Annotated in this window: 58 protein-coding genes, 3 tRNA genes and 1 pseudogene (1 of these 62 only partly in view); 31 read left to right on the top strand and 31 right to left on the bottom strand. The window is 34.0% G+C overall.

Annotation, left to right across the window (positions count from 1 at the left end; genetic code table 11):
- The 3 genes in view from hslU to EBF09_RS03475 are tightly spaced (at most 15 nt apart) and all read left to right on the top strand, a layout consistent with a single transcriptional unit that may run on beyond the window.
- Positions 1-453 carry the final stretch of an HslU--HslV peptidase ATPase subunit gene (hslU, locus tag EBF09_RS03485; RefSeq protein ID WP_121763769.1) on the top strand. The gene continues 870 nt to the left of window position 1, outside the view, so 453 of the gene's 1,323 nt are visible here — the last part of the coding sequence; its start codon lies beyond the left edge, outside the window; the stop codon is at positions 451-453.
- A gap of 9 nt (positions 454-462) precedes the next feature.
- The gene (era, locus tag EBF09_RS03480; RefSeq protein ID WP_121763748.1) at positions 463-1,347 is read left to right on the top strand and encodes a GTPase Era; all 885 of its coding nucleotides are present in this window, start codon (positions 463-465) and stop codon (positions 1,345-1,347) included.
- 15 nt (positions 1,348-1,362) lie between these two features.
- The gene (locus EBF09_RS03475) at positions 1,363-2,331 is read left to right on the top strand and encodes a L,D-transpeptidase family protein (protein WP_121763747.1); all 969 of its coding nucleotides are present in this window, start codon (positions 1,363-1,365) and stop codon (positions 2,329-2,331) included.
- A 20-nt stretch (positions 2,332-2,351) separates the two neighbouring features.
- Here EBF09_RS03475 and EBF09_RS03470 read toward each other — a convergent pair whose 3' ends face one another.
- The gene (locus EBF09_RS03470) at positions 2,352-3,131 is read right to left on the bottom strand and encodes a pyridoxine 5'-phosphate synthase (RefSeq protein WP_121763746.1); all 780 of its coding nucleotides are present in this window, start codon (positions 3,129-3,131) and stop codon (positions 2,352-2,354) included.
- An 89-nt stretch (positions 3,132-3,220) separates the two neighbouring features.
- Between EBF09_RS03470 and EBF09_RS03465 the strand changes: the two genes are divergently transcribed.
- The 4 genes from EBF09_RS03465 to hisA are packed head-to-tail and all read left to right on the top strand — an operon-like array spanning position 3,221 to position 6,305.
- The gene (locus tag EBF09_RS03465; RefSeq protein ID WP_121763745.1) at positions 3,221-4,039 is read left to right on the top strand and encodes a 3'-5' exonuclease; all 819 of its coding nucleotides are present in this window, start codon (positions 3,221-3,223) and stop codon (positions 4,037-4,039) included.
- Between the two features lie 11 nt (positions 4,040-4,050).
- Entirely contained in the window at positions 4,051-4,956 is a 906-nt protein-coding gene (locus tag EBF09_RS03460) for a PDC sensor domain-containing protein (RefSeq protein ID WP_121763744.1), read from the top strand.
- A 26-nt stretch (positions 4,957-4,982) separates the two neighbouring features.
- Positions 4,983-5,588: an imidazole glycerol phosphate synthase subunit HisH gene (gene hisH / locus EBF09_RS03455; protein ID WP_121763743.1), complete on the top strand. Its 606-nt coding sequence runs from the start codon at positions 4,983-4,985 to the stop codon at positions 5,586-5,588.
- A 9-nt stretch (positions 5,589-5,597) separates the two neighbouring features.
- Positions 5,598-6,305 (top strand): 1-(5-phosphoribosyl)-5-[(5-phosphoribosylamino)methylideneamino]imidazole-4-carboxamide isomerase, encoded by a 708-nt coding sequence (gene hisA / locus EBF09_RS03450; RefSeq protein ID WP_121763742.1) that lies wholly within the window; start codon positions 5,598-5,600, stop codon positions 6,303-6,305.
- Here the strand turns inward: hisA and recO are convergent.
- The 5 genes from recO to gap form a co-directional block, all read right to left on the bottom strand.
- Positions 6,302-6,913, bottom strand: coding sequence for a recombination protein RecO (gene recO, locus EBF09_RS03445; protein WP_121763741.1), 612 nt, complete (start codon positions 6,911-6,913; stop codon positions 6,302-6,304). The two genes, hisA and recO, sit on opposite strands and share 4 nt — an antisense overlap.
- Positions 6,914-6,920: 7 nt before the next feature.
- Complete coding sequence (locus tag EBF09_RS03440) at positions 6,921-8,123, bottom strand: acetate kinase (protein WP_121763740.1); 1,203 nt, start codon at positions 8,121-8,123, stop codon at positions 6,921-6,923.
- 9 nt (positions 8,124-8,132) lie between these two features.
- Positions 8,133-9,131 (bottom strand): phosphate acetyltransferase, encoded by a 999-nt coding sequence (pta, locus tag EBF09_RS03435; RefSeq protein WP_121763739.1) that lies wholly within the window; start codon positions 9,129-9,131, stop codon positions 8,133-8,135.
- 88 nt (positions 9,132-9,219) lie between these two features.
- Positions 9,220-10,488, bottom strand: a complete 1,269-nt coding sequence (locus tag EBF09_RS03430) for a glucose-6-phosphate isomerase (RefSeq protein ID WP_232817644.1) — start codon at positions 10,486-10,488, stop codon at positions 9,220-9,222.
- Positions 10,482-11,480: a type I glyceraldehyde-3-phosphate dehydrogenase gene (gene gap, locus EBF09_RS03425; protein WP_121763737.1), complete on the bottom strand. Its 999-nt coding sequence runs from the start codon at positions 11,478-11,480 to the stop codon at positions 10,482-10,484. Before gap ends, EBF09_RS03430 begins: the two co-directional genes overlap by 7 nt.
- A 176-nt stretch (positions 11,481-11,656) precedes the next feature.
- On the opposite strand from gap, the gene EBF09_RS03420 reads away from it, so the two are divergent.
- From EBF09_RS03420 to EBF09_RS03390, 7 genes are all read left to right on the top strand, one after another.
- A complete protein-coding gene (locus tag EBF09_RS03420; protein ID WP_121763736.1) occupies positions 11,657-11,944 on the top strand; it encodes an HU family DNA-binding protein in 288 nt (95 codons plus the stop codon).
- A gap of 62 nt (positions 11,945-12,006) precedes the next feature.
- Positions 12,007-12,083 (top strand) — tRNA-Arg (locus EBF09_RS03415).
- A 74-nt stretch (positions 12,084-12,157) separates the two neighbouring features.
- Positions 12,158-12,862: an SIMPL domain-containing protein gene (locus tag EBF09_RS03410; protein ID WP_121763735.1), complete on the top strand. Its 705-nt coding sequence runs from the start codon at positions 12,158-12,160 to the stop codon at positions 12,860-12,862.
- Positions 12,863-12,876: 14 nt separating this feature from the next.
- Positions 12,877-14,121 carry an amidohydrolase family protein gene (locus EBF09_RS03405; protein ID WP_121763734.1) on the top strand — a complete coding sequence of 415 codons (1,245 nt, stop codon included), beginning with the start codon at positions 12,877-12,879 and terminating at the stop codon, positions 14,119-14,121.
- A 9-nt stretch (positions 14,122-14,130) separates the two neighbouring features.
- Entirely contained in the window at positions 14,131-14,985 is an 855-nt protein-coding gene (locus EBF09_RS03400) for a mechanosensitive ion channel family protein (protein WP_121763733.1), read from the top strand.
- Positions 14,985-16,214, top strand: coding sequence for an aminofutalosine deaminase family hydrolase (gene mqnF, locus EBF09_RS03395; protein ID WP_121763732.1), 1,230 nt, complete (start codon positions 14,985-14,987; stop codon positions 16,212-16,214). The genes EBF09_RS03400 and mqnF overlap by 1 nt, the downstream gene beginning before the upstream one ends.
- A gap of 10 nt (positions 16,215-16,224) precedes the next feature.
- Positions 16,225-17,601 (top strand): phosphomannomutase/phosphoglucomutase, encoded by a 1,377-nt coding sequence (locus tag EBF09_RS03390; protein ID WP_121763731.1) that lies wholly within the window; start codon positions 16,225-16,227, stop codon positions 17,599-17,601.
- A 17-nt stretch (positions 17,602-17,618) separates the two neighbouring features.
- Here the strand turns inward: EBF09_RS03390 and EBF09_RS03385 are convergent, their stop codons facing one another.
- From EBF09_RS03385 to EBF09_RS03325, 14 genes are all read right to left on the bottom strand, one after another.
- The gene (locus EBF09_RS03385; protein ID WP_121763730.1) at positions 17,619-19,208 is read right to left on the bottom strand and encodes a disulfide bond formation protein B; all 1,590 of its coding nucleotides are present in this window, start codon (positions 19,206-19,208) and stop codon (positions 17,619-17,621) included.
- Between the two features lie 9 nt (positions 19,209-19,217).
- Positions 19,218-19,385 carry a hypothetical protein gene (locus EBF09_RS09060; RefSeq protein WP_157978160.1) on the bottom strand — a complete coding sequence of 56 codons (168 nt, stop codon included), beginning with the start codon at positions 19,383-19,385 and terminating at the stop codon, positions 19,218-19,220.
- 635 nt (positions 19,386-20,020) lie between these two features.
- Entirely contained in the window at positions 20,021-21,649 is a 1,629-nt protein-coding gene (locus EBF09_RS03380) for a protein hydE (protein ID WP_121763729.1), read from the bottom strand.
- Entirely contained in the window at positions 21,650-22,186 is a 537-nt protein-coding gene (locus EBF09_RS03375; RefSeq protein ID WP_121763728.1) for a HyaD/HybD family hydrogenase maturation endopeptidase, read from the bottom strand.
- On the bottom strand, positions 22,187-22,861 hold the full coding sequence (gene cybH / locus EBF09_RS03370; RefSeq protein WP_121763727.1) for a Ni/Fe-hydrogenase, b-type cytochrome subunit: 675 nt from the start codon (positions 22,859-22,861) through the stop codon (positions 22,187-22,189).
- Positions 22,862-22,872: 11 nt separating this feature from the next.
- Positions 22,873-24,606: a nickel-dependent hydrogenase large subunit gene (locus tag EBF09_RS03365; protein ID WP_121763726.1), complete on the bottom strand. Its 1,734-nt coding sequence runs from the start codon at positions 24,604-24,606 to the stop codon at positions 22,873-22,875.
- A gap of 10 nt (positions 24,607-24,616) precedes the next feature.
- Positions 24,617-25,765 carry a hydrogenase small subunit gene (locus tag EBF09_RS03360; protein ID WP_121763725.1) on the bottom strand — a complete coding sequence of 383 codons (1,149 nt, stop codon included), beginning with the start codon at positions 25,763-25,765 and terminating at the stop codon, positions 24,617-24,619.
- A gap of 124 nt (positions 25,766-25,889) precedes the next feature.
- On the bottom strand, positions 25,890-26,726 hold the full coding sequence (gene mreC, locus EBF09_RS03355; RefSeq protein WP_121763724.1) for a rod shape-determining protein MreC: 837 nt from the start codon (positions 26,724-26,726) through the stop codon (positions 25,890-25,892).
- A 3-nt stretch (positions 26,727-26,729) separates the two neighbouring features.
- Entirely contained in the window at positions 26,730-27,764 is a 1,035-nt protein-coding gene (locus tag EBF09_RS03350; RefSeq protein WP_121763723.1) for a rod shape-determining protein, read from the bottom strand.
- Between the two features lie 21 nt (positions 27,765-27,785).
- Entirely contained in the window at positions 27,786-29,039 is a 1,254-nt protein-coding gene (gene clpX, locus EBF09_RS03345; protein ID WP_121763722.1) for an ATP-dependent Clp protease ATP-binding subunit ClpX, read from the bottom strand.
- The gene (gene lpxA / locus EBF09_RS03340; RefSeq protein ID WP_121763721.1) at positions 29,032-29,835 is read right to left on the bottom strand and encodes an acyl-ACP--UDP-N-acetylglucosamine O-acyltransferase; all 804 of its coding nucleotides are present in this window, start codon (positions 29,833-29,835) and stop codon (positions 29,032-29,034) included. Before lpxA ends, clpX begins: the two co-directional genes overlap by 8 nt.
- Positions 29,832-30,293 carry a 3-hydroxyacyl-ACP dehydratase FabZ gene (gene fabZ / locus EBF09_RS03335; RefSeq protein ID WP_121763720.1) on the bottom strand — a complete coding sequence of 154 codons (462 nt, stop codon included), beginning with the start codon at positions 30,291-30,293 and terminating at the stop codon, positions 29,832-29,834. The genes lpxA and fabZ overlap by 4 nt, the downstream gene beginning before the upstream one ends.
- A gap of 141 nt (positions 30,294-30,434) precedes the next feature.
- Positions 30,435-31,814 (bottom strand): glycolate oxidase subunit GlcD, encoded by a 1,380-nt coding sequence (gene glcD / locus EBF09_RS03330; protein ID WP_121763719.1) that lies wholly within the window; start codon positions 31,812-31,814, stop codon positions 30,435-30,437.
- Positions 31,815-31,832: 18 nt separating this feature from the next.
- Positions 31,833-32,651 carry a plasminogen-binding N-terminal domain-containing protein gene (locus EBF09_RS03325; RefSeq protein WP_232817643.1) on the bottom strand — a complete coding sequence of 273 codons (819 nt, stop codon included), beginning with the start codon at positions 32,649-32,651 and terminating at the stop codon, positions 31,833-31,835.
- 167 nt (positions 32,652-32,818) lie between these two features.
- Here EBF09_RS03325 and EBF09_RS03320 point away from each other — a divergent pair, with 167 nt between their 5' ends.
- The 4 genes from EBF09_RS03320 to EBF09_RS03305 all read left to right on the top strand — a co-directional run bounded on the left by EBF09_RS03320 (position 32,819) and on the right by EBF09_RS03305 (position 35,009).
- Positions 32,819-33,406, top strand: coding sequence for a ribonuclease HII (locus EBF09_RS03320; RefSeq protein ID WP_121763768.1), 588 nt, complete (start codon positions 32,819-32,821; stop codon positions 33,404-33,406).
- Between the two features lie 107 nt (positions 33,407-33,513).
- Positions 33,514-33,942, top strand: a complete 429-nt coding sequence (gene exbB / locus EBF09_RS03315) for a TonB-system energizer ExbB (RefSeq protein WP_121763717.1) — start codon at positions 33,514-33,516, stop codon at positions 33,940-33,942.
- Complete coding sequence (gene exbD, locus EBF09_RS03310) at positions 33,935-34,318, top strand: TonB system transport protein ExbD (RefSeq protein ID WP_121763716.1); 384 nt, start codon at positions 33,935-33,937, stop codon at positions 34,316-34,318. The genes exbB and exbD overlap by 8 nt, the downstream gene beginning before the upstream one ends.
- Positions 34,284-35,009 (top strand): energy transducer TonB, encoded by a 726-nt coding sequence (locus EBF09_RS03305; protein ID WP_121763715.1) that lies wholly within the window; start codon positions 34,284-34,286, stop codon positions 35,007-35,009. The genes exbD and EBF09_RS03305 overlap by 35 nt, the downstream gene beginning before the upstream one ends.
- Positions 35,010-35,195: 186 nt before the next feature.
- On the opposite strand, the pseudogene EBF09_RS03300 reads toward EBF09_RS03305, so the two are convergent.
- Positions 35,196-35,285, bottom strand: a pseudogene (locus EBF09_RS03300) (type II toxin-antitoxin system HicB family antitoxin); the annotation flags it as partial.
- Positions 35,286-35,912: 627 nt separating this feature from the next.
- Here EBF09_RS03300 and EBF09_RS03295 point away from each other — a divergent pair.
- Entirely contained in the window at positions 35,913-36,113 is a 201-nt protein-coding gene (locus EBF09_RS03295) for a hypothetical protein (RefSeq protein WP_232817642.1), read from the top strand.
- Positions 36,114-36,310: 197 nt separating this feature from the next.
- Here the strand turns inward: EBF09_RS03295 and EBF09_RS03290 are convergent, their stop codons facing one another.
- The 5 genes from EBF09_RS03290 to EBF09_RS03270 form a co-directional block, all read right to left on the bottom strand.
- Positions 36,311-36,571: an EexN family lipoprotein gene (locus EBF09_RS03290; protein WP_121763714.1), complete on the bottom strand. Its 261-nt coding sequence runs from the start codon at positions 36,569-36,571 to the stop codon at positions 36,311-36,313.
- 132 nt (positions 36,572-36,703) lie between these two features.
- A tRNA-Ser gene (locus tag EBF09_RS03285) sits at positions 36,704-36,791 on the bottom strand.
- A gap of 77 nt (positions 36,792-36,868) precedes the next feature.
- On the bottom strand, positions 36,869-37,615 hold the full coding sequence (locus tag EBF09_RS03280) for a fumarate reductase iron-sulfur subunit (protein ID WP_121763713.1): 747 nt from the start codon (positions 37,613-37,615) through the stop codon (positions 36,869-36,871).
- Complete coding sequence (locus EBF09_RS03275; RefSeq protein WP_121763712.1) at positions 37,612-39,585, bottom strand: fumarate reductase flavoprotein subunit; 1,974 nt, start codon at positions 39,583-39,585, stop codon at positions 37,612-37,614. Before EBF09_RS03275 ends, EBF09_RS03280 begins: the two co-directional genes overlap by 4 nt.
- Positions 39,586-39,597: 12 nt before the next feature.
- Positions 39,598-40,329 (bottom strand): fumarate reductase cytochrome b subunit, encoded by a 732-nt coding sequence (locus EBF09_RS03270; RefSeq protein WP_121763711.1) that lies wholly within the window; start codon positions 40,327-40,329, stop codon positions 39,598-39,600.
- A 249-nt stretch (positions 40,330-40,578) separates the two neighbouring features.
- Here EBF09_RS03270 and EBF09_RS03265 point away from each other — a divergent pair, with 249 nt between their 5' ends.
- The 3 genes from EBF09_RS03265 to EBF09_RS03255 are packed head-to-tail and all read left to right on the top strand — an operon-like array spanning position 40,579 to position 42,854.
- Positions 40,579-40,824, top strand: a complete 246-nt coding sequence (locus EBF09_RS03265; RefSeq protein ID WP_121763710.1) for a NifU family protein — start codon at positions 40,579-40,581, stop codon at positions 40,822-40,824.
- Positions 40,814-41,557 carry a hypothetical protein gene (locus tag EBF09_RS03260; RefSeq protein ID WP_121763709.1) on the top strand — a complete coding sequence of 248 codons (744 nt, stop codon included), beginning with the start codon at positions 40,814-40,816 and terminating at the stop codon, positions 41,555-41,557. The genes EBF09_RS03265 and EBF09_RS03260 overlap by 11 nt, the downstream gene beginning before the upstream one ends.
- Positions 41,541-42,854 carry a UDP-N-acetylmuramoyl-L-alanyl-D-glutamate--2,6-diaminopimelate ligase gene (locus tag EBF09_RS03255; protein WP_121763708.1) on the top strand — a complete coding sequence of 438 codons (1,314 nt, stop codon included), beginning with the start codon at positions 41,541-41,543 and terminating at the stop codon, positions 42,852-42,854. Before EBF09_RS03260 ends, EBF09_RS03255 begins: the two co-directional genes overlap by 17 nt.
- Before the next feature lie 202 nt (positions 42,855-43,056).
- On the opposite strand, the gene EBF09_RS03250 is transcribed toward EBF09_RS03255, so the two are convergent.
- Entirely contained in the window at positions 43,057-43,545 is a 489-nt protein-coding gene (locus EBF09_RS03250; RefSeq protein WP_121763707.1) for a peptidylprolyl isomerase, read from the bottom strand.
- A gap of 86 nt (positions 43,546-43,631) precedes the next feature.
- Here EBF09_RS03250 and EBF09_RS03245 point away from each other — a divergent pair, with 86 nt between their 5' ends.
- The 7 genes from EBF09_RS03245 to EBF09_RS03215 are packed head-to-tail and all read left to right on the top strand — an operon-like array spanning position 43,632 to position 51,308.
- Positions 43,632-44,345 carry a hypothetical protein gene (locus EBF09_RS03245; protein ID WP_121763706.1) on the top strand — a complete coding sequence of 238 codons (714 nt, stop codon included), beginning with the start codon at positions 43,632-43,634 and terminating at the stop codon, positions 44,343-44,345.
- A gap of 58 nt (positions 44,346-44,403) precedes the next feature.
- Positions 44,404-46,890: a DNA gyrase subunit A gene (gyrA, locus tag EBF09_RS03240; RefSeq protein ID WP_121763705.1), complete on the top strand. Its 2,487-nt coding sequence runs from the start codon at positions 44,404-44,406 to the stop codon at positions 46,888-46,890.
- 7 nt (positions 46,891-46,897) lie between these two features.
- Complete coding sequence (locus EBF09_RS03235; RefSeq protein WP_121763704.1) at positions 46,898-47,299, top strand: hypothetical protein; 402 nt, start codon at positions 46,898-46,900, stop codon at positions 47,297-47,299.
- The gene (locus EBF09_RS03230) at positions 47,296-48,600 is read left to right on the top strand and encodes a sigma-54-dependent transcriptional regulator (RefSeq protein ID WP_121763703.1); all 1,305 of its coding nucleotides are present in this window, start codon (positions 47,296-47,298) and stop codon (positions 48,598-48,600) included. The genes EBF09_RS03235 and EBF09_RS03230 overlap by 4 nt, the downstream gene beginning before the upstream one ends.
- A 9-nt stretch (positions 48,601-48,609) precedes the next feature.
- Positions 48,610-49,638, top strand: a complete 1,029-nt coding sequence (locus EBF09_RS03225) for an aspartate-semialdehyde dehydrogenase (RefSeq protein WP_121763702.1) — start codon at positions 48,610-48,612, stop codon at positions 49,636-49,638.
- 2 nt (positions 49,639-49,640) lie between these two features.
- The gene (locus EBF09_RS03220) at positions 49,641-50,102 is read left to right on the top strand and encodes a low molecular weight protein-tyrosine-phosphatase (protein ID WP_121763701.1); all 462 of its coding nucleotides are present in this window, start codon (positions 49,641-49,643) and stop codon (positions 50,100-50,102) included.
- Positions 50,103-50,105: 3 nt separating this feature from the next.
- A complete protein-coding gene (locus tag EBF09_RS03215; protein WP_232817641.1) occupies positions 50,106-51,308 on the top strand; it encodes a potassium/proton antiporter in 1,203 nt (400 codons plus the stop codon).
- Positions 51,309-51,400: 92 nt separating this feature from the next.
- Here EBF09_RS03215 and EBF09_RS03210 read toward each other — a convergent pair whose 3' ends face one another.
- Genes EBF09_RS03210 through EBF09_RS03200 form a run of 3 tightly spaced genes read right to left on the bottom strand, consistent with a single transcriptional unit; the run spans position 51,401 to position 53,844 of the window.
- Positions 51,401-52,219, bottom strand: coding sequence for a MetQ/NlpA family ABC transporter substrate-binding protein (locus tag EBF09_RS03210; RefSeq protein WP_121763699.1), 819 nt, complete (start codon positions 52,217-52,219; stop codon positions 51,401-51,403).
- Positions 52,220-52,228: 9 nt separating this feature from the next.
- Positions 52,229-52,879, bottom strand: a complete 651-nt coding sequence (locus EBF09_RS03205) for a methionine ABC transporter permease (protein WP_121763698.1) — start codon at positions 52,877-52,879, stop codon at positions 52,229-52,231.
- A gap of 2 nt (positions 52,880-52,881) precedes the next feature.
- A complete protein-coding gene (locus EBF09_RS03200; protein ID WP_121763697.1) occupies positions 52,882-53,844 on the bottom strand; it encodes a methionine ABC transporter ATP-binding protein in 963 nt (320 codons plus the stop codon).
- 99 nt (positions 53,845-53,943) lie between these two features.
- Here EBF09_RS03200 and EBF09_RS03195 point away from each other — a divergent pair, with 99 nt between their 5' ends.
- Positions 53,944-54,252 carry a hypothetical protein gene (locus EBF09_RS03195; protein WP_121763696.1) on the top strand — a complete coding sequence of 103 codons (309 nt, stop codon included), beginning with the start codon at positions 53,944-53,946 and terminating at the stop codon, positions 54,250-54,252.
- Positions 54,253-54,256: 4 nt separating this feature from the next.
- Here EBF09_RS03195 and EBF09_RS03190 read toward each other — a convergent pair whose 3' ends face one another.
- Complete coding sequence (locus EBF09_RS03190; RefSeq protein WP_198672525.1) at positions 54,257-56,050, bottom strand: Na/Pi cotransporter family protein; 1,794 nt, start codon at positions 56,048-56,050, stop codon at positions 54,257-54,259.
- A gap of 146 nt (positions 56,051-56,196) precedes the next feature.
- Between EBF09_RS03190 and EBF09_RS03185 the strand changes: the two genes are divergently transcribed.
- A tRNA-Asn gene (locus tag EBF09_RS03185) sits at positions 56,197-56,271 on the top strand.
- Positions 56,272-56,559: the final 288 nt, after the last annotated feature.

Below are 56,559 nucleotides of genomic sequence, written 5' to 3'. Positions count from 1 at the left end.
TATGGAAGCATTAAAACCGATCATATTTTATTTATCGCAGCAGGGGCATTTTCACTTAGTAAGCCTAGTGATTTAATTGCAGAATTGCAAGGAAGATTCCCGCTAAGAGTGGAGCTAGATAGCCTTGATGAAGAGGTGCTTTATAAGATTTTAACCATGACTAAAAATTCTATTTTAAGACAATATGAAGCCCTTTTAAAAGTAGAAGAAGTAACGCTAGAATTTAGTGATGAGGCTATTAGAGCCTTAGCGCATTATTCGCAAATGGCAAATGAAAAAACAGAAGATATTGGTGCAAGACGCTTGCATACGGTGGTAGAGCAGGTGATTGAAGAGATTAGTTTTGAAGCAGAAAACTATAAAAATCAAAAAGTTACCATTACTAAAGAGCTTGTGCAAGAGCGATTGGAGGCGATTGTTTCAGATAGTGATGTAGCGCGCTATATCTTATAAGGGAAGCTTTTGAAAACACAAGCGGGATTTGTAGCAGTTTTAGGGCGTCCAAATGCAGGGAAAAGCACTTTTTTAAATGCTTTAATGGGAGAGAAATTAGCTTTAGTTTCGCATAAAGCAAATGCTACGAGAAAGCGTATGAATATGATTGTAATGTGGGAGGATATTCAAGTGATTTTTGTGGATACCCCAGGCATTCATAGACAAGAGAAATTGCTTAATCAATATATGCTAAAAGAAGCAATGCAAGCAATGCAAGATTGCGATTTAGCGCTCTTTTTAGCTCCTATTAGCGATAAAATAGATTTTTATGAAGAATTTTTAGAAAGCTATAAAGAAAGAAAGCATTTTTTGATTCTTACAAAGACAGATAGTGTTCCTAAGCAAAAATTGCTAGAAAAAATCAAAGAATATGAAAAATACCAAGATAAATATTTAGCACTTTTGCCTACATCTTGTAAAGATAAGAGTAGCCTAGAGCATGCCCTAAAAATAATTGCCAAAGAGATGCCAAAACACCCTTATTATTATGATTTGGAGCTTTTAACGCCTAATAGCACCAAAGAAATTGCAAAAGAGTTTATAAGAGAATCTTGCTTTGAAAATCTAAGCGATGAGATTCCTTATGAAAGCGATGTGATTTTAAATCTCTATCAAGAAAAACCAAAGCTAGATTATATCAAGGCAACCATTATCGTGCATAAAGAAAGCCAAAAATCTGTTGTAATCGGCAAGGGCGGTGCGACGCTAAAACGCATCGGCAAAGATGCAAGAGAAAAGATAGAAAAGCTAGTGGGTAGAAAGGTTTTTTTAGAGCTTTTTGTTAAGGTTGTTGCAGGTTGGAGCAAAGAGAAAGAAAGTCTTAAAAAAATCGGTTATAATTTTGAAGATTAAATTTAAGGAGAGTATATGAGAATAATTTTGGTTTTATTGTTGGCAATGTGTGCAAATGCGACAGATTTTGAATGGGTAAAACTTTATAGAGAGGGTGGCACACAGGCAATAGAAGCAAAAATTGATAAAGTATTACAAACAAAAGCCTTTTGGCAAGAATCATTAAAAGAAAAAGATGTGCGTTTTGGATATTATGAGAATTTGCAATATCTTTTTGTTGCGACTAAAAATCTGCCTACTTTAAAGCTTTATGAACTAGAAAATAACAAGTGGGAAGAAAAGCTAAATACAAATGCGCTTGTGGGCTCTAGGCTAGGGCATAAGCAAAAAGAAGGGGATTTAGCAACTCCCATTGGTGTGTATAATCTTAATGCAAGGCTTAGTAATTTAGATCAATATTATGGGCCTTTAGCTTTTAGCACTTCTTATCCAAATCTTTTTGATAAATTGCATAAACGCACAGGTTATGGGATATGGATTCATGGTATGCCACTAAATGGGAATCGTGAAGAGAAAAATACTCAAGGTTGTATTGCCATTGAAAACAATCTTTTAACCATGGTGGATAAAACAATCGATCATAAAAAATCCTTGCTCATCACTTTTGAAAATAAAGTAAAAGAGGTGACTTTGGAAGATTTGGCACAACTGCTTGCTAATTTATATGAATGGAAAGAAGCTTGGAAGCAAAATGATGTAGAAAAGTATCTTGGATTTTATAGTAAGGCAGAGTTTATTAGATTTGATGGAGCTAGATTTGATGAGTTTTCTAAGACAAAACATAGAATCTTTGCAAAAGAGGAGCAAAAAAGCATTATTTTTAGCAAAATAAATATTGCTCCTTATCCTAATGATGAAAATCGCAATCTTTTTAGAATTAGCTTTTTTGAAGATTACAAAGCTCCTACTTATAGTTTTAGTGGCGAGAAAGAATTATATGTGGAGCTTAAAAATAATAAAATGCAAATTCTAGCAGAGAAATAAAAAGCCTAAAAGTTTAGGAGTTATTTTATTAGCTCTTTCATTTCTTTTATGGCATTTTCTAAACCGCTAAACACAGCCCTAGCGATAATGCTTTGTCCTATATTTAATTCTATAATTTCTTTTATTTGTAAAATGGGTGCTAGATTATGATAATTTAGCCCATGTCCTGCTGCAACTTCTAATCCTAGCCATTTAGCTTCTTTGGAGGCATTTGCTAAGTCTTTTATAGAATTTAAATAAAGTTCTTTTAGTTCATTTTTTGGGAGTTCTAGCTCTTTTATAGAATGTTGTGTGTAAGAAAGATTAGAAAAAAGCATAAGATGAAGATTTGCATAAGCCCCTGTGTGAAGCTCTATCATATCTGCACCTATTTCTTTGGCACTGCAAAGGGTTTCTAAGTTTGTATCAATAAAGAGAGAAACTTCTATACCAGCTTTGTGGCATTCTTTTGTGATTTCCTTAATGTGTTCAAAGTTTTTAAGCACATCTAAACCACCTTCAGTGGTAATCTCTTGTCTATTTTCTGGGACAAGCGTAATGCGATGTGGGCGGAGTTTTAAAAGAAATTCAATGATTTGTGGATGGATAGAAGATTCTACATTAATGGGTAAAAATGAAGAGGGAATAATCCGTGCTACATCGCTATCATGCATATGTCGTCTGTCTTCTCTTAAATGCAGCGTGATTTGATCTGCACCTGCTCTTTTTGCTATGAAAATTGCCTCAAGTGGATCTGGATCGTTAATCGCTCTTGCTTCTCTTAGTGTTGCAATGTGGTCAATATTTACTCCAAGTAACATTTTTGTCCCTTTTGTAGTGGATAAAAAAGATATTCTAACCAAAAATTCTTTAAAATAAGTGATTAATTTTAGCAAAAAGGTTTTTTAAAATGGTGATGGTTTTTGATTGTGAGACGATACCCGATGTGGAGTTGATTAAACAGGTTTTTAAAGAGGAGTTTCAAAAAAGAGCTTTTGTGAGTGAAGATAGTTTAGAAATTTCTAAAAAAGCACAAGAGATTCAAAGTGAGCTTAGTGGGAGTGAGTTTTTGCCCTTACCTTTTCATCAAGTTGTTAGCATTGCAGCTGTATTTTGTGATGAATATGGGAAATTTAAAAAGGTAGGGAGTTTTCCTAGTGTAGGGGGGAGTAAAGAGGAGAGGGAAAAGTCTTTGCTTCTAGCTTTTTTTGAATATTTAAATAAAAATCAACCCAAATTAGTTAGTTTTAACGGGCGTGGCTTTGATATGCCTATGCTTTTGCTTAGAGCGATGAAATATAAAATCAGTGCAAATGCCTATTTTGAAGTAGAAAATCCACAATACAATAAAAACAAGTGGGAAAACTATCGCCAACGCTATTGTGAGCGTTTTCATACGGATTTGTTAGATGTGCTTGGTGGGTTTAATATTAGGGGTTTAAAGCTAGATGTGGTAGCAAATTTAGTAGGGTTTCCGGGTAAATATGATGTGCATGGGGATATGGTTTTGGATTTGTATTATAAAAACGAATATGAAAAAATTGATACATACTGCCAAAGTGATGTGCTAAACACCTATGGAGTGTATTTAAATTATGAGCTTTTACAAGGGAATTTAACAAATGAAGATTATAAAAATATCTTAATAGAGTGGCAAGAGAAATTGCCCAAAGATAAAGCATACCATAGCTACTTTTTTGATACAATACAGGCACAAATTGACAATTAAAAAGGAAAAAAATGCTCTCGAAAGATATTTTGCAGTTTAGTGAAATGCGTTATGAAATAAGGGCATATTTGTGTTTTTTATTTCAACGCAATATTAAAAATCATCTTCCACATATTGAGCTTAATAAAATCATTGATGGAATGCAAAAAATACAAAAAGAAGTGGGACTTTTTGAGCTTTTATATGTGCTTGATGCTAGTGGGAATTTAGCTATTGATGCAATTAGTAATGATGCAAGTTTGGTATGTAAAAAGGGCGAAAATCATAATGATAGAGCTTACTTTTATCGTGCTGTAAGAGAGAAAAAATGTATTTTAACTGATCCTTATCCTTCATTAGCCAGTGGGAATCTTGTCGTAAGTGCGGCTTATCCTTTGTATAATGAAAAAGGAAAGCTTATGTATGTAGTATGCTTAGATATCCCTTTAGAAAAAACAAGTTTGCTTGTACGCCCTATGCCTCTTTTTGGCTTTTTTTCTAATTTTAGAAAAATAATGTATGCAGGAATGAGCCTTGCACTTTTTATGGTGTGTGCGCTTTTATTGGTTAAAGGCGGGATTAGTTTATTTGGCTCTTTGCAGAAATTTGATGGGTTAGATATTAAAGATGTCTTTGAAGCAACGATTTTAATCACGCTTTCTTTGGCAATTTTTGATTTGGTGCGGGCGATTTTTGAAGAAGAGGTTTTAGGAAGGCAAAAATCTCAAGATTCTAAAATGGTACATAAAACGATGATAAGATTTTTGGGCTCTATTGTAATTGCATTAGCCATTGAAGCTTTAATGCTTGTTTTTAAATTCACTATTATTGAACCAGAAAAGATTATTTATGCGGTGTATTTGATTGTTGGGGTGACGCTTTTGCTTATAGGTTTGTCTATTTATGTGAAATTTACTGCCTTTGCAAGAAGAGATTAAAAGAAATAAAGATTAAAGGGCTAGGAATGCTTGGAATTGTGGATTATAAAATGGGGAATCTTGCAAGCGTGCAAAATGCTTTTTTAAAGCTTGGGGCTAAGGTTAAAATTTTAAAAGAGCCTAGTGAGATTCTAGCTTGTTCGCATTTGGTATTGCCAGGTGTGGGTGCTTTTAAAGAGGCGATGTTACATTTAGAGCAGAAGTGTTTTAAAGAAGCCTTGAATGAATTTATAAAGAGTGGCAAACCACTTTTGGGGATTTGTCTTGGAATGCAATTGTTGTTTGAGCGTAGTTTTGAGTTTGGAGAGAGTAAGGGACTTTGCTTTTTAAAAGGGGATATTTTGCCCTTTAGTGAGAGTTTAAGCAAGGATTTTAAGATACCTCATGTGGGGTGGAATGAAGTAAGGAGGATAAAAGAATCCCCCCTTTTAGAAGGCATAGAAGAGAGATTTTATCTTTATTTTGTGCATAGTTTTTATGCAAAAAATAATGAAAATACAATAGGATTAAGTGAATATGGAGTGCAATTTACTTCTATTGTGCAAAAAGATAATATTTTTGGTATCCAGCCTCATCCTGAAAAATCGCAGGATGTAGGCTTAAAAATTTTAGAAAATTTTATAAAAATTTAAGGAGAATATATGCAAATCATACCTGCTATTGATTTAAAAGAGGGTAATGTCGTAAGGCTAAGTCAAGGGGATATGGGAAGTGCAAAGATTTATGATAAAAGTCCTTTGGAGTTTGCAAAGTTGTTAGAGGGAATGGGAGCGGAGATTTTACATGTTGTGGATTTAGAGGGTGCATTTTGTGGTACGCCTAAGAATAAAGAGGCGATTTTAAGTATCACACAAAATACAAAGCTAAAAGTAGAAGTAGGGGGTGGGATAAGAGATGAAGATACGATTAAAGAATATCTAAATATAGGTGTAAATAGGGTGATTTTAGGTTCAATGGCATTAAAAAATCCTACTCTAGCTAAAACTTTGGCTAAAGATTATCCTATTGTCATCGGAATTGATGCAAAAAATGGTTATGTAGCTACACAAGGCTGGGTAGAGAGTGAAGGGGTTTTGGCACTAGATTTTGCAAAAGAGTTTAAAGAAAGTGAGATTTTGGGGATTATTTGCACGGATATTGGTTGTGATGGTATGTTAAATGGAGTGAATTTGGAATTTACAAAAGGTATTAAAGAAGCAAGTTTGCATTTTACTATCGCAAGTGGAGGGGTTTCAAGCTTACTTGATTTAGAAAAATTGCAAGAGGCAAATATTGATGGCGTGATTGTCGGCAAGGCTTTTTATGAGGGGAGAATCGACTTAAAAGAAGCTTTTAAAAAATTTGCCTAAAGTCCAAGCATGAGGACATTAAAGAGCTTATCAACTTCATCATCTTCTAAGAGTTCTATTTGAAGGCTAAAAAGGCTTTCAAGATGAGAAAATGATAAAATCTCTCCTTTTATACAATGTGTGTGCCCGCATACAAATCCTCTTGTAATGCAAACTTCTTCACTCAAAGGTTTTTCGCATATAAGGCAGTTTTGTAAGGAGTTGTTGCGCCCTTCAAAGCTTAAGAGCTTGATATAAAGTGCTAGGATTGTTCGTTTTGGATTCTCTTTTAAAAGACGCATAGATCCTTCTTCTAAAAGTTCAAAATAAAAACTTTCTAGCGAGCCAATATCTTTTAAGTGAGTATGGAGAAGCTTTAGAAATTGTTGCCAAAAATAGCGTTTTTGCATTTCTTTTTCCCATGCAAAACCAAGATGAATAGGATCGCGTAATTTTCCAATTTCTCTTAAATCTTTTTCTATGTAAAAATCAATTTTGTTGCCTAGGTGGATAATGCTGTGCCTTGCACCATAGAAGCGATAGAGAGTATAAAGGTGGTTAGAAGTTAGCACCTTTATTAATAAATCTTCCTCTCTAACCTTTTGTGTATGGAGAATATAACCTTGCATTTTATCCTTATAGTTTGCTTACAATCTCTAAGGTATCGCGTGCAATCATTAATTCTTCATTTGTAGGGATAACACAAACTTTCACTTTGGAATTTTTTGTAGAGATAATGCCCTCTTTGCCAATGGTTTGCAAGTTTGCTTCTTCATCTAAAGTGATGCCTAAAAACTCTAAATGTGAGACGATTTTACCCCTTATGAATTTTGCATTTTCACCAACCCCAGCACAAAAAGCAATCGCATCTACACCGCTTAGTGCTGCTGTGTAAGAGCCAATATATTTTGCTACGCGATAGGCAAAAACTTCTCTTGCAAATCGTGCTTTTAAATCCCCTTTTTCATCAGCTGCTAGTAAATCTCTAAAGTCGCTTGAAAGTCCAGAGATACCTAAAACTCCGGATTTTTTATTGAGGATATTTAGCACTTCTTGTGTGCTTTTGTTTTCTTTTTGGGCGATATAATCAATAATAGCAGGATCTAAATCCCCACTTCTAGTTCCCATTACTAAGCCTTCAAGCGGAGTTAGTCCCATGCTTGTATCCACACTTTTTCCATTTTCAATCGCACAAATGCTAGAACCATTGCCTAAATGGCAAGTAATGATTTTTGATTTTTCTAGTGGAATGCCTAAAAATTCCGCTGTACGTTTTGAAACATAGCTATGGCTTGTGCCATGGAATCCATAACGGCGGATTTTATATTTTTCATAATATTCATAAGGAAGTCCATAAATAAATGCACGCGGTGGCATAGTTTGGTGGAATGCTGTATCAAAAACTGCTACCATAGGAGTGTGTGGCATTAAATGCTTGCAGGCTCTAATGCCTAAAAGATGTGCGGGATTATGCAAAGGTGCTAAATCCGCACATTCTTCTATATGTCTAATGACTTCATCATTAATAAAAGCAGATTTTGTAAAATGCTCTCCACCATGCACGATTCTATGTCCGATTGCTTTGATTGCGTCTAAAGAGGGTATAATGCCTATTTCTTTATCTATTAGCGTATTTAAAACAATCCCGATGGCTACTTCATGATCTTTTAAATCCACTTCTTTAGTGATTTTATCTTTGTTTTTTGCCTTATAGCTAAAAGCTCCACCGCTAATGCCTATTCTATCGCAGATACCACTTGCTAAAACCTCTTCTGTTTTTGCATTAATGAGCTGGTATTTTAAAGAAGAACTCCCACAATTTACTACTAAAATATCCATATTATCTCCTTATTTTTGTTGTTGTGCTTGAAGTGCAGTAATAGCTACCACACCTACAATATCTTCAGCGCTACAACCGCGTGAGAGGTCATTTACTGGCGCGCTAATTCCTTGTGTGATAGGACCATAAGCTTCTGCTTTTGCAAGTCTTTGGACAAGCTTATAGCCGATATTTCCAGAATCTAAATCTGGGAAGACTAACACATTTGCCTTTCCAGCACAAGTGCTATTTGGGGCTTTAGAAGCACCTACACTTGGGACAATCGCCGCATCAAGTTGGAATTCTCCATCGAGTGCAATATTGGGATTTAATGCTTTTGCTAGGGCAGTAGCTTCAATAACTTTATCTACATCAGGGTGTTTTGCACTCCCTTTAGTAGAGTGTGAAAGCATAGCTACAACAGGTTCTGCACCCACGAGTGCTTTAAAGCTATGTGCAGAATCAATGGCAATTGAAGCTAATTCTTCAGCATTAGGGTTTTGCACTAAGCCACTATCAGAGAAGATAAAAACCCCATTTTCGCCATAATCGCAGTTTGGCACAACCATAATAAAAAATGCAGAAACAAGTTTAGAGCTTTTTTTGGTGCCTAAGATTTGCAAAGAAGCTCTAAGCACATCAGCAGTGGAGTTTATCGCTCCTGCTACCATACCATCGGCCTTGCCACTTTTTACGAGTGCTACTCCAAAATAAAGAGGATTTTCTAAAAGCATTGCACGCGCGGACTTTTCGCTTAAGCCCTTATGTCCCCTCAAGGCTACAAAAAGCTCTACATAGTTTTCAAGCTCATCACAGCTTTGAGGATTGATAAAAGTTGCACCTTCTAAATTTAAATCTTTAGCATCTTTTTTGATTTGTGCTTCATCGCCTATTGGGATGAGGTTGGCTATTTTTTCTTTTAAAATAATATGTGCTGCTTGCAAGGTTCTTATATCATTTGTTTCAGGTAAAACAATGGTTTGTAAATTTGCTTTTGCTTTGTTTTTGACTTCTTCTATAAAACCCATTTGTATTCCTTTTATTTGATTTGTTAAATCTATTGTAGAATTTTTAGAGTGAAGGGAGTATAAAATAGTAAAAAATAAGGCAAAAAAATTATAAGTGTGTAAATTTTTCCCTTAATATTTTTTTACCAAATTCAACACCGGGTTGATTGTATGTATCAATATGTAACATAATTCCCACGCAAGAAGTAAGTAGCTCATAATAAAAAATAAGACTGCCAACGCTTTCTTCGTTTAAAAAGCTAACAGAAATGGAATCCACTGGAACATCTTGAGAAATAATGCTTTCTTTTGTGGATTGGCATTGGAGTTTTAAAAGTGTGTTAAAAGAAGCTTGATTAACAAAATCCGTATCTTCTAATCCTTTAAGGCTAATATCAGGAATATAAAGGGATTTTTGTGAAGATTTCTCAATGTTTAAAAAAGTAACACTTTTATTTTTAGGACCTTGCATGATGAGTTGCAAAAAAGAGTGCTGGTCAATGCTTCCAATTAGGGCAATAGGAGTTAGCCCTCTTCTTTGCTCATAAGCGTCTAATTTACCTAAGGATTCTCCCCATAGCTGCACATACCAAGAGTTAAAATGCCTAAAAACACTGCTATAAGAAAAAAGCACATTAATAGGATAAGTATTTTCGCTTTTAGCTAAAAAAAGTGCTTTTTTAAGAATAGAATTTTTAGGGTCGGTGAAAAATAAATGGCTAATCTCGCTAGCACCTTTTAAAAGTTTTTTAACATCATAACCTAAAATTGCAAGAGGGATTAATCCAACTGCACTTAAAACAGAAAATCTACCACCGATATTTTTATCAATACAAAAATATCGCACTCCTTCATCTTTTGCCCAAAAAGAAAGAGGGGATTCTTTGTCTGTAATGATTAAAAGATTTTTTTTATTTTCTTGTTGTAAAAGCTTGTATTTTGCTAGGATAAACTTAAAAAGAGAAGTGGTTTCTATGGTTAAACCCGATTTTGAAATCACTATAAAAAGCGTTTCTTGTGCGTTAATCCTTGTAAGCTCTTTTTGAATCATAATAGGATCAGTATGCTCTAAAAAGCGGAGTTTAATTTTTTTGCGATTGCTTTGATGAGAAAGGAGCGCATCGATAGCTTTTGTGCCTAGAGAGCTACCCCCTATACCCACAATCACAAGGCATTTAATTTTTTCTAAGAAGTTTTGCTCTTGGTTTAGATAGCTTTCAATATAGTCTAAATTTGCAAAAGGTAATTCATAATAACCGCTAATATTATTATTTTTCTCACTCACCACCTTTTTAAAAAAGAATTCTAAATTTTTGGGTGCAAAAAGATTAGGTCTATCTCCAAGAAAGTTTTCAAAATTATCCCAAAATTTTAGCAAATACTTTCTCCTACAAATTTTGCCATATCTACAAGGCGACAAGAATATCCCCATTCATTATCATACCAAGCACTTACCTTTAGATGATTTTTTGTAGCTACAAAGGTGCAATCAGGGATAAAAATACTACTATGGCTATCCTCTATAAAGTCGCTTGATACTCTTTTGTCTTCATCTATTAAAAGAAGATTCTTAAATTCATTTTGAGAAGCTTGTAAAAAAGTTTCATTAATAAGCTCTTTACTAACTTCTTTGCTAACAACACAAGTTAAATCTACCAAGCTTACATCAGGAGTTGGCACGCGAATAGCAAGACCATTTAGCTTTCCTGCAAGTTCTGGCATTACAAGCCCAATAGCCTTAGCAGCTCCCGTTGAGGTGGGTATCATATTAAGTGCGGCTGCTCTTGCTCTTCTTAAGTCTTTGTGTTTAGAATCTACTAGATTTTGATCGTTTGTATAGCTGTGGATTGTTGTCATCAAGCCACTTTCTATATTAAAATTAGAATGCAGTATTTTTACAAGCGGAGCAAGGGCATTTGTTGTGCAGCTTGCATTAGAGATTACAGGTTCGTTGTTGTATTTTGTGTGATTTACTCCATAGACAAATGTAGGGGTATCTTTAGCAGGTGCAGAAATTACGACACGTTCTATACCGCCATAAAGATGTGCATTTGCTTTTTGTAAATCATTAAAAGCACCGGTGCATTCTAGCACCACTTTAGCACCATATTTTCCAAAATTAAGCTCTTTGATTTCTCTTGTGCTAATAAGAGCGATATTTTTTTGTTTGCCAATGCTTAGCGTATTTTCATCTATTTTAGTAACTTCACTGCCTTTATGCACTGAATCGTATTTTAAAAGATGAATGAGGGTATCTATGGGCATAGTAGAGTTGATAGCTACAAGTTCTAAATCCTCCCTCATTGCTAAAATTTTGCACACGCAAAGCCCAATTCTTCCTGTTCCATTTACTGCAACTTTTAATGCCATGAAGCTTCCTTTTTTAGATATTAAATATAAATTTTTAGGCAGATTCTAGTCTAAATTTCATTAAAATAAGGCAAAATTTTGTTGTTATTTTAAAATTTTTGTTTAAGATTTGTTGCAAAGTGCTAATTTTATGCTACAATAACGATGTTTTATTTTAAAAAACGGAGGTTCTAAAGATGAACAAGTCAGAGTTTGTCGATCTAGTAAAAGAAGTAGGTGAGTTTGAAACTAAAAAAGATGCTGAAAAAGCAATTAGCTCTTTTGTAGCAGCAGTTGAAAAAGCTCTAGCCAAAAAAGAAAGCATTGAGCTTGTAGGTTTTGGTAAATTTGAAACAGTTCTCCAAAAAGGTAAAGAGGGAACAGTTCCAGGAACAAACAAAAAATACAAAACAAAAGATAAATATGTTCCAAAATTCAAAGCAGGTAAAGGTCTTAAAGACGCTGTTGCAGCTGCTAAAAAATAACTTCTTTATCCCTTCTTTTGGAAGGGGTTTTCTTTTTAAATCTCTTTAAATTAATTTTTTATGTCCTCGTAGCTCAGCTGGATAGAGCACACGATTCCTAATCGTGAGGCCATGCGTTCGAATCGCATCGTGGACACCATCTTTTATAGCAAAACTTTAGTATTTTTTTTGTAAAATAATCTAGAAATTTTACTAACTTCTTAAGGAAATGCAATGGGAAAGTTAAGCGCAGGAATTCTTGGGATTTGTTTGCTATTAAGTAGTATGGTGTTTGTGTATGGGATAGGCAATATCGCACTTAGTTTTAAAGAAAAAGAAAGAAGTGTAACTGTAAAGGGTTTGAGCCAAAGAGAAGTGAATGCAGATGTGATGATTTTACCCATTCAGTTTAGTAAAACAAATAATGATTTGAATGCACTTTATAAGGATTTAGAAAAAGATTCCAAAAAGCTTATAGATTTTCTTATAAAAAATGGTATTGAACAAAATGATATTACTCTAAAAACCCCTATAGTAACTGATAGACTTGGCAGTATGTATGGAGAGAATAAAGAAGCTACTTATCGTTATTTGGGTGTTGGAAAAGTTTTGCTTTATACTAAGCAGGTGGATTTAGGTAGGGAGATTTTATCTAAGCTTTCAGAACTTGGAAAAGAGGGAATGATTTTTAAAATCAATGATTATGAAGTGGAGTATCTTTATACAAAACTAAATGAGATTAAGCCAGAAATGATTGAAGAGGCTACAATCAACGCAAGAGAAGTGGCTAGTAAATTTGCACAAGATTCTAAAAGCACACTAGGAAAAATCAAAAATGCCACACAAGGACAATTTAGTATTACAAATCGTGATAATAATACACCTTATGTAAAAAGTGTGCGTGTAGTTTCTACGATAGAGTATTATTTAAAAGATTGATTTAAGGGAATAAAATGATTATTAAGGGTGCAATGATTTGTGATGCTAAGCAGGAGCAAAGAGGCGATGTAAGGATTGAAGAGGGCAAAATCATAAAAGTAGCAAGAAGTATTTTGCCAAATGAGAATGAAGAGATTATTGATGCAGAAGGTATGGTGCTTTTACCAAGTGCTATTGATTTGAATGTTAGAGTAAAAGATTTAAAACTTACTAAAAATAATCTTATTGAACTTTCTAAAAAGGCTTTAAAGGGTGGAGTAACTCTTGGGGTTTTGATGCCAGATTGCAAGCCATCTCTTAGCACGGAAATGGGAGTAGAGCTTTTAAATGCTTTAAAAGAAGACTTTAGGGCAAAAATAATTCCAGCAGTAGCAAGTTGCACAGAGAGATTATCTAGTGGAAATTATGGTATCAATGAGCTTTCTACTCTGCACAAAAAGGGTGCTTGTGCAATTTATACAAAATCTAGCGAAGAGGGAAATATTCTAAAGCGTGCATGTGAATTTTCTTCTATGCTGAAAATGCCTATGTTTTTTGAGTGTGAGGATGAAAGTCTTAGTGCAAATGGGGTAATGAATGATGGAGAGCTTTCATGGAGATTAGGGCTTCCTGCGATTCCTACTTTAAGTGAAACAAAAGAGGTAGCAAAGATAGCTGAAGTAGTTTGTTTTATGGGGGTAAAATCTGTATTTTTGTGTATTAGCACAGAGAGATCTATGGAGATTTTATTAGAAGCTAAAAAGAGAAATAAAGATATTTTTATTCAAACTTCTATCCATCATTTAATGCTAACAGAAAATCTTTGTAATGGCTATAATAGTGCAGCTAAGATCAAGCCTCCATTAAAAGGAGAAGCTACAAGGGAAAAGTTTGTAAAGCGTCTAAAAAAGGGCGAGATTGATTTAATTACTTCTTTGCAGTCTGAAAAATCTCTATCACAAAAAGATTTAGCCTTTGATGAAGCTGCTTTTGGTGTGGATATGATAGAGTATTATTATCCTTTGTGTTATACAGCACTTATTAAAGAAATGCATTTAAGTTTGCAAGAGATGAGCAAACTTATCTCTTATAATCCTGCATTGGTTTTAGGAGTAGAGAAAAATAGAGGGCTTATTGAAGTGGGATATGATGCAGATTTAGTTTTGCTAGATCCTAAAGAAAATGAAGTTATTGGTGAAGTAAGCTCTCCTTATTATGATAAGATTCTAAGCGGGAAAATAAAAAAAGTTTTTACAAGCAAGGAAATTCTTAGTTTTTAAGGAATACAAATGGAAGCAAAAATATTATTGATATTAGATAAGATGCTAGATTGGTTAGTGGATTTTCTCCCAAATTTAATCAGTGCGATTTTAATTTTAGTCATTGGTTTTTATTTTGCAAAAATTCTATCAAAATATCTTTCAAAGGCTGTTATTAAAGCCACAAAAGATGAAACTTTTGGGAGTTTTTTTAAAAATGTGGCTTTTGTGGGGTTGTTAATCTTAGTTATAATTACAGCATTAAGTAATCTTGGCGTAAAGACAACTTCTATCATCGCAGTTTTAGGGACAGCAGGACTTGCAATCGCACTTTCTTTAAAAGATTCTTTATCTAATCTTGCAGGGGGAATTATTTTAGTAGTTTTACGTCATTTTAAAAAGGGGGATTTAATTAATGTAGCAGGAATTATGGGGATTGTAGAGAGTATTAATCTTTTTCATACTAAGCTTATTACACCTGATAATCAAGTAGTAATTTTGCCAAATTCTTCCATAGTGGCTGCTCCTATTACAAATATTTATGCAAATAAAACGCGTAGAATGGATCTTATTTTTGGAATTTCTTATACAAGCGATTTACAAAAAGCAAAAGAAATTTTAGAAGAGATTTTTAAAGAAGATAAAATCGTTTTGCAAGAGCCACCCACTATCGTGGGTATAAATAATCTTGGGGCAAGTAGTGTGGATTTGCTTGTAAGATTTTGGGTAAAAAGTGAGGATTATTTTAGTGCAAAGATTAATTTACCCCAAAAAGTCAAACTTGCTTTTGATAAAGAAGGAATTGAAATCCCTTATAATAAGCTTGATATTAATATCAATAACGCACAAGCTTCGCAAATCTTACCAGTTTTAAAGGGGGAATAGTGGAGCTTATAGGTGCAAGTCATTTATTAGTTTGTGATGATTCTTTTAGTATTTTAAAAGAGGGTGGGATTTTATATAATGCAAGTGAGATTTTAGAGGTTGGAAGCTATGAAAAGCTTTTAAGCAAAAATCCAAACTCTTCTAAATTTTATGAAAATTGCGTTTTAACGCCTGCATTTGCAAACTTGCACACACATTTTGAATTTTCGCAAAATGCAGGAATTTTGCAATATGGTAGCTTTGAATCTTGGCTAAATAGCGTGATAGAAAATAGAGAGCACTTAATGGATGAGGGGCTAGAAGAAAGCATAAAACAAGCTATTAAGAAAAATTTAAAAAGTGGCGTGAGTTTTGTGGGAGCAATTTCTAGTTATGGATATGATTTAGAGATTCTAGCAAACTCTCCCTTGCGTGTTTTATACTTTAATGAAGCGATAGGATCTAAAAAAGAGGCTTTACCTTTTTTGTTTTCTAACCTAAAAGAAAGACTAAAAGAAAGCCAAAAATTTAGCTCAGAGCGTTTTTATCCTGCACTTGCTATCCATTCTCCCTATTCTGTGCATAGTGAGCTTTTAAACGATGTGCTAACTTTGGCTAGAGAAGAAAATCTCCCGCTTAGTGTGCATTTTTTAGAATCGAGTGCAGAATTAGAATGGCTACAAAAGGGAAGTGGGTATTTTTTAGAATTTTTTAGAAAGTTTTTTAAAGAAGAGTGCAAACCCTTTTATAATCCTTTAGAGTTTTTGGAGTATTTTAAAGATAATAAGGGTGCGTATTTTGTGCATTTACTAGAAGCAGATAGAACAATAAGAGAAGAGTTAAAAAAGCTAGAAGCAAAGGTGATTAGCTGCCCTAGGTCTAATCGGCTTTTGAATAATAAATTACTAGCGCTAAAAGATTTTAGACAAAATGGCTTTAAAACAATTTTTGCAACCGATGGATTAAGCTCTAATGATAGTTTAAGTTTGCTAGATGAGCTTAGAATTGCCTTGTATGCATATGCAAATGAGCCTTTAGAAACTTTAGCACAAGAGCTTATTTTAGGAATAAGTAATTATGCCTTTAGGGATAATCCTATGGGGTTAAAAGCGGGGATTTTACAAAAGGGCTATGTGAGTGATTTTGCACTTTTTAAACTAGAAGCAAAAGAGCAGATTCCATTGCAATTAATTCTCTATGCAAAAGAAGTAGAATCGCTTTATATTGCAGGCAAAAAAATTGAGTTTTAAGGAGAAAAAGATGGAGAAATTACCTATTTTTAGGGAATATGATATAAGGGGGGTATATCCTAAAGAGTTAAATTTTGAAAATGTTGTAAAAATAGGATATTTGCTTGGTTTAGAGTTAAAGAAGCGTGGTGGAAACTCTATGGGAGTTGGCTATGATGCAAGATTGCATTCAAAAGAGATTTTTAGCTATCTCACACAAGGTTTAGAAAGTGCGGGAGTTTTAGTTTATTCTTTGGGGGAGATTCCAACTCCTGTGGCTTATTTTGCACTCTATCAAGAACTTAATGGGATTAGGCTTGATGGAAGTGTGATGATTACAGGTTCTCACAACCCAAAAGAATATAATGGCTTTAAAATCACGCTTTTAAAAGAGCCTTTTTATGGTAAAGATATTTATAAGTTAGAAGAGGAATTTTACAAGTTGCCTTTGCCAAAAACCAAAGAAGTTAATCCACCTTTTTTGCCGGCATTAGAAAAATATATAGATTTTATGGTTAAAGAATTTAGCGCGCTAGAGGGGTTAAATCTTCCGCTTTGTATAGATTGTGGGAATGGAGTGGCAAGTTTAGGAATAGCAGAGATTTTGAAAAGGTTAAAAATTGTTTATAAGGGTTTATTTATGGAGCCTGATGGGAATTTTCCAAATCATCACCCAGATCCAAGCGAAGAGAAAAATTTGAGCTTTCTTAAAGAAGAATTACAAAAGAGTGGCGGGATAGGATTTGCCTTTGATGGAGATGGAGATAGACTAGCCGTGCTTAAAAAAGATAAAATTTATAAAGGCGATGAACTTGCTATTATTTTTGCAAATAGCATTGAAAATCCTTATGTAATAGGCGAGGTAAAATGTTCGTTGAATATGTATGAATCTATTTCTAAGATTGGCAAAACGCTTATGTATAAAACAGGGCATAGCAACTTAAAAGTAATGTTAAAAGAGCAAAATGCGGATATGGCTTTTGAAGTTTCGGGGCATATTTTCTTTAAGCATCGCTATTTTGGCTATGATGATGCAACCTATGCACTTTTAAGACTTTTAGAACTTGTGAAAAAAGATGGAATGGAGTTTGATAAGGCTTTAGAAGGATTGCCTAAGCTTTATTCTACGGATGAAAAAAAGATAAAAAGTAGTGATGCAGACAAATTTAGACAAATTGATAGACTTAAAAATGCACTAAAAAATCCACCCAAAGATTTCCCAAAAATTGTAGAGATTGTAGAGATTGATGGAGTTAGAGTGATTTTTGAAGAGGGTTGGGGGTTAATTAGAGCAAGCAATACAACTCCAGTTTTGGTTACACGCTTTGAGGCAAAATCTAAAGAGAAAATGAAATTTTATGAAGAAAAGCTTTTAGGGCTTTTAGGGAGTTTGCAAAACTTAAATTAAAGAGGGAAGCCCCTCTTTTATAGTGGATTTTTATAAGTTTTAATAATGTCTTTGTTGTTGCTTCTATCTAAAATATAGATTGTATCGCCTTTAGTAGCCATAGATTTTGGGTTATCTAGTCCTTTAATTTCATAGGCATCTATGATTTTAGCATTTTTATAGTCAATTACAAGCATTGTGCTATAACGCATACTTAAAGCAAGCATTTTATCGCCTATAATATTACTTGCAACAATATAATAATCATTAATGTTTCTGCCTTCTTTTAGTTTTAGATTTTTATCTACACTTAGAGGCTTTTCGCCACTTAGCATATAATCTTTGGTGCTTGCATAGGATAAAATAAGTTTAGGGCTGAATTTGTTTGGAATGCTAATAAGATACAAAAATTCTCCATCACTTGCGTAAGAATGCACATAATTTTGCTTTGCACGGATTGTTAGAATGTATTTTCTTGAGGGCTCAAACCAACCATTTTTGTTTGTATAAAATGCAGGTGCAATAGAACCGCTCGTTTCTTTGAAAGCTTGCCATTCTAGCATGGGATCAATTTTGGTATTTGCATCTACTTTTTGCGCACCACTAAAGGTTTTATTAAATGCACCAAAAACTAATTTATCTCCTATAAAAGTCGCATCCACAATGTATTTCATATCATAGCCATTAGATTTATCAAAGAGCACATAACCACTAGAAGTTTTAAAATCTTTTGTATAAGAAAGTGCCATTTCATTGCTAATGAGCACAAATTCATCACTATTTTGATGATAAGCAATGGCGTTTATAGATTTATATTTGCTAAGTTCGGGGATTGAGATTTCATAGCTTTTATCTAAAGATTCTATATTTTTTGTTAGCGTAAATGCACCTTGTGAGCTATCTCTTTGGATTTGTAATCCGCTTGGTTCTATTAAATCTTTAATATAAACATTCTCAGGAGTGTTTTTACCCAAAAGATTAAATTTAAATAATCTACTCCAAACTTCAGTTGTCCAAGTCTTAGTCATCATAGACATATCAAAGCTTAGTCTATCTGGGTTTGATTTGCCGGTAAATGGTGGGATTCCATTGATGATTAAAGCTTGAAAGGCGTTAGAGCAAACCACCAAAAAAGAAGCAATAATTACAAATTTAGAATAAGAATTTAGTGGTTTAACTTCTATGTTCTCACTAGCTAAATCACGCATCATAGAACTTCTTTTGTTTATAAAAAGTAATGCTAATCCCATAACTACAACAACACACCAATAAACCACCACAGCCCATGTGTAAGTGTGTGCTCCTACTAATTTATCGCCAAGCCCTATGCCAATATCTCTTTGCCACCAGCTAGCAGTATGGCGGATACCCATATAAATGCCATATCCTGCAAATAAAAATACACATACGATGTATTTCATCTGCGGTCCATAACGCAAGATAAACATTCCTAAAATACCAATAATCACCATTCCAATACGTTCAAACCAGCAAAGGGTGCAAGGAGATTCATTGTGAAAATACCCTAAATACACATTTGCAAAGCTAACAGGAATAGCAAGTATTAGTAATACTGCTGTTGTCATAAAAAGATAAAAGTATTGATCGTTTTTGTTTAAAGCTAGCATTTGAGCCCCTTACCAATTTCCACTAGGGATAATAGAATCAAAGCTTGCAACTAAATACATAAAGTAGTTTAGACAAGCTCCTACTAGAAAAATGCTAAAGATTAATTTTTCTTTTTGTGGTTTAAGCAAGATGAGCAATATAGAAACTGCCAGTAACACTAGAATTGTAAATTCCATAAAATCCTCCTAAAATAAAGTAATTTTAATTATATAATATATTTTTTTAAATTTTTATAATATTTTATTTAATGATTAAAATTAAAATAATTAATATTTAAATATATTTAGGAGGCATAGTAATCCCTTCTTTGTGTTATGGCAAGAAGTAAAGCGATGAAGAAATCTGAAGCTATCGTATATAAACCTAAACCACCCATTGTGCCAAAAGCAATCTAACCTCAATATAATCTCTTTAGACTGCCACAGCCTCTTATGGAGGCTTCATGGTGGCATATTAATTTGTCCATTGTCATACAAGGCACATTGTGCCAAAGCAATCTATTTTCTACTCTTGTAAGGTTATTTCTGTTACTATGAACGAAGCATAGCGGAGTGTGGTAGTTTAAAATGGCTTGCTTTTAAAGATTAATTTCTTTAGATTACCACGCAAAGCGCGTTGCCTTGCCCGTGATGATATTATGAAGACTTAAGGCTTTTAGCTACTGTAAAGATGTAACTTCTCCTATTATTATGAGGAGTGAAACGACGAGGCAATCTAAGAGAGTAACCTAAATGTAATTTCTTTGGGTTATCACGAGCTTTTAGAGCTCGTAGTAATGAGTAATAAATTCTATTTAAAAGAGCAAAATTATTTATACTATATCACAAAAATCAAGCGGGAGAATTTCTGAAGATTTAGGGTAATAATGAATAAACTTATCTAAAAACTGCTTATGTGTAAAAAGTTCTCCATAAATAAGGACATTTTTGGTTTGAAAATTTTCTTCTAAATCACGCAAGAAATTTGCAAAAAATTCTGCTAAAGAATCTAAAATTCCAAAACTTAGGAGTTCTTTATCAACACCTGCTAGATTAAAGCTCATTGTAGAGCAAATTGTTTTTAGAGGATTTAAGGAGATATTGTCTTTGTTTTTTTCTAGCTTAAAATCAATCCTTGGTCCTTTATTGCCCATAAAATTTTTAGCATGCAACATTAGATTTTGATAGGATTCTTCTAGCGCGTCTTGTAGTTTATTTTTATTAGAAAAGCCCAAAAACAATCCGCAAACACCCATTAAATCTAAAATATTATTTGAAACTCTACTTTCTTGTGCAAAATTTTGGAAATAATTAATAATGGCTTTGTTGGGAGCGCTAAAGTTTTTAACTAGTTTTTGGGTGGTTTCATTTAGTTCTTTTAGGGTTTGTAAAATAAGATTTGGATTGGTTTCAAAACAAAATGAAAGTGCTTGTTTGGTTGTTTTATGCAGGTGCATAAGCACTTTAGTATCTTTGTAGCAATAAAGTATGTTGATGTTGTCTAAATTTTCTTTTTCTATTTTTTGATGAAATTCTTGTAGGATATTAGAGATCTTTTTAGTGTTGTGTGGAACAATAATGGAATTAGAACCTATTGTGATTTTAGGGGGCATTATGTCTTTATTAAAAAAGGCACAAATGCCATTTTGGATTTTTTCTTCTTTTGGTGGTAGCAAATAAAGTCCATTGTAATTATCCAAAAATTTTGTTAGAAGTAAGAGCAATGGGTCAAAAGGTAAAATGCAAGGGGCTTCTCTTTGTGGAAAAAAGTTTGCAAAAACTGCTTTATGGCGTAAGTGGATGATGGGTTTTTCAAGAGTTGCTAAGGCTTGTAACTCTTCTTTGGTTGTTATGAAGAGAGTTTGAGTGCTGTTTAAACAAAAAGGCATAAATATAAAATCTTCTTTAGGGGGAATAGGGGAATTTTCATCAAAAAGAACAAGGGATTTTTTCCCCATAGATGTTTTGATGAAAATTTCTTCCTTTGATATAAGTTTTTGGGCGATCTGTTTTAAAGTATTTTGTAATTCTTTTGCATTTGTAAGGGGAATTTTCTCTCCATTTTCTATTAAGGTAAGTTTATTTTGATGATAGCTTGCAAAATCTTCCCAAAGATTGCAAAAGTGTGGTGAATCTTTTTTTGTGATTTTCTCTAGTTCTTTTGGGGTTAGAAAGGGCAAATCTTGTTTTTGTAGCTTTAAAAAGGGAAGTTTTGTTTCTGTGTTTGTTAATTCTTTAAAAACCCATTGCAAAGAAAGTGGGACAATGCTTTCTAGCTTTTGGCAAAAATCTAAAAGCTCTGTTTCTTCTCCTTCTAAATGGATTGTTAAAGTATCATCATCTTTGTAAAAAGTAGGAGTGATATTGTGGCATTCGTTAATGATGGCTTGCAAAAAGAAATCTCTCACTTCAAATGTGAGACTAAGAGAGTGAATTTTACTAAAGACTAAAGAGAGAATCATCTAAAAACCTTTATAGGATAAATTTGCAATTTCTTGTAAGGATTTATTATCTTTTTTTGTGTGAGAAATATTAAAAGATTCTAAGAATTTTAGTGCTTGTTCTTCCATAATCTTAGCACCTTCTAAGACTTTAGGCGAGATTTCAAAGGTTGGATCAGTACCGATAATTACAGGCTTAATGCCTAAAATTTTTGTGTTAGGCAAATCGCCTAGCATTTCAATCATTTGCAAGGTTTGTAGCATTTCTACTTCATGGGCACTCCCAGCCCAAGTGATATTATGTGGGATTTCTCTAAAATCAAAATAATACACAGCACCAATTTCTGCATCCTTAGCATCTACACAATCTAAAATCAAAACTTCATCATATTGTGTGATGATAGGGATTAAATGTTGTGCCATTGTCCCTCCATCAATAATATCTAAAGTATGGTTTGTATTAAAAGTATAATTGACTTTAAGGAGATTGGATAAATGCACCCCAATCCCCTCATCGCCAAATAAGATATTTCCTATCCCTAGTATGAGAATTTTCAACTATTGCTCTTCTTTTTCAAATTTTACGCCACTTACAATGGTATCAATACCAGATCCTGGGAATCTTGTAGCATTCCAAGAAGCCATATAAATATGGATAGGGATAAAAATAATAAATGCCCAAGTTAAAATATGATGCAATAATCTCACATTAGCAATTCCACCACAAAGTACTTCAAGAGGTTTCATAATAGGCATTAAAACTCCCCCAAGTCCTTCATGATAAACATGAGCATACAAGATAAGTCCGCTTAGAGAAATACCTATAATTAAAAGCATTACAAACATATAAGTAGCAAGTTGTAAAGGATTATAAGCACCTTTCATATGGGGGTGTCCGCCTAAGAGCATATAAGTTTTTAAAATCTTAATCCATATAAGGGGATTGATAAAATCTAAAAAAGATTTTCGCTCAAAACTGCATTCTTTTGTAAAAATAAAAAGATAGATTCTAAAAATGGAAATTGCAATCAGCAAAAACCCGAAAATTAAATGCCAACTTCTCATTAATGCATATAAAAATCCTGTTGGCTCACCGCTAAAATTATCAGGAGCTAAGAAAGGATAGGCGATATAAAAGCCAGTTGCAATAAGAGCAAAAATTGCTATTGCCCTTATCCAGTGAAAGATTCTTGTGAGTTTTGAAAACTCATAAATGGGTTTATAAGAAGCCATAATTTCCCCCTTTAGATTCCACAACCAAGAGCAATTGGATTAATTTTATATTGTGAGAGCTCATTACCTTTTGTATCCATTACATGCACAGCACAAGCAATGCAAGGATCAAAAGAGTGAATGGTTCTAATAATTTCTAAAGGTTGTGTTAAATTTTGTATTTTCATACCTACTAAAGAAGCTTCATAAGGTCCCATTTGTCCTTTAGCGTCTTTTGGCCCTGCATTCCATGTGCTAGGCACTACGCATTGATAGTTTGAAACCACGCCATTTTTGATTCTAATCCAATGGCTTAAAGTTCCTCTTGGAACATTTCCTATATAGCGTCCTTTATATTCTGCATTATTATCAATCTTATAAGGAGCGCAAGTGCTTTGATCGCTTTTTAGATTTTCTACCAAAGAATTAAAAGCTTCAATACCATAAGTAGCAGAAAGTTTGCACTCTAAAACCCTTGCAGCAGTTCTACCTAAAGTGGAGAAAAGTGCTTCAATAGGCAACCCTGTGTCTTTTAAAAATTGTGTTGCAATTTCTGTAATTCTAGGATTTTTTGCAGCAAGTCCTACTACAATTGCTGCAAGTGGTCCTACTTCCATAGCATCTCCATTATAGCGAGGAGATTTAATCCAGCTATATTTGCCTTGAATATCAAGAGCTTTTGTGTCAATCTCTGTGCCATCAGGCCCTATGGTTTTAGTATCTACTAAACCAGTGTAATTTGCATTTGTTTCACCATCATAAGGGTGGAGAGCTTTATCATTTTTATACCATGAGTGTGTAGCTTCTTCTGTGATTAATTCTTCTTCTAAAGGTAAGAGCTTAGAAATATCCCCATTTCTTACAATACCAGTGCTATAAAGAGTTTCAGTTTTATTAATAGGTATTTCAGAGTGGCATAGGAAATTTTTAACACCACAGCCTTTTAGGACGCTTGGTTCATTTTTATAAACTTCAGCCGCCATTACAACATCTGCATAATAAGCACGATTTACGAAATCTGCTACTTCTTCATATTTTGTTTTCCAATCGGCTAGTCTTGAAGGATCTAAAATATCAGCTACACAAGTTACACCGCCTACGGTTAAGCTTTGTGGATGTGGTTGCTTTGCACCAAAAATTGCCATCATTTGTGCTGCAACTCTCTGCACATCTAAAGCTTTTAGATAGTGAGAAAGCACAATTAAGTTTTGCTCAGGAGAGAAGCGATAAGTCTTGTGTCCCCAATATGCGTTAGCAAAAGGTCCTAAGCCTTGTTTTGCACTTGCAAATTTTGCTACTTTTTCTTGCACGGCTTTAAGTTCATCAGCACCTGTTGCAATAGGGTTTTTGCTATATTTAAAAGCAAGCTCACTCGCTTTTTTAGGATCTGCTTTAAGTGCTGAAGTAATATCACACCAATCAAGTCCATGCAAGTGATAAAAATGCACTAAATGATCGTGTAGAACTAAAGAAACATTCATTAAAGAACGCACCATTTCTGCATTAAAAGGAACTTTAATTCCAAGTGCATTTTCTACTGCACTAATTCCTGCTTTATAATGTGAGTAGGTGCAAACACCACAGATTCTTTGCACCATAAATCCTACATCTCTAGGATCTCTATTCTTTACAATTACTTCAATTCCTCTCCAAAGAGTAGAGCTAGAATATGCTTCTTTAATTACATTTTCTTCGTCTACAATTACTTCAATTCTTAAATGCCCTTCAATTCTTGTGATAGGATCTACTATGATTCTTTTTGACATTTATTCCTCCTTAATTGTCTTTTTTGATATTAGAGAGTAGGGCGTGGGCTGCCATACCAATAGCTGCTGCACCAAGAAGAGTAATACCGATATTATCAGCAGTTCTATCTGCACCACTAAAGAGAGGAGCGTCATAGAGCTTGCTAGCAAGTGGTTCTTCAAAAGGTCCCATGGAATCCCAAAAATTTGGCTCACTACAACCAATACAGCCATGTCCTGCTTGAATAGGCCAGCTTGTATGAGAGTTAAAGCGAAGTTTAGAGCAGTTGTTGAAAGTATAAGGACCTTTACAGCCTACTTTATAAAGACAATAACCATTTTTAGCACCCTCATCCCCAAAAGTTTGAACAAACTCTCCTGCATCAAAATGCCCCCTTCTTTCACATAAATCATGGATTCTGTGTCCATAAGCCCATTTTGGACGATTGAAAGCATCAAGGCTAGGAAGTGTGTTAAAAAGAATGAAGTGGATAACATTACCCACGATATTTTTTTCACTAGGAGGACAACCAGGGACATTGATTACAGGTTTTGAAATGACTTCACTTAGCGGTTTTGCGGCTGTTGGGTTTGGGTTTGCTGCTTGAATCCCACCAAAGCTAGAACAGCTACCAATAGCAAAAATAGCCTTTGCATACTCGCTTGCTTCTTTAGCACTTTCTAAGCCACTTTTTCCATGCGCGCCGATAGTTAGAAATCCTCCACCTTCACCCGTTGGGATACCACCCTCTACCATTAAAATGTATTGATTTTTGTATTTTTGAATCGCAGTTTCTAAATTGTGTTCTGCTTGAAATCCTGAAGCTGCCATAAGGGTTTCGTGATACTCTAAAGAAATATAATCAAAAATTAAGCTTGCAATTCCAGGTCCATCGCTTCTAAGAAGGCTTTCGCTACAGCCGGTGCATTCTGCCATATGTAGCCAAATCACAGGAAGCCTATCTGCAACTTCAGCGGCTTTTGCTGTAAGTGGAGTGAAACTAGCAGGTAAAGATAGCATTGCAGTCATCGCACCTGCCCATTTCATAAAATCTCTTCTTGAGATACCATTTTTTTGTAGCATTTTTTTAATGCTTTGCCCCTTTTTTAAAGGGGGAAGTTTAGATATTTCCTCTAGTCTTTGTTCGGCTAGTTTAAGTTTAGTGTGTTCTAGCTCCATAAATACTCCTTTTATTTTGGAAGTTCAAGATTTTAAAGAAAATACTTTATTGACTTTTAAAAGTATATTCCTAATCTATTTATTTTAGCACTATTTATTAAAAAGTTAAATAAAATTTGTGTTTTTAGTTTGAATTTGTAAGATTTGCAGGGGTTTTTGTAGCATTTTCTGTTGTGGTAATGCTAGAGGATTCAGGGGTGGAAAGATCTATGAGCCAATAAAATTGTGAGGTTTGTGAGGTTTCATCTTTTAGGGTTGCGATTTGGTGTCCTTGTCTTTCTTGAATAGAGGCAATTTCGCCTACATAAATATTAGGATAAAAGATAGAATCATATCCACTTGTATAAATTTTTTCTCCTATTTCAATATTTGCAAAAAGAGGAATATAATCAATAATAAAGCCTTTATTGAGATCGTATTTGGCAATTCCGGGTATTTTTTTCTCGCCAATAATAACACTATAACTACACTTTTCATCGCCATTTAGATAGCCAACTAGTCTATTATTGTCTAAAGTGGCAATTCCAGCGACTTTATTTTCATTGACAAGCCCAAAAATCATATTTTTTTTATAATCTTTATGGTTTTTAAATTCTAGCCATATTCTTTTATAGTCGTTCATTTTTACATAAGAAATCGTCCGTACAAGATGAGCGGTGTCAAAACTCGCTTCAATAGGGGCTTGAAGATTTGCAAGTAAATTTTTATATTCCTCTTTTAAAGACAAATAAGAATACTCTAAAGCCCTTTTTTTTGCGACTTCAGAGCTTAATTCTTTAATTTGTTTTGCCTGATTAAAGTGCCGTTCAATCACATTTGAAATATTGTTATTGAGGTTTAAAAAACCAATTTTAATACTTTGTGTGATATAAAGCACCTTAGAATGAAATTCTTTGGAAACTTGCGTAGAGATAAAAAACACAATGGATAAAAAGATGAACCAAAGAAAGATCTTTTTCATTCTTTACTCATAAGTTAATTGTTGTAATACATCGATTTCTTCTAGGGCTTGACCGGTTCCTTTTGCCACACATAAAAGAGGCTCGTTACCAATATAAACAGGGAGTTTTACAATATCAGAAAGATATTTGTCTAATCCTCTAATAAGTGCTCCACCGCCTGTTAGAACGATACCATTTTCTACAATATCCCCTGCTAAATCAGGTGGCATTTGCTCTAGCACATCTTTGAGTGCATTTGAAATTTCTTTTAAAGGTTCTTTCATAGCCTCTCTTACATCTTCGCTTGTGAGTTCAATGGTGTTAAGAAGTCCGCTTACTTGATCGCGTCCTTTAACTTGCATATAAAGAGGCTCATTAAGGCTAATTGCAGAACCAATTTGTATTTTAATCTCTTCTCCAGTTCGCTCACCAATCAGTAGGCTATATTTGCGTCTTACATAATCTACTACTGCATTATCTAGCTTATCACCAGCAGTTCTTAGGGATTTTGAGATTACTAAGCCTCCAAGAGAGATAACTCCAATTTCAGTAGTTCCTCCTCCAATATCTACAACCAAGCTTCCTTTTGGCTCTTTTACAGGAAGTCCTGCACCAATAGCAGCAGCCATAGGCTCTTCAATCAAAAATACTTCTCTAGCACCTGCACTAATTGCAGATTCCCTAACAGCTTTTCTTTCAACTCCTGTTAAACCATAAGGCACACAAACGATGATTCTAGGACGCATAAGGGCTTTTCTTTTGTGGGCTTTTTCAATAAAATGGCGAATCATTTTTTCTGTCATATCAAAATCAGCAATCACACCATCTTTCATGGGACGCACTGCTTGAATGCTTCCAGGAGTTTTACCTACCATTTCTTTAGCTTCTTGTCCTACTGCTAAAACTTTATTTTTCATAAATCTATCATTTTGTATTGCTACAACAGAGGGCTCATTGATGATGATCCCTTGTCCTTTTACTAATACAAGTGTGTTTGCAGTTCCTAAGTCAATTGCAATATCATGTGAAAACCAACCAATAATTTTATCTAATAGCATTTTTCCTCTCTTGTAATGGATTTAGGCAGTTTTTTTACTTTTTTTGTTGCGTTTTAGCAAAATAGGTTTGCTTTTATTTTCTACAACATCTTTTGTGATAATTACCTCATAGCCTTTAAGTTCGGGTAATTCATACATAATATCTAGCATAACTTCTTCTAAAATAGATCTTAGTCCTCTAGCTCCCGTTTTTCTTTGAATTGCAAGTTCTGCAATGGCTTGTAAAGATTCTTCTTCAAAGGTTAATTGCACTTCATCAAGACTAAAAAGCTTTTGGTATTGCTTAATGAGGGCATTTTTGGGCTTGATGAGAATATTTACCATAGCTTCTTTAGTGATTTCATCTAATGTGGCAATCATATGCAATCTTCCAATAAGTTCAGGGATTAATCCATAGCTTACAAGATCATCGGGCTCTACTTCTTCTAAAAGGCTATTTTTAAGTTCTGTTTTATTTTCTTTTTTGTGGTTAAAGCCCAATACATTATTACCCTTGCGTCTTTGGATAATATCTTTTAAACCATCAAACGCACCTCCGCAAATAAACAAAATATCCTTAGTATCTATTTGGATAAAATCTTGATTTGGGTGCTTTCTGCCACCTTTTGGAGGGATATTTACCACACTGCCTTCAATAATTTTTAAAAGTGCTTGTTGCACTCCTTCGCCTGAAACATCGCGTGTAATAGAGCGATTTTCTGAAAGTCTAGAGATTTTATCAATCTCATCAATAAATACAATCCCTCTTTGTGCTTTTTGCACATCTCCATTAGCTTCTTGTAAAAGTCTTGTTAGGATATTTTCTACATCTTCGCCCACATATCCAGCTTCTGTTAGGCTTGTGGCATCACAAATCGCAATGGGGATATTTAAAAATCTTGCAAGAGTTTGTGCCATAAGTGTTTTACCGCTTCCAGTTGGACCAATGAGTAAAATATTAGATTTTGCAATCTCTGTATCATCGCCATTATTTTGAGAAAAGATTCTTTTATAGTGGTTATACACGGCTACGCTAAAGACTTTTTTGGCCTTTTCTTGTTCAATAACATATTCATCTAAGACAGCTTTTAGTTCTTTTGGAGGTAGAAGGGTTGTTGATTCTTCTAGCTCTTGTAAGGCTTCTAGGGCATCATTAGAGATATTTTCATTTTCCGCAAAAAGTAGTTTATAAGATGCAATGACGCAGTTTTTGCAAATGCAGACATTATTTCCTGCAATTAAGGGATTTTTGCGCGATTCTTTGGATTTACAAAAATTACATATACGCTCACTCATGATTTTTCCTTATAAATGGGATACCTCTTGTAGAATGAATGATAAAATGGCACATTTTGGCTACATTTTCATCACAATTTTGTTCTAAAATTTCTTGTGCAATTTCTTTAATAGGTTTATTTCCTAAAAAAAGTTTTTTATAGGCATTGTGGATTTTATCTACTTCGTGGTGTTCAAAGTTTTTTCTTAGGCGATGAAGATTTAAGCCTCTAATAACAGCACGATTTCCCTCTGCCATACAATAAGGGGGAATATCTTGAGCTAGGGCACTAGCACCTGCAATCATCGCATAGTCCCCCACTTTTACAAACTGATGAATAGGGGTTAAACCACCAATATTAATATGATTTCCTAAGATAATATGTCCTCCGAGGGTTGCACCATTTGCTAAAATACAGTGATCTCCTATAATGCAATCGTGTGCAATATGCACATAAGCCATTAAAAGATTGTGATTGCCTATAATTGTTTTGCTACCTCCGCCTTCTGTTCCGGGGTTTATCATCGTAAATTCTCGGATTTTATTGTGGCTACCAAAAATAAGATAGCTTTCTTCTCCGTGAAACTTTAAATCTTGAGGGATAGTCCCTAAAACTGCGTTGGGAAAAACTTCATTATAATCACCTAAAGTTGTATTTCCAGTAATTGTTACATGGTTATAAATTGTGCAATTAGCACCAATTTTTACATTTTTTCCAATAACGCTGTAAGCTCCGATTTTTGTATTTTCGCCAATAATAGCACCTTCTTCTATGATGGCAGTTGGAGCTATGAGGGCAGATTGTGCGATACTCACTTAGAATCCTTTTTATCTACTACCATAGCTTTTAAAACCGCTTGAGCTACTAGCTTTTCATCTACATAAGCATAGCCTTGTAAAACCCAAATCCCTCCTTTTTGTTTTAAGGCTTCTAGTTTATAGACAAGTTTATCTCCAGGAGTTACGGGATTTCTAAATTTTGCTTCATCAATGCTCATAAAATAAACAATTTTATCGCCATTATTAGAAGCATCTTCTCCAAACATACTCACAAAAGCTAATACGCCCCCTGTTTGTGCCATACCTTCAATAATATAAACACCTGGATAAACAGGTTGGCTAGGGAAGTGACCATTAAACACATCTTCATTAATTGTGATGTTTTTAAAGCCTTCAATGCTTTGATTTTTGGTTAAGGAAGTGATTCTATCCACCAATAAAAGAGGATAGCGGTGTGGTAAAATCTCTTTAATTTTTTGAACATCGTATATCATTGTTAAGGAATCCTAAAAATAAAAATCTACTTTATTGTAGCATAAATAATATAAAATTTAAGCTATTTTGCCCTTATTGCATTGTAATTTCTGCAAAAATTCCTTTAATTGATATGAGGGCTCAATAGAATAAATTTATATTTAAAGATTCATTTTTCCGGGATTTAAGATATTATTAGGATCAAAAGCTTTTTTAATATTTCTAAAAAGCTCCATTTCCTCTTTGCTAAAGGCTAGTTCCATAAAAGGAGCTTTGGAAAGTCCTATTCCATGCTCTCCGCTTAGTGTCCCACCAAGCTCTATGGTGATTTCAAAAATTTCTTTTATAGCTTTGTGTCCTTTTTCTAATTCTTCTTCTTTTGAGCCATCTACCATTACATTTGTATGCACATTGCCATCACCAGTGTGTCCAAAACAAGGAATCACAACTCCATATTTTTTAGAAACTTCTCCGATTCGCTCTAGTAGTTCAGGAAGCTTTGAGCGTGGCACCGTGATGTCTTCATTAAGCTTTTTACTGCCATAAATTGTGATACTAGGACTTGCATTTTTTCTGGCAAACCATAAATCTTGCGCTTCTTCTTTGGAATTTGCTTTTATAAACTTACTTGCCCCGTTTTCATAAAATTTTTCTTCAATTTTTTGGATTTGAAAGTCAATTTCTTCTTGTAAATTTCCATCAACTTCGGTGATTAAAATCGCCCCTGCATCTGTTGGCAAACCTTTTTTAAATTTCTCTTCCACTGCTCTAATGCTAAGATTGTCTAAAAACTCCATAGCAACAGGAGTAATTCCACTTGCCATTGTTTTATAAACTGCATTCATAGCAGATTGAATGCTTGGAAAAATACCCATTGCACTTTGTGAAAGCTTAGGTTTGCTTAGGAGTTTTAGTGTAATTTCAGTGATTACTGCTAGAGTGCCTTCACTTGCAATTAAGATTCCAGCTATGTTGTATCCAGCGACATCTTTGATAGTTTTTTTACCAGCGCGGATAATCTCTCCATTAGGCAAGACAGCACGCAAAGCCATTACAAAATCTTTTGTAATGCCATATTTGGCAGCCCTCATACCTCCAGCATTTTCGCTTACATTGCCCCCTAGAGTAGAGTAGTGTTCGCTTGCAGGATCGGGTGGGTAGAAAAGTCTTACTGCTTCCACGGCTTTTTGAAGTTGCATATTAACAACCCCAGGTTCTACGCGTGCTACCATATTTTCCATATCAATTTCTAAGATTTTATTCATATGCTTTTCTAAGGCTAAAACCACACCACCATTAACAGCTAAAGCTCCTCCAGTAAATCCGCTTCCAGCACCGCGTGGAATTATAGGGATTTTATGCGTATTGCAATATTTTAAGATTTTACTTACTTCTTCTTCATTATGCGGAAAAATCACGCATTCAGGATATTTTCTCTCTTTTGTTGCATCATAACAATAAGCACTTAAATGTGCTTTGTCATTAAAGCAGTCTTCTTTGCCTACAATTTGCACTAAATCTTCAAAATTTTGCGTTGTCATTACTTGTGCCTTTAGATTTTAGAAATTACTTTTAAGGGTTTCTTTAAAATATCTTGTGATTTTTCCAAAGAAAGTCGCATCAGAATCTTCAATCTCTCCTTTTAAAAGGGCTTGATAATAAAGATAGTAGTCATTTACGCTTATACCGCTTACTAGATAAGTAAACCAGTCTTGATTAGCATTTCCTATGCGTGAGTAGAAGGGACGCATACGATCTTTTGGAGCTACGCGTCCTGTGATATAATCCTTTTTAATAAGGCTAAAAGTTTGGCAATCAAGTGCTTGCCCTTCATTAAGATTTACAATATAAACAACTCCAGCAGAATATTGTGAGCAAATATTTCTAAAATCTCCTTTTACGGGTGCAAGATGCCCAAGATCCATTAGATAAGCTGCAAAAAGATCAGGGTGAAGCCAAGTGATTTCAGGGTAAGCAGATTGGATTTTATCATAGATTTCTTGGTTGGGTGCGATTAAAAAAGCACGATCATTAAAGGTTCTAAAGATTACTTCATCATTTTTTTGGGGAGTTAAAAGTGGCATAGGAAATGCATCTTGATTTAATCCTTGATGGCTTTCAAAAGCAACTTTTGCTCTCCCATCTTTTACTTCAATAACAGCCGCTCTTGCAACAATTCCAGAATGCTCTTTATCAAACCAGCGGATAATCTCCCCACTTTCTCCTACTTTTAAATCAAATGCAGGAACATAGGCAAGATTTGGATTTTGTGAATCAATTTCAATAATAGGCACAGCAAGTCTATTGCCAAAAGGCGCGCCAAAACCTAAAGAAAAGTAAGAACAAATCAAAAAAAAGATAAAAAATAATCGCTTCATCATAGCCCTTAAAACAATTAAAATTTCACGATTATAGATTATTTTTGCTTAAAAGTTGCAAGATTATTTTAAAGATTGCTAGAAAAATATGGAGAAGAAATAAGGGGAGAATTTATATAATTCAAGGGTTGAATATTATTAATTTTAAAAATGTTAAAGAGTGGAGAATGGAAATTTTAGAGGATTCTTTGGTTTGCGGTATAGATGAGGCAGGAAGAGGATCGTTAGCGGGTTCTATGTTTATGTGTGGAGTGGTGTTGGGAGAGGATTTTCCACAAGAGTTAAGGGGAGAGCTAAAAGATTCTAAGAAGCTTACACAAAATAAAAGAGATGCTTTAGCGCCACTGATTAAAAAATATGCAATTTATCATCTCGTAGAAAGAAGTGCGGATTTAATTGATGCAAAAGGGCTAAGCTATTCCATTAAAAGTGCTTTAGAAGAGATTTTAGAAAATATAAGTGCAAAAGTCTATGTTTTTGATGGGAATTCTACTTTTGGTGTGAAGAATCTACAAGCTTTAATTAAAGGAGATGATAAGATTAAAGCCATTAGTGCGGCTAGTATTTTAGCAAAGAATGCAAAAGATATGCAAATGCAAAAACTAGATGAAATCTATCCACAATATCAGTTTGCTAAAAATAAAGGGTATGGCTCTAAGGCTCATATTGAAGCTATTTTAGAATATGGAATGTGTGAAGTGCATCGTAAAACTTATAAGATTAAATCCCTTTTACAACCTTCTTTTGAATTTTAAATTTGATATTTTAAAATTTAAAAATAAAAATTCTAAAAATATTTCTCATTATCAATATTTTTTTGTTATAATAGTGATAACAATTTTTATTTAAGGAATAAGTGGATATGGAATTTTTAAAAGAGAGTGTGGATTATGCTATTTTTGGAATTTTAGGTTTAATGGGTTTTATAGCATTGTGGTTTAGTATCGAGCGTGTGTTGTTTTTTTCTAAGGTAAATTTACAAGATTATCCGACGCAGGAAGCTTTTGAAGATGCGATTACAAAAAATCTCACTACGCTTTATATAATTTACTCAAATGCTCCTTATGTAGGGCTTTTGGGAACGGTTGTTGGGATTATGATTACTTTTTATGATATGGGGCTTAGTGGCTCTATTGATACTAAAGGAATTATGACAGGATTATCTCTAGCTTTGAAAGCTACTGCACTTGGTTTGGCTGTCGCTATACCTACACTTATCGCATACAATGGACTTTATAGGAAAATCACGCTTTTAAGCAATCGCTATAAGCAAGAGGTTAAAAATGATTAAAATCCCTAAAAATGAATCGCTAAATATTGTCCCTTTTATTGATATTATGCTTGTGTTGCTTGCCATAGTTTTAAGTATATCTACCTTTATAGCACAAGGAAAAATACAAATAGAGCTTCCAAAGGCAAGTTCAGCACAAGAACAAAAAGATGAAAAAAAGGTGCAAATTTTAATCAGCAAAGAGGATAGAATCTATTTAGATGATAGGGAAGTTTCACTAGAAGAGCTAAGAGAGGGCTTAAGCGCTATTAGTCCAAAAACTTTAGTAGAGTTAAGGAGTGATAAAGATGCTAGATTTGAAAACTTTATACAAATTATTGATATTTTAAAAGGAAATTCGCATGAAAACTTTAGTATTGCAACCAAAAAACAATAGCACAGAGGTTTCTTTTTTGATTTCTTGTGGGATTTATTTTGGGATTTTTATGCTAATTTTTTTGGCACAAAGGCATTTTATCCCTAAAGATGTAGGTTTGCAGACAACTACTCTTGCAATTTCTTTAAAGCAATTTAGTGAGTCTAAGCAAACACAAGCCCCCAAAGCTCAAGAAATGGCTAAGCCAAAGCCCATTGAAGAAAAGCCTATTATTAAGCCCATTCAAAAGCCTATCGTAAAACCCATAGCAAAGCCAAAGCCTCAAAACAAGCCGATTGTAAAGCAAAGAGCAGAGCCTAAAATGGCTACAAATGAGAAGCCACAGCCACAAACGACAGAACAAACCGCACAAGCAAACCATACGCCAAATGTCAGCCAAAAAAGTAGCTCGGTGCTAACTTTTGGCAAAAATAATGATCCATTTTTAATTGCGATTAAGCAAGCCATTGATGCGAATTTAGACTATCCAAGAAAAGCTAGAATGATGAGGGCTGTTGGGGTTGTGCTAGTGGAATTTAAACTTTTAGGAGGCGGTGGAGTAGAGGATATCCGTGTGATTAAAGGCTCAACACATGCAATTTTGGATAACTCTTCCATTAAAACAATAAAAAAAGCTTCCTATTCTTTTCCAGCACCCAAAAAAGATGTGATTATAAGAATCCCTATTGAATATAATTTAAGGCAAGGGTGAACAAAATAATATTTGTAATTTTCTAGTTTTATGGATTGAAGGAAGCATATGACCTTGCCAATTATGAATAAAAATGTTTATATTTAAAGAAAATTGGTTTTAAAAGCTAAAAATTAAAAGTTTGGCGATTTGCGCTAAACTTTTAATGAATTTTAAGTAGGTGTTATGCTGATTTTATGTGACCTTGGTATTACCTTGTGAAACACAACCTTCAAGCTCTAAAATGCGTGCAAAATACCCATCTTGATCTTTTTCAATAATAACATTCAATAGCATTTGATGTTCCTTACAGAATTTATTGACATAAATATAATACTTGGCTGATTTTCATTCAAAAATTGACATAAATATAATAGTTTTTGAAAAAATCATCAACTTTATATAAAGAATTATAGTAAAAGTATTATATGTATGTCAATATTTATTATATCTATGTAAAAAATATTTTTTAAAACAATAAAATTGACATAGATAGAATAGTTTATTATATGTATGTCAACAAAATTTGCCCCTAAAGGCACTAATTAAGTGAAAAAATTGACATAGATAGAATACTTTTTGACATACATATAATAGGTTTTGACATACATATAATAGTTCCTAAATATTTTAAATTATATTAAATAATTTAAAATTTAGAACACCATTCTTACGAATGGGGATTCGGTAAATCAAAAATTAAAAATTTTTGAACTTTTATAAAAAATCGTAACAATAGCGATTTTAAATAACTCCAAAAGAGAAGTTTTAATAAAAAATGATAAAAATAATTTATTGTTTTAGTATAATATCACAGAAAGTAAAAAATGGAGAAAGAGAGTGAAAGTTAAAAATATTCTTTTGAAGTGTTTAAGATCTAATAAGCTTAATACTTTAGAAAAATTATATTTTGATTTAATGTTTATGATAACTTTAAGTTTTATAAGCTTTTTAATTCTTTCTTTTAAATTTTTTGTTTATGAGGATATTTTAGTTTTCTTTCAAGATTATTCTTTGTTGTTTATAATCTTTGTCATAGGATTAATAGGTTTGTTTGATACTCTTAGAGGCATAAGAAAATATAAAGAGATTTTGAAAGAAAAAGAATTAAGCCTTTTGCAATGAAGAATCTTTAATATTGCCTTTAAGTTAATTTTAAAAATATTAAGGCATTTCTTAGTTTTAGCTTAAGAGCCTTAATATTTAGTAAGTGTCAAATTTATTTTATTCTTTAGCTTTTTATATAGATTCTTTTGTGCCTACTTGTCTTATTGCATCAATGATTTGTTGTATGCTTTCGCTCAAAGTTTGAAATAGTTTCATTATTTCTTCTTAAAAAATTCTGAAGGATCTAATGGCTCTTTTTTGAGTGATTTGGAATATTGTGCTTTGTAAGCATTCGCACATTCTGTATCAGTTTGGGCAGAATTAGCATTCTTTTTGCATTCTTCAATTTTAGCTTCCAATTCTTTAGCGTTTTTTGGATCTTCATAGTATTGCACACTCTTTGGCTCTGAAGAACAAGCAGAGAAAACTCCAGCAATAACCGCACCTAATAAACCTAATTTGATTACATTTTTCATAGAATGCTCCTTTTTAATATTTTGGGTTGGCATTATATCATATATAAAAATATATCTTTATAATTTTTTAGTATTTTATGATTTTTAAAAAATGATTTGTTGCAATCTTTGAAAGGTTAAAGTAAGTAATTGTGGCAGAGAGGAAGGGATTCGAACCCTCGAAGGCTTGCACCTTACACGCGTTCCAGGCGTGCTCCTTCAACCACTCGGACACCTCTCTATGAAAGAAAAATAAAAGCAGAATTCTAGCATTTAAAAGATTAAAAGAAGTTTTTAAATCCCAAAAAGGGATTTAAATTATTTTACACTCGCCATTTTGCGTCTTAGATAAGCGATTTTGCTCTGCAATGGCAGATTTTTAGGGCATACATCATGACAAGCAAGTAAGCTCATGCAACCAAACACACCATTATCATCTCCCACTAGTTCATAATAATCCTCATCGCTTCTTTCATCATGAGGGTCTAGCATAAATCTTACTACTCTATTTAATCCAGCAGCACCCACAAAGTCTTCACGCATTAGCTTAGTTCCACATGAAGCGATACAGCAACCACACTCAATACATCTATCAAGTTCAAAAACTTCTTGTGCTACTTCAGGTTCCACTCTTTCTTCAATTTGGCTCATATGCTCTTCGCTTTTTTCTTGTGCGTGAATCCAGCTTTCAACTCTCTTGCTCATGCCATTAAACCAGTTTCCAGTATCCACAGATAAGTCTTTAATTAGCTTAAATGCAGGAAGTGGCATAAGTGTGATAACTCCATCAGGGAAATCTTTTGTTAGGGTTCTACAAGCAAGGCGTGGGCGGCCATTTATCATCATACCACAACTTCCACAAATTCCAGCACGGCATACAAAGTCAAAAGAAAGATCAGAATCATATTGTTCTCTAATCATATTTAAAACAATAAAGATTGTCATAGAATGTGCTTCTTTGAGTTTGTATTCTTTAAAGTGAGGTTTAGAAACCGCACTATTTGGATCAAACTTTAAGACTCTAATAGTTAGTTCTCTTCCGCTATTTTCTACTGCTCCACTCATTGTTTATCTCCTATTCTCTCATTTTTAGCTTTGTATTGAGGCTGTAAAGTAAATGGCATTAGTGCCTCTTGAATTTCATATCTATCCTTACCTTGTGCTTCCATTTCACTTCTTATTCTATCAATCTCTTCTTGTCTTTTTAGACTTTCAGGATTTTCAATAATCATACCCTTAGCACCATATCCACGGAATGCAGGTGCAATTTCCATAGTAGAAATATCCAATGGCTCATAGGTTAGTGTAGGAAGTGTTTGATTTGGATCTTCCCAAGAAGCTAAAGTTCGTTTAAGCCAATTTACATCATCTCTTTTTGGATAGTCTTCTCTACTATGTGCTCCTCTTGATTCTGTTCTATCTAGCGCACCTTTTGCAACACATAGTGCAATTTTTAGCATTTTTGGCACGCGGTAAGCTTCTTCAAGCTCTGGATTTGCTGAAAGTCTTTTGGTTTTGATGCTAATATTTTTAGATCTTTTATAAAGAGATTCAAGCTCATCTACTGCTTCTTTTAAATGTGGTCCATCGCGGAAGATTCCAACCTTATCCCCCATAATTTCTTTCATTCTATTTTTGATTTCAAAAACATTTTCATTGCCATTGTTTTCTAAAATGCTATTGAGGTAGTTTTGCTCTTTTTGTAAAAACTCTTCAACAAGTTTTGTTTCAATATCTGCATAAGCATTTTGGCAACTTTCAGCAAAATAGTCCCCAATAATCATACCGCTAACAACCGCTTCTGATACGGAGTTTCCACCTAGGCGGTTAAAACCATGTAAATCCCAACAAGCAGCTTCACCTGCAGAGAATAATCCTTTTAGCGCAGTTTCACCTCTGTAATCGGTTCTAATTCCACCCATAGAGTAGTGTTGCATTGGCTTCACTGGAGCCCACTTTTCAGCTGGATCGATTCCTGCAAAACATTCGCAAATTTCTTGCACATCTCTTAGGTTTGTTTCAATATGCTTTCTACCTAGAATTGAAATATCAAGCCATAAATGCTCACCATATACAGATTTTACACCTTTTCCTTCTCTAATTCGCTCAATCATTCTACGAGAAACAACATCTCTACTTGCTAGCTCTTTTTTCTCTGGTTCTTTATCAGGCATAAAGCGATATCCATCTACATCTCTTAAAATACCCCCATCACCCCTACAACCTTCAGTAAGTAAGATTCCACTTGGGAAAAGTGCAGTTGGGTGGAATTGCACAGCTTCCATATTTCCTAGCTTTGCAATACCAGTTTCTAATGCGATTGCAGTTCCAATGCCCTCACAAATTACTGCATTTGTAGTGTCTTTGTAGATTCTTCCATATCCACCTGTTGCAATCAAAGTTCCTTTGGCTACATAAGCTATGAGTTCTCCTGTGATGAGATCTCTTACGATGGAGCCATAGCATTTACCATCTTTATGGATAATTGCGATTGCTTCTTTTCTATCATGAATATCAACTCCATGTTTTAGAGCTTCATTTGCCACTGCAAAAAGCATTGTATGTCCGGTAGCATCCGCTGTGTAGCAAGTTCTCCATTTTTTTGTTCCACCAAAATCTCTTGAATGGATTAAGCCATGTCTAAAGTCTTCTTCTGTGATTGTTGTTTTTTGTGCGTTGATAACCGCGGTTCTATCACCTTTTTTAATCCTAGTCCAAGGCACACCCCAAGCTGCAAGCTGTCTAATAGCTTTTGGTGCAGTGGTTACAAACATTCTAGCAACTTTTTGATCACAACCCCAATCACTTCCTTTAACGGTATCTGCAAAGTGCAAATCTTCATTATCTCCATCACTCATTTTTGAGTTTCCTAGTGAGGCTTGCATACCTCCTTGAGCTGCTGCAGAGTGGCTTCTTTTAACCGGAATTAAGCTTAAAACGATTGTGTTAAGTCCCTTTTCTTGACAGGCTACTGCTGCTCTAAGTCCTGCTAAACCTCCGCCAATAACCAATGAATCACAATATACTATTTTCATACCTTACACTCCTTATAAACTTTTGCCAAGAGCAATCCAAGTAAAATCAGCAATAAATGCAATTACACCTAATACGATGAAGATTGTAAAAACAGCGATTTTTACATTGCGTCTTTTGATGTTACTTTGTGCGGTTGTTGGAGCTTCAAGTGGAATCCATTTAATAATAACGCGATATAAACCAATACTAGCGTGTAAAACCATCACAATAAGTAAAACTAAATAAAACTCTGCTAAATTTCCTTGCACAAAACGAGTAGCTGAAGTAATCGCATCAATGCTTGTAGAAGCAAAAAGAATAGTAAAAAGATGCGCACTTCCCATAAAGAAAAGGATAAAACCTGTAAGGAACTGAAGCCACCAAAGTGTAGTATCGCAATGCTTCATTAATGATTTATGAGTTTTGAAAATCATTAATTGCTGGAAGTTTGCTGGGAATTTTCTCATCGCTAAAAACGCATGTGCTACAAAGAAAATACCAATTACTGCTACAACAATTGTTGTAAGCCAAGGAAGCCCATGCCCGCCAAAAATAAATGCACCCTCAGAAAATGCTACGACTGCATTAAAAGCATCTTCTCCAAGTAAGATAGAAGATGTAAAACACATATGGAATAAAATAAAAATAGCCAAAACCACACCCGTGATACTTTGCCATTTATCCCATCTTGCGGGATTTCTTCTTTTTTTTCTTTCAGAAGTTACTTTTAAATAACTTTGAATCACTACTTCATCATTTTGCATAAAACCCTCCTAAAGTAGAATAAAACTTGCAATGCAATAATGCACAACGCCAATCCATTTAATTTCCATTGAGAAATTATAAGATAAAATTGATAAAATTATTTTAAATATCTTTCAATAAAAATTAAATCTAAGAAAATTCAAGGATATTTATTTTTATAAAGATATTATGAAGTATAATCCTATGCTAATTATCTCTTACTTAAAGAGTGTGTGTTTTAAAATATTACTAAGAAAGGAAGAAAGAAAATGTTTCCCTTTAGCGATGCAGAGTTAGAAAAGCCTGTGAAAGTAGTATTGGATAAGGTGCGTCCTACTCTTATTTTAGATGGTGGAAATGTTACTTTGATTAAGATAGAAAATGCAAAGGTTTATGTGAGATTAGAGGGAGCGTGTAAGGGCTGTCCTAGTAGTTCTATTACCTTAAAGCAAGGCATTGAAAGAGAGTTAAAAACGCAGATTCATCCTGATATTGAGGTTGTGAATGTCCCATAATTTAGAGCTTTACTTAGAGTTTAAACAACAAGCAAAAGAGGCATTTATGAGGCGTGATTATTATAAATCTTTACAATATTTCTCTTTTGCACATTCAGAGTTTGTTGCAAAGTGTTTTGCAACAAATTTATCCTTAAAAAATCTTATAGAAGTTCCGAAAATTACACACTTTAATACAAAAACCCCCAAAAATAATGCCAAAATTTTACCCTTTAGGGCTAAGAATTTTTTAGATTTTAAGGAAAATGAATTAGAAAAAATCTTAATGTATAGTAAATTGGCAGATATGGCTTTGGTGCATGAAGATGAGGCAAGAGCGCTTTTTGATTATTATCAAAGTTTGAAAAAAGATAAAAAAGCGAGTTCTATTAGGCAGATTACTTCTATGGTTGAAAATTTTGATGCAAGCATTTATGAATTAAATTTTGTGCTTGAGAATTTTCAAAATAGCCAAATTGAGCAAAATGAGGGTGTAATGTATGAGGATTTTAGGAGGTTAGTAGATGAGCTTGGCTTTAGAGAAGCTTTTACAAATTTGATGTTTAGTTCTAAAATCATCATTACAAGCAAAAGGGAATTTTTAAAATTTATGAAAGATTTACTCAAAAATGGTTTTAGCGAAGTGGCGTTAAACTATTTTGAGAGTGCTGGAAATTCTATTTTTTATGATAGAGATTTTGTGAATCTTTATAAAATGATTTTGCAAGAGAGTAAAAATGAAAATACAAATTAAAAATACAAAAGAATTTAGCTTTGTAAGTGACAATTCTAAAGACGATCGCAAAGATTGTGCATTTTTAATCACGCAATCTTCAAAAAAATATTTACAAGAGGCAAAAGATAGAGGATTTACGCAGTTTTTAACTCCACAAGACTTAAAAAAATACTTAGATTTGAATCTAAAAATCATAGGAATCACAGGCACAAATGGCAAGACTACAACTGCTGCTATGATTTATTCTATACTTTTGGATATGGGGTATAAAGTAGGTTTGCTTGGAACAAGAGGGTTTTTTATAAATGAAGTGCAAAAAAGAGAAAAAGGGCTTACAACTCCATCGCTTTTGGAAATCTATACAGCAATCCATGAAGCAAAAAAAGAGGGCTGTGAATATTTTGTGATGGAGGTTAGCTCCCATTCTATCGTGCAAGAGCGGATAGAAGGGCTAGATTTTGCTTTGAGAATACTTACAAATATTACAAGCGATCATTTAGATTATCATAAAACTTTGCAAAATTATAGAGATGTGAAAAACTCTTTTTTTAGCAATCCTAATGACTTAAAACTTATCAATAAAGATGAAATAAATGCTCGTTATGCCTTGCAAAATTGCATTACTTATGGGATTGAAAATCCTGCAACTTTAAGTGTGAAAGCTTATAGTTTAAAAGATGGCATTACCGCACAAATCTTCTATGGCAAAGAAGAAGCGCTTTTGGATTTAAATCTTTTTGGCAAACATAATCTTTATAATGCTCTAGCAGCCCTTGCAGCGGTGAAAATTTTAGAAAATGCACCTTTGGGTGAAATCACAAAGCATTTGGAAAACTTTGGTGGAGTTTTAGGAAGAATGCAAATTGTTTCTAAAAAGCCACTTATCATTGTGGATTTTGCACACACGCACGATGGAATGGAGCAGATTTTTCAATCTTTTGCTCATCAAAAAATAGCAGTAGTTTTTGGGGCAGGTGGCGATAGAGATAGGAGCAAACGCCCTAAAATGGGGTTTGTCGCTGCAAAATATGCAAATAAAATTTATATTACAAGCGATAATCCACGCAGTGAAGAGCCACAAAGCATTATTGAAGAGATCTTAGCAGGAATCCCACAAGCTTTAAGAGAAAAAAGACAAATTTTTGTAGAAGTAGATAGAAGAGAAGCAATTAAAAAAGCGATTTTAGATGTAAAAGAAGATGAGGTTTTGCTCGTGCTTGGCAAGGGCGATGAGCATTATCAAATCATTAAAGATGAGATTTTACATTTTGATGATGTGGAGGAAATACAAAAAGCTTTGGAAAATTTAAAATAATTTTTATGAGAAGCTAAAGCAATGGGAGGGAGTTTCATTCGAGAAGATTTTATTTAATATTTAGTAATAAAATGTATCAAAAATAATCAAAAAGGGATTTATAGAAATGATTGAATAAATAACTATGAAATTTGTTTAGCTAATGCAAAATATTTTCTTAGATTTAGGTTTTCATCTTAGTTTAATGAAAACCTAAGTTATATTACTTATCGCTAATGATAATCTCTAAAATCTTATCCTCTTGAGTAAGAGAATCTAAAACTTTTAAGCTTTCTTTGTCTTCTTTGTTGATAGCTCCAAAGGTTGTGTGTTCTCCATCTAAATGGGGTTGTGGTGCAAAGCAAATGAAAAATTGACTGCCCCCTGTATCTCTTCCTGCATGTGCCATAGAAAGTGTGCCTTTTAGATGTTTGTTTGGATTGTTTTCTAGCTCACATTTAATTCTATATCCAGGGCCTCCTCTACCATCTCCATTAGGACATCCACCTTGTGCTACAAATCCTTTAATTACTCTATGAAAGTTTAGATTATTATAAAAGCCATTTTTGGCTAGGTGGGCGAAATTTGCCACAGTATTGGGTGCATCTTTTGTAAAAAGTTCAAATTTCATATCACCCTTTTGTGTTTTAATGATAGCATAAGCATAAGATTCTAACTCTTCTTTTGTGGGATTGAATTCTTTTAATTCCATTTCTAAAAAGTCCTTAAAATTTAAAATTTTTATAGCAAATTTATTGTAGTATAAAAGTATTAAAAATAATTTTAAGGCTTTAAGAAATGATAAGAATTGTGTTTTTAATTTGTTTATTTTTGCAAGGATACGCACAAGATTATCCTTCTTGGATCAAAAAAGGCGTTAAAGTAATTGCAAATTTTGGTGAGAGCCGTTTTGAGAGTGGTTATGGGGTTATTATTAATGAGGGACTGATTTTGAGTGCTTCACAAAATCTACATTTAGAGGGTGAAAAAATAACTTATCCTAAGGATATTATTTTGTATGTGAGTGAAGCTAAAGATGAACCCATAGCTTGTTTAGCACATGCAGAAATTTTAGCATTAGATGATTATGCAGGTTTGGTGCTTTTAGAGCCGATAAAATTTACAGATATTTATTGCAATACTCTTCCAGAGCAAAATTTTCGCTCCTTGCACTATCAAACGCGTTTTTTGGATATTTTAAAAAAGCCATTAGATAGGGAATTAATAGACAAAGATGTTTTGGATTATTTTTTAGAACAAGAGTGGCTGGAGTTTGCAAAAGAGCAGATGACTTTTTTGGAATTTAAAGCCATGCAAGAAAAGCAAGAAAGTAAGCTTTTAGGAATGCCTATGTTTATAAATGATGAATTTTATGGGATTGTTAGCCAAAAGGAGAATAAAACGAGCATTCTAACGCATAAAGAGATTTTAGATTTTATTTGCGGATTACAAAAAACCTCTATTTTTGAAGACTATCCAAAAATTCAAAATTATTGTGAGGTAAATTATTAGCAAGATTAAAGTAAAATAAAGCTACAATATATAGATAAAGCTTTATAAAAGGGAAGAAATGTCTGATTTACTAAACCAAGATATACAAAATGTCAATATTGAAGATTCAATTAAAGAAAGTTATCTTGATTATTCTATGAGTGTTATTGTAGGGCGTGCTTTACCCGATGCTAGAGATGGGTTAAAGCCAGTGCATAGGAGAATCCTCTATGCGATGTCAAAGCTTGGTGCAACTGCTAAAGCAAAGCATTTAAAATCTGCTAGAATTGTCGGTGATGTAATCGGTAAATACCACCCACACGGAGATACAGCGGTGTATGATGCACTTGTTAGAATGGCACAAGATTTCTCCATGCGTTTAGGGTTAGTAGATGGACAAGGAAACTTTGGAAGCATTGATGGAGATAGTGCTGCTGCTATGCGTTATACAGAAGCAAGAATGACACAAGCAGCTGAAGAAGTTTTAAGAGATATTGAAAAAGATACCGTGGATTTTATCCCAAATTATGATGATACCACAGAAGAGCCTGATATTCTCCCTAGTCGTTTGCCAAACTTGCTCATTAATGGTTCTAATGGAATTGCAGTGGGTATGGCTACAAATATCCCTCCACATAGAAGCGATGAGATTTTAGAAGCACTGATTTATCTAGTGGATAATAAAAATGCAACTTTAGATGAAGTGATGCAATTTATTGAAGGGCCAGACTTTCCAACAGGTGGGATTATCTATGGAAAAAGCGGGATAAGAGAAGCCTATGAAAGTGGTAGGGGACGCATTAAAATAAGAGCAAAAACCCATATTGAAAAAACCAAGACAAAAGACATTATTGTAATTGATGAGATTCCCTATCAAGTGAACAAAGCAAGGCTTGTAGAGCAGATAGCCGAACTCGCAAGAGATAAGGTGATTGAAGGGATTTCAGAGGTTAGAGATGAATCAGATAGAGAAGGGATTAGAGTTGTAATAGAGCTAAAGAGAGAGGCGATGAGTGAGATTGTGCTTAATCATCTTTTTAAATCTACCCCTATGGAAAGCACTTTTGGGATTATCCTTTTAGCAATTTATAATAAAGAGCCAAAAGTCTTCACGCTTTTGGAATTATTGCATTTGTTCTTATCCCATAGAAAAAGCGTTGTGATTAGAAGAACGATTTTTGATTTAGATAAGGCTAAAGCTAGAGCACATATTTTAGAGGGTTTGAGGATTGCATTAGAAAATATCGATGAAATTGTTTCTTTAATCCGTTCAAGCAGTGATCCAAAAGTTGCTAAAAGTGGCTTAATGGAGAAGTTTAGCTTAAGCGAGATTCAAGCCCAAGCAATTTTGGACATGAGATTGCAAAGATTAACAGGCTTAGAGCGAGATAAAATTGAAAATGAGTATCAAGAATTATTAAAAGAGATTGAATATCTAAGCTCCATTTTAAAAAGTGAATCTATGCTTAATGGAATTATCAAAGAAGAACTTCAAGAATCTAAAGAGAAATTTAGTTCTAAAAGACTAACCGCTATTGAAGAAGATTATGAAAGCATAGATATGGAAGATTTAATTCCAAATGAGCCAGTAGTGGTAACTATGAGCCATAGGGGCTATGTAAAAAGAGTGCCAGTTAGAACCTATGAAAAGCAAAATCGTGGTGGTAAGGGTAAGATTTCTGCAAATACGCATGATGATGATTTTATTGAATCTTTCTTTGTTGCAGATACGCATGATACGATTATGTTTGTTACAAATAAAGGGCAACTCTATTGGCTAAAAGTATATAGAATCCCAGAAGCAAGTAGAACCGCAATAGGCAAAGCGGTGGTAAATTTAATCAACCTTGCCCCTGATGAAAAGATTATGGCGACCATTACTACAAAAGATTTTAATGAAGATAAATCTCTTGCATTCTTTACGCGTAATGGAATTATTAAACGCACTAATTTAAGTGAGTTTAAAAACATTAGAAGTGTGGGCGTTAAGGCTATAAATTTAGATGAAGATGATGAGCTAGTAACTGCAAAAATAGTAACTCCTAGCATAAAAGAGATTTTAGTGGTTACTTATGAGGGAATGTGTGTGAGGTTTGAAGTAAGTGATGCTAGAGAAATAGGGCGTGTTGCAAGGGGTGTAACGGCTATCAAGTTTAAAATGCCTAAAGATTTTGTAATCGGTGCAACCGTGATTTCTAGTGAGAATGAAGAGATTTTAAGTGTGAGTGAAAAGGGTATCGGAAAACGCACAGAAGCAAACGAATACAGAATCACAAAACGCGGTGGTAAGGGCGTGATAGCTATGAAGCTGACCCCTAAAACTGGTAAGCTTGTGGGCGTGGTGAATGTAGATGAAAATATGGATTTAATGGTGCTAACTTCAAGCGGCAAGATGATAAGAGTAGATATGCACTCTATAAGAAAAGCAGGGCGTGCTACAAGCGGAGTAATCATCGTAAATGTAGCTGAAGAAAAGGTAGTCTCCATTGCTAGATGTCCTAAAGAGGAAAAAGATGAGGAAGAGGGAGAAGAGCAAAGCCAAGATTTAGGGCTTTTAGGAGAGTAATTTTGTAATGTTTAAGCTTCTTTGTCTTTTGTGGCTAGTGAGCGGGATTTTAAATGCAAGAGAGTTTGTATTTTCTTATCGTCTAGCTATCAAAGATGGAGTGGTTTTGAATGAAGATTATTATTTCTCTCCTGTTATGCAAGAGAGAAAAAGTAGGCTTAGTCCCTATAAAAATTGTGAGATTTTACACGAAGCAAAGAGCGAAAAAGAGTTTTTAAAAAACTATAAAGAAGAGATTTTAGAATGCTTTTTTAAGTGGGGGATAAAGTTAGAAGATAGAAGCAAGGCTACAAATTTAGTGGGTAATTTTGTGAGTGTTTTAAGCATTCCTCCCACACGCATTTATATAGAGTTTGAACGAGGGATCGCAAAAATTTATTATTTACATCCTAAAAAGGAGAAAAAATGAAGCTTGCCATTGTTGAAGATGATATCAATATGAGAAAATCGCTTGAAATAGCACTGGGTGAATATGAAGAATTTGAGGTAATTAGCTTTAAAAGTGCTAAAGATGCACTTAAAAAGCTTGATGATTCTGTGGATTTAATCATTACAGATATTAATATGCCACAAATGGACGGATTGGAATTTTTGCGTGAGTTAAATGGCAAGTATGAGGCTTTGATTATTACAGGAAATGCGACTTTAAATAAGGCTATCGATTCTATAAGATTAGGGGTAAAGGACTTTTTAACTAAGCCTTTTGAGATTGAAACCTTAGTAGAAGCAATCCATAGAGCCAAAAAAGCAAAAGAAGTGATTAGTAAGGTTGAGAAGAAAGCTACCAAAAAAACTAAAGAAAAAAACTCTTTTATCGCTACCTCTCCTGCATTAGAGAGTGCATTAAAATTAGCTTCTAAGGCTGCTAAAACGGACGCTTCTGTATTGTTTTTGGGAGAGAGTGGAGTGGGTAAGGAGCTTTTTGCAAACTATATCCATCAAAATTCTACAAGGCTAGATAAGCCTTTTGTTGCGATTAATATGGCAGCAATTCCAGAAAATTTGCTAGAATCAGAACTCTTTGGCTATGAAAAGGGTGCTTTTACGGACGCTACTGAAGGAAGGGCTGGGAAGTTTGAAAGTGCAAATGGAGGAAGTGTATTTTTAGATGAGATAGGTGAAATGCCTATGGGGCTCCAAGCAAAGCTTTTGCGTGTTTTGCAAGAAAAAGAAGTGGTAAGACTTGGTTCTAATAAACCTATTAAAATAGACATACGCCTTATTGCTGCTACAAATGCAGATATTGAAAAAAAGATTAAAAGGGGAGAATTTAGAGAAGATTTGTATTTTAGGTTGCAAACTATTCCTGTTCATATTCCACCTTTGCGTGAGAGAAAAGAGGAGATTATCCCGCTTAGTGAGTGGAAGCTAGAGCAAGTGGATATGCAATATGGTGTCGGAAAGAAAACTTGGGGAAAGGGTGCAAAAGAGCAACTTTTATCTTATAGGTGGCCGGGGAATATTAGAGAGCTTTTATCAGTTGTTGAGAGAGCAGCGATTTTATGTGAGGGAGATGAAATCTTGCCTGAAGATTTGTTTTTAACCTCACGAGAGAGTGCAGGGGAGAAGAAAATTGCTTCATTAGAAGAAGAGCTTATTATTGAAGCATTAAAAGCAAGCGATTCAGACATTGACAAAGCTTGTGAAATTTTAGGGATGAAAAAAGAGATTCTAAGCAAGAAAATGGAACACTACCAAATCAAATTATAAGGAGTAAAAATGAGAAAGTATAATGTAGCAGTTGTGGGAGCAACAGGGGCAGTAGGAGAGGAGATTTTTAGAATCTTAGAAGAAAGAAATTTTCCAGTGGCTAAGATTTTACCACTTGCAAGCGCTAGAAGTGTGGGAAAAGAGATTGAGTTTTGTGGCGAAAATCATAAAGTGGTGGAACTAACCCATGATGTGTTTGAAAAAGAAAATATTGAAATTGCATTTTTTTCAGCGGGGGGTAGCATTAGTGCAGAGTTTGCTCCTAGTGCGGCAAAAGCAGGTGCGCTAGTGATTGATAATACAAGTCATTTTAGAATGGATAAAGATGTGCCATTAGTCGTGCCAGAAGTGAATGAAGAAGATATTGCATTATGGGAAAAAAAGGGCATTATTGCAAACCCTAATTGCTCTACTATCCAAATGGTGCAAGTTTTAGCACCTTTACATAATGTTTTTGGAATTAAAAGAGTAGATGTTAGCACTTATCAAGCAGTATCGGGTGCAGGTAAAAAGGGTATGGAAGAGTTAATTTTACAAATGCAGAAATTTTTTGATTTTAGTCTTGATAGTGTTGAGCCTAAGGCATTTCCACACAGAATAGCCTTAAATGTAATCCCACATATTGATGTATTTTTAGATAATGATTACACAAAAGAAGAAATGAAAATGGTAAATGAAACTAATAAGATTATGCATAGTAGCTTTGCTGTGAGTGCAACTTGCGTAAGAGTGCCAGTTTTACGTAGTCATAGTGAGGCGATTACTATCGCATTTAACAAAGAAGTGAGTGCTAAGGAAGTAAAAGAAGTGCTAAAGAGTGCAGAATCTGTCGTGCTTATGGATAATCCAAAAGAAAATTCCTATCCTATGCCGCTGATTGCAACAGATACGGATGAAACTTATGTAGGGCGCATTAGAGTGGATAATTATGATAAAAATATCGTGCATTTATGGTGCGTAGCTGATCAAGTGCGTGTGGGAGCTGCTACAAATGCAGTGAGAATCGCACAAAAATGGATTAGAATGCAAGGAAATTAGTTTTGGGTGTTGCTTCAATTTTATTTGTATGTTTAGGAAATATTTGTCGTTCTCCTCTAGCAGAGGGGATTGCAAAAGATTTAGCCTCTAAAAAAGGGTTAAATTTAAAAATAGATTCAGCAGGAACTAGCGGATGGCATATTGATGAGCCACCTTGTGCAAATTCTATTTTAATTGCAAAGCAAAGGGGTATTGATATTTCACATTTAAGAGGGCGTAAATTAAATAGCTACACGGATTTAAAATTTGATTTAGTGGTGGCTATGGATAGGCAAAATCTAAGTGATATTTTGCGTTTGGGCTTTAGCAAAGAAAAGGTAGTTTTAATGGGGGATTTTGGCTTAAAAGGGCAAGAGATTCCAGATCCTTACCATTATCCAAATTTAGAAGGTTTTGCTAAAATTTATACTATGCTTGAAACTAGTATTCAAGAACTATTTAAGCAAAAAGTTTTAATTTCTTAAAGGGTGAATTTGGGCGATTTAGCTTCTAATCTTAATCTTTATTTGGCTTTGTTAGGCGGAGTGTTGTTTTTAAGTGCTTATGCTTCTAGGATTTCAGAAAAAATTGGTGTTCCTTTATTGCTTGTGTTTTTGGGGATTGGTATGCTTTTAGGGAGTGAGGGCATTGGGGGGATTGAATTTTCAAATGCGCTTTTAGCACAGATTGTAGGCACGATTGCTTTGGTGTTTATTTTGTATAGCGGTGGGTTAAATACGCATTGGAAAGAGATTAAACCCGTGCTTAGAAGTGGTATTTTGCTAGCAACTTTAGGTGTTCTTTTAACAACATTTATTATGGCATTATGTATTTATTATATGCTAGATTTTAGCTTTTTAGAATCTTTGCTTTTAGGAGCGATTGTAAGCTCTACCGATGCTGCGGCTGTTTTTATGGTGTTGCGTTCTTCTAAGATTAAGCTAAAAAACAATATTGACTATCTTTTGGAACTTGAATCAGGAAGCAATGATCCTATGGCGATTTTCCTAACCATTACTATTTTGCAGATGATAGTAATCCCTAATGAAGCTTCTATATTAGAATGGATTATTCAGTTTTTTGCGCAATTTATCGTAGGGGGAATTTTGGGTGTAGTTTGTGGGTATCTTTTTCCTAAGATTTGTAGCAAGGTTAAAATTACTCAAGCAGGACTTTATCCGCTTTTAAGTCTTGCTTGGCTTTTGATAGTTTTTGGGGTTTCTTCTTTGCTTTATGGGAATGGGTATTTAAGCATTTATATTGCAGGGATTTTAACAAACAAATATGCTTTTCCCCATAAAGAAAATATTATTGCTTTTCATGATAGCAGTGCTTGGATTATGCAAATTGTTGTCTTTTTGGTTTTGGGATTGCTTGTATTTCCTTCAGAGCTTAGTTCTGTTACATTTCAAGCGGTGGTTTTATCTGCGGTTTTGATTTTGATAGCACGCCCACTTAGTGTATTTGTATCTCTTTATAAAAGTCCTTATGATATTAAAGAGAAAGTTTTTATTTCTTGGGTGGGTTTAAGGGGTGCTGTGCCTATTATTTTGGCTACTTATCCTTATGCTTATCATTTGGAAGTTTCTTCAATGTTTTTTAATATTGTATTTTTTGCAGTGATTATTTCTGTATTGTTGCAAGGAATGAGCCTTAAATTTGTAGCTAAAATATTAAAAATCTCTAAATAATAAAACTAGGAATTGCAAATATTTTAGTGGTAAATTAAAGATTTTAAAGCCCTAGCAAATGCTTAAAGTGCATTTGCATTTTTGAAGATAGGCTAAAAAGCGGGTAAAATCTCACCCTTATATTCATTTAAAATAAAGTCTTTCATTGTTTGTGATTGTAGAGCATTAAGAAGTTTTTTTAGATTTTCATCCTTTGCCCTTTCTTCTTTAACGACTAGAATATTTGCATAAGGAGATTCCTTATCTTCTAGCACAAGTGCGTCATTGAGCGGATTAAGCCCTGCTAAAAGTGCAAAATTTGTATTAATGACACTAAGGGTTGCATCTTCTAGTGTTCTAGGCAAAAGTGGGGCATCCATTTCTTTAAACTTTAAATTTTTAGGATTTTCTACAATATCTTGAATAGAAGCTAGCTCTACTCCCTCTTTTAACTTGATAATTCCATTAGCTTCTAGCACTCTTAGTGCTCTAGCTCCATTTGAAGGATCATTAGGTAGGGTTACTTCATCGCCATTTTGTAATTCTTCTAAGCTTTTGATTTTTTTAGAATAAACACCCATAGGCTCTAAATGCACATTGCCAATGCTTACAAGCTTAGTATTTTTCTCTTTGTTAAAAGAATCTAAATAAGGCTTGTGTTGGAAAAAATTTGCATCCAAAGAGCCATCATTCAAAGAAAGATTAGGAGTTACATAGTCATTAAACTCTTTAATTTCTAAAGTGATCCCCTCTTTTTGCAAGAGCGGTACAACTTGTTGTAGCATTTTAGCATGGGGTTCTGGAGTAGCTCCGACTACTAATTTGATATTTTCTTTAGTGTTTGCATTTGCATTTTGTGAATCGCTTTTAGAACAACCGCTTACAAAAAGTGTAGCACATACACCTAAAGCCAATAAACTTTTTTTAAACATACTTTCTCCTTATTTTTTAAGTTTTCTATATAGAAAATCTCCTAAAGATTGAATAATTTGCACCAAACATATTAGGATAATGACATTATACAACATAATATCGCTTTGAAAACGATAATAGCCATATTTAATAGCCACATCTCCTAATCCACCCCCACCTAAGCTCCCTGCCATTGCACTAAATCCAATTACTAAAATAAAAGCTAAGGTAATTCCAGAGATAATGCTAGGCAATGCTTCAATGAGCATAATTCTAAAAATAATTTGAGAATTACTTGCACCAAAGCTAAGTGCAGCTTCTATCACACCCTTATCTACTTCTTTAAGTGCATTTTCTATGATTCTTGCAATAAAGGGCATAGCACCAATGCTAAGTGGCACGATAGCCGCACTTGCCCCATAGCTAATGCCCAAAAGCCATTTAGTAAAGGGAAGCAAGACTACCATTAAAATAATAAATGGAAAAGAACGCAAAGTATTTAAAATTGTATCAAGCACCCTAAAAATAATTTTATTAGGAGCTAATCCTCTAGGCTCACAAAGCACGAGTAAGATAGCAGGAATGATCGCTAAAAGTGTGGCGATTAAAGTAGCAACCACACTCATATAGAGTGTTTCTAGTGTGGCTTCTAGTAATAAATTTATAATTTTTAAATCCATTTTTAATCCTTTACAATTTCCCAGCGAGTGCCACTTTGGCTTAAAAACTTGCAAACTTTTTCTTGATAGTGCTTGTCTATATTAATCACTAAAAAGCCTAGAGCCGTATCATTAAATGCTTCTAACGTGCCCCATACGATATTGCAATCTATTTCTAGTTTTCTTGCCATTTGTGTGATGATGGCGTTTTGTGCCACTTCTTTTGGAAAATAGATTCTGATATTTACCCCACTTTTGGGTAAAATTTCATTTTCTCCTAAAAATTCTCGCATTTTTTTATCTGGGCTTAAAAAGAGTTCTTCTATCGCACCGCTTCTTAAAATTTCTCCATTTTCTAAAAATGCAGCTTCTTTGCAGATTTTTTTAACCACTTCCATTTCATGTGTTACTAGAATAATGCTTACTCCAAGTTCTTTGTTAATCGTAGATAAAAGCTCTAAAATCGCTCCTGTGATGGAGGGATCTAACGCACTTGTAGCCTCATCGCTTAGTAGAATTTTAGGATTTAGCACTAAAGATCTAGCAATAGCTACTCTTTGCTTTTGTCCTCCACTAAGCTGTGCGGGATAGAAATGTTTTTTATCTTTTAAGCCTACAAGCTCTAAAAGGTTATCAATTTTGCTTTTATCTATCTTTTCTCCCCAGCACTCTAGTGGTAAAATCACATTTTCATAGACATTTTTACGGCTTAGAAGTGAGAAGTGTTGGAAAATCATACCGATATTTTTTCTAAAAATCCTTAGTTCCTTTCCTTTTAGCTTTGAAACCTCCACTCCCTCTATGAGCAATTGTCCCTCTTTAAAGGTTTCTAGTCCATTAATAGTGCGTAAAAGTGTGCTTTTACCAGCACCACTATGCCCCACAAGCCCAAAAATCCCTCCTTTGTTAATAGAGAGATTGATATTTTTTAAAACTTGCAAATCGCCATAAAATTTACTTAAATTTTTAATTTCTATGAAATTCATTTTTATCCTAATTTAAAATTTAGCAAAACACTAATAGTTTTGCAATTTTAGCCAAATTTTTATAGAATTGCTTAAAATTTGTAATTTTAAAGGTTTGATATGCGATTAAAATTATTGTGTTGTTGTGCTTTTTTGACTTCTTTTTCGTTTTCACAACCTTGGGTGATGTTTAATGATCTTGATGATACTTATTTGTATGATCAAGCAAGTGGAAGTGTATATATCCGCGTAAAAAAGGGCGGTAAAAACTATGAAGATAGTTTTGTGAAAATGGGTGTAGTGGATAAAACTCCCCCTAAAGTAGAAATTCCAGCAAATGATTCTAAAAAAGAGCAAGAGGAGCTTATTAAAAAAGCACAAGAAATACAAAAAAGTATTCAAGGGAGTATTTTAGGAGGAGGCGAGTAAAACTTTAGTTTTCAACCCTCTTTTTTAAAGGTTTTTCTAGTCCATCTTCCCAGCCTTCCTTTAAAAAGGTAATTTCCACTGCTTCAATAAGTTGCAAAGCGATTTGTGCGATAAAAGAGTTATCATTTAAAATAGAAGTTCCATTAGTTACGCTAATTTTCTTATTAGTGATGAGTTCTTCTACTTGCGCTAGGACTTCATAATCTTTTTCTTTTAGGAGTTCTTTGGCACTTTTTAGTTGAGAGATGATTAAAAATGCACTTTTTTCATCCATAAGTTTTAGTTCTTCCACACTGCGTAAAAGCTCTCCTAAATCCTTTCGCATTTTATTGTATTGATCTTTTAAATCTTTATTAGCAGAAGCACAATAGGTTTTCATATTTGTTTGGATTAGTTTTAGGTTTTTTGTGGCTTCTGCTATATTTCTTGAAGCAATTTTAAAAGAAAAGATTCTATGGTTTTTCTCTTCATCTTCTACATAGCTTTGTGCCTTTGTGGAAAATTCCATAATCGCGTCAAATAAAACTTTAATTTTTCTTCTATAAAGATAGTCTAAATCTACATCCCCGCTAAACCATTTTTTGGTTTGTATGATAGATTCAAAACTTTCTTTGCCTTTAATATCGCTTCTATTAAAGCCTATGGTATGTGCGATCATCGCAAAGGCATTATTATAGAGGTGAATACTTTCTTTTTGCAAGGCTTCAATAGCAGTATCAGGATAATTTACAATGTTTTTATCTAAATACAAAGCATGATCCATATCTTTATCGCGTGGGGCTTTAATGGTTTTGTTTAAAAATAGCACAATTTGCTTGATAAAGGAGGACATTAAGATAACAGCAACAAGGTTAAAAGTGGTGTGGAATAATGCAGTTTTAAGTGCTAGATTGTCTTGTGCTATGCCTAGTATTTTTGCACCAAAATCCACTAAATTAACAAAGGTTGGGAAAAGTGCAACTACAATGAATGCAATGCTAAAGTTAAAAATACAATTTGCAATAGCAAGCTTTTTACCTTCAATATTAGTATTTAGCGAAGCGACGACAGCGGTTACCACGCCCCCTACGCTTGTCCCAAGTGTGGCAGCGAGTGCATTTTCATAGCCGATTTGTCCGCTAAGGAGTGCTGCGATGATGATGGCAAGGGTTGCGTGGCTTGATTGCACGATACCAGTGGTTAGCGCACCAAGCCCCACAAAGATAAGCACTCCTTTAAAGCCCTCTACATTGAATCTAGAAAGATCCATAACGCTTTTATAGCTTTCAAATCCATTTTTAATATAATCTACCCCTAAAAAGAAAAAGCCAATTCCCATAAGGATAGAGCCCAAGCCTTTTAAGAGATTATCTTTTTGAAAATTTAGCAAAGTTCCACAAACAATAAGGGGGATTGCTAAAGAAGAAATGTTAATAGATGAAAGCCCAACGATAAGCCAAGAACCTGCACTATTGCCTAAATTTGCTCCAAAGATTATCCCAATGCCTTGTGCTAGAGTGATTAAACCTGCTGAAAGAAAGGAGATAGAGATCACAGAAACTAAAGTGGAAGATTGCATAAGGATAGTGGTTATCACCCCAAAAGTAATGCTTTTTAGCTTTGTGTTTGTGGATTTTGTCAAGACTTTTTCTAGTAAACCCCCACTAAAAGATTTGAATCCTCCCCCAAGATACATCATACCAATGAGTAAAATTGCAACTCCTGCTAAAATTTTCCCAAGTGCAGGAAAAACAACCAAAAAATAGATTAATAAAACTCCTAACACCATAAGCATATAACGACGAAAATTTTGCACCATAACCCAAAGCCTTTAAAATAAATTAACACATTATAGCAAAATACAATTTTTTAAACAAAATCTGCTAATTTTTAAAAATATTTTTTAAGGAGGCTTGACAAGTTCAATATTTTTAATTATAATCTCGTTTTTCATTCACAGGATATTCCGGATTAGCTCAGCGGTAGAGTAGGTGGCTGTTAACCACTTGGTCGTAGGTTCGAATCCTACATCCGGAGCCACTTTATAAGTCTTTCTTAATTTTTATAATCCAAAAGTTTTTAGTTTTGAATGGTTGTAGTTTGATATTTTATTAAATATTTATTTTAGTATAGTAGTCTAAGCTGTCATAAAAGCTCAAAATACTCTTTTTATTGCAAAACTTACTTTTCTTTAATTTATTGCAAGGCAGATTTGTCTAGCATGGCAATCTATAAAATACATTAACTACTCATTTTATATTTTATTCAAATTTAAATTTTTAATATGTAGAATTCACATTATTTTTTTAAGTTAAAAATACTTAAAAC

This window comes from Helicobacter burdigaliensis (assembly GCF_003670295.1).
In the GTDB taxonomy this organism is placed as follows: domain Bacteria; phylum Campylobacterota; class Campylobacteria; order Campylobacterales; family Helicobacteraceae; genus Helicobacter_D; species Helicobacter_D burdigaliensis.
Note: the sequence above shows the minus strand (reverse complement) of the source record. Positions and strands in the feature narration are given on the sequence as shown.

Excerpts from the sequence above, each read along its gene's own strand:
- EBF09_RS03475 (WP_121763747.1), top strand. The coding sequence starts at position 1,363 with ATGAGAATAATTTTGGTTTTATTGTTGGCAATGTGTGCAAATGCGACA.
- EBF09_RS03470 (WP_121763746.1), bottom strand. The coding sequence starts at position 3,131 with ATGTTACTTGGAGTAAATATTGACCACATTGCAACACTAAGAGAAGCA.
- EBF09_RS03465 (WP_121763745.1), top strand. The coding sequence starts at position 3,221 with ATGGTGATGGTTTTTGATTGTGAGACGATACCCGATGTGGAGTTGATT.
- EBF09_RS03460 (WP_121763744.1), top strand. The coding sequence starts at position 4,051 with ATGCTCTCGAAAGATATTTTGCAGTTTAGTGAAATGCGTTATGAAATA.
- hisH (WP_121763743.1), top strand. The coding sequence starts at position 4,983 with ATGCTTGGAATTGTGGATTATAAAATGGGGAATCTTGCAAGCGTGCAA.
- hisA (WP_121763742.1), top strand. The coding sequence starts at position 5,598 with ATGCAAATCATACCTGCTATTGATTTAAAAGAGGGTAATGTCGTAAGG.
- recO (WP_121763741.1), bottom strand. The coding sequence starts at position 6,913 with ATGCAAGGTTATATTCTCCATACACAAAAGGTTAGAGAGGAAGATTTA.
- EBF09_RS03440 (WP_121763740.1), bottom strand. The coding sequence starts at position 8,123 with ATGGATATTTTAGTAGTAAATTGTGGGAGTTCTTCTTTAAAATACCAG.
- pta (WP_121763739.1), bottom strand. The coding sequence starts at position 9,131 with ATGGGTTTTATAGAAGAAGTCAAAAACAAAGCAAAAGCAAATTTACAA.
- gap (WP_121763737.1), bottom strand. The coding sequence starts at position 11,480 with ATGGCATTAAAAGTTGCAGTAAATGGAACAGGAAGAATTGGGCTTTGC.
- EBF09_RS03420 (WP_121763736.1), top strand. The coding sequence starts at position 11,657 with ATGAACAAGTCAGAGTTTGTCGATCTAGTAAAAGAAGTAGGTGAGTTT.
- EBF09_RS03410 (WP_121763735.1), top strand. The coding sequence starts at position 12,158 with ATGGGAAAGTTAAGCGCAGGAATTCTTGGGATTTGTTTGCTATTAAGT.
- EBF09_RS03405 (WP_121763734.1), top strand. The coding sequence starts at position 12,877 with ATGATTATTAAGGGTGCAATGATTTGTGATGCTAAGCAGGAGCAAAGA.
- EBF09_RS03400 (WP_121763733.1), top strand. The coding sequence starts at position 14,131 with ATGGAAGCAAAAATATTATTGATATTAGATAAGATGCTAGATTGGTTA.
- EBF09_RS03390 (WP_121763731.1), top strand. The coding sequence starts at position 16,225 with ATGGAGAAATTACCTATTTTTAGGGAATATGATATAAGGGGGGTATAT.
- EBF09_RS03385 (WP_121763730.1), bottom strand. The coding sequence starts at position 19,208 with ATGCTAGCTTTAAACAAAAACGATCAATACTTTTATCTTTTTATGACA.
- EBF09_RS09060 (WP_157978160.1), bottom strand. The coding sequence starts at position 19,385 with ATGGAATTTACAATTCTAGTGTTACTGGCAGTTTCTATATTGCTCATC.
- EBF09_RS03380 (WP_121763729.1), bottom strand. The coding sequence starts at position 21,649 with ATGATTCTCTCTTTAGTCTTTAGTAAAATTCACTCTCTTAGTCTCACA.
- cybH (WP_121763727.1), bottom strand. The coding sequence starts at position 22,861 with ATGGCTTCTTATAAACCCATTTATGAGTTTTCAAAACTCACAAGAATC.
- EBF09_RS03365 (WP_121763726.1), bottom strand. The coding sequence starts at position 24,606 with ATGTCAAAAAGAATCATAGTAGATCCTATCACAAGAATTGAAGGGCAT.
- EBF09_RS03360 (WP_121763725.1), bottom strand. The coding sequence starts at position 25,765 with ATGGAGCTAGAACACACTAAACTTAAACTAGCCGAACAAAGACTAGAG.
- mreC (WP_121763724.1), bottom strand. The coding sequence starts at position 26,726 with ATGAAAAAGATCTTTCTTTGGTTCATCTTTTTATCCATTGTGTTTTTT.
- EBF09_RS03350 (WP_121763723.1), bottom strand. The coding sequence starts at position 27,764 with ATGCTATTAGATAAAATTATTGGTTGGTTTTCACATGATATTGCAATT.
- clpX (WP_121763722.1), bottom strand. The coding sequence starts at position 29,039 with ATGAGTGAGCGTATATGTAATTTTTGTAAATCCAAAGAATCGCGCAAA.
- fabZ (WP_121763720.1), bottom strand. The coding sequence starts at position 30,293 with ATGATATACGATGTTCAAAAAATTAAAGAGATTTTACCACACCGCTAT.
- glcD (WP_121763719.1), bottom strand. The coding sequence starts at position 31,814 with ATGACAACGCAAAATTTTGAAGATTTAGTGCAAATTGTAGGCAAAGAA.
- EBF09_RS03325 (WP_232817643.1), bottom strand. The coding sequence starts at position 32,651 with ATGAAGCGATTATTTTTTATCTTTTTTTTGATTTGTTCTTACTTTTCT.
- EBF09_RS03320 (WP_121763768.1), top strand. The coding sequence starts at position 32,819 with ATGGAAATTTTAGAGGATTCTTTGGTTTGCGGTATAGATGAGGCAGGA.
- exbB (WP_121763717.1), top strand. The coding sequence starts at position 33,514 with ATGGAATTTTTAAAAGAGAGTGTGGATTATGCTATTTTTGGAATTTTA.
- exbD (WP_121763716.1), top strand. The coding sequence starts at position 33,935 with ATGATTAAAATCCCTAAAAATGAATCGCTAAATATTGTCCCTTTTATT.
- EBF09_RS03305 (WP_121763715.1), top strand. The coding sequence starts at position 34,284 with ATGAAAACTTTAGTATTGCAACCAAAAAACAATAGCACAGAGGTTTCT.
- EBF09_RS03295 (WP_232817642.1), top strand. The coding sequence starts at position 35,913 with ATGATAACTTTAAGTTTTATAAGCTTTTTAATTCTTTCTTTTAAATTT.
- EBF09_RS03290 (WP_121763714.1), bottom strand. The coding sequence starts at position 36,571 with ATGAAAAATGTAATCAAATTAGGTTTATTAGGTGCGGTTATTGCTGGA.
- EBF09_RS03280 (WP_121763713.1), bottom strand. The coding sequence starts at position 37,615 with ATGAGTGGAGCAGTAGAAAATAGCGGAAGAGAACTAACTATTAGAGTC.
- EBF09_RS03275 (WP_121763712.1), bottom strand. The coding sequence starts at position 39,585 with ATGAAAATAGTATATTGTGATTCATTGGTTATTGGCGGAGGTTTAGCA.
- EBF09_RS03270 (WP_121763711.1), bottom strand. The coding sequence starts at position 40,329 with ATGCAAAATGATGAAGTAGTGATTCAAAGTTATTTAAAAGTAACTTCT.
- EBF09_RS03265 (WP_121763710.1), top strand. The coding sequence starts at position 40,579 with ATGTTTCCCTTTAGCGATGCAGAGTTAGAAAAGCCTGTGAAAGTAGTA.
- EBF09_RS03260 (WP_121763709.1), top strand. The coding sequence starts at position 40,814 with ATGTCCCATAATTTAGAGCTTTACTTAGAGTTTAAACAACAAGCAAAA.
- EBF09_RS03255 (WP_121763708.1), top strand. The coding sequence starts at position 41,541 with ATGAAAATACAAATTAAAAATACAAAAGAATTTAGCTTTGTAAGTGAC.
- EBF09_RS03250 (WP_121763707.1), bottom strand. The coding sequence starts at position 43,545 with ATGGAATTAAAAGAATTCAATCCCACAAAAGAAGAGTTAGAATCTTAT.
- EBF09_RS03245 (WP_121763706.1), top strand. The coding sequence starts at position 43,632 with ATGATAAGAATTGTGTTTTTAATTTGTTTATTTTTGCAAGGATACGCA.
- gyrA (WP_121763705.1), top strand. The coding sequence starts at position 44,404 with ATGTCTGATTTACTAAACCAAGATATACAAAATGTCAATATTGAAGAT.
- EBF09_RS03235 (WP_121763704.1), top strand. The coding sequence starts at position 46,898 with ATGTTTAAGCTTCTTTGTCTTTTGTGGCTAGTGAGCGGGATTTTAAAT.
- EBF09_RS03230 (WP_121763703.1), top strand. The coding sequence starts at position 47,296 with ATGAAGCTTGCCATTGTTGAAGATGATATCAATATGAGAAAATCGCTT.
- EBF09_RS03225 (WP_121763702.1), top strand. The coding sequence starts at position 48,610 with ATGAGAAAGTATAATGTAGCAGTTGTGGGAGCAACAGGGGCAGTAGGA.
- EBF09_RS03210 (WP_121763699.1), bottom strand. The coding sequence starts at position 52,219 with ATGTTTAAAAAAAGTTTATTGGCTTTAGGTGTATGTGCTACACTTTTT.
- EBF09_RS03205 (WP_121763698.1), bottom strand. The coding sequence starts at position 52,879 with ATGGATTTAAAAATTATAAATTTATTACTAGAAGCCACACTAGAAACA.
- EBF09_RS03200 (WP_121763697.1), bottom strand. The coding sequence starts at position 53,844 with ATGAATTTCATAGAAATTAAAAATTTAAGTAAATTTTATGGCGATTTG.
- EBF09_RS03195 (WP_121763696.1), top strand. The coding sequence starts at position 53,944 with ATGCGATTAAAATTATTGTGTTGTTGTGCTTTTTTGACTTCTTTTTCG.
- EBF09_RS03190 (WP_198672525.1), bottom strand. The coding sequence starts at position 56,050 with ATGGTGCAAAATTTTCGTCGTTATATGCTTATGGTGTTAGGAGTTTTA.